At 48.4% G+C, this 57,671-nt stretch carries 53 protein-coding genes and 1 pseudogene (1 of these 54 cut by a window edge); 12 read left to right on the forward strand and 42 right to left on the reverse strand.

Translation table 11 applies throughout. From position 1 onward, the window contains the following. Window positions 1–99: 99 nt before the first annotated feature. Both ACI48J_RS16340 and ACI48J_RS16345 read left to right on the forward strand, forming a co-directional pair. On the forward strand, window positions 100–423 hold the full coding sequence (locus ACI48J_RS16340; protein WP_009674353.1) for an iron-sulfur cluster biosynthesis family protein: 324 nt from the start codon (window positions 100–102) through the stop codon (window positions 421–423). A gap of 67 nt (window positions 424–490) precedes the next feature. Next, window positions 491–1,093, forward strand: a complete 603-nt coding sequence (locus ACI48J_RS16345) for a carbonic anhydrase (RefSeq protein ID WP_326056536.1) — start codon at window positions 491–493, stop codon at window positions 1,091–1,093. A 139-nt stretch (window positions 1,094–1,232) separates the two neighbouring features. On the opposite strand, the gene ACI48J_RS16350 is transcribed toward ACI48J_RS16345, so the two are convergent. From ACI48J_RS16350 to ACI48J_RS16390, 9 genes are all read right to left on the reverse strand, one after another. Further along, window positions 1,233–2,429: an MFS transporter gene (locus ACI48J_RS16350; protein ID WP_405079279.1), complete on the reverse strand. Its 1,197-nt coding sequence runs from the start codon at window positions 2,427–2,429 to the stop codon at window positions 1,233–1,235. Between the two features lie 258 nt (window positions 2,430–2,687). Further along, entirely contained in the window at window positions 2,688–4,967 is a 2,280-nt protein-coding gene (locus ACI48J_RS16355; protein WP_405079280.1) for a hypothetical protein, read from the reverse strand. 33 nt (window positions 4,968–5,000) lie between these two features. Beyond that, the gene (locus tag ACI48J_RS16360; protein WP_326055674.1) at window positions 5,001–6,179 is read right to left on the reverse strand and encodes an ABC transporter permease; all 1,179 of its coding nucleotides are present in this window, start codon (window positions 6,177–6,179) and stop codon (window positions 5,001–5,003) included. Then, window positions 6,176–6,886, reverse strand: a complete 711-nt coding sequence (locus ACI48J_RS16365) for an ABC transporter ATP-binding protein (protein WP_405079282.1) — start codon at window positions 6,884–6,886, stop codon at window positions 6,176–6,178. The genes ACI48J_RS16360 and ACI48J_RS16365 overlap by 4 nt, the downstream gene beginning before the upstream one ends. Window positions 6,887–6,913: 27 nt before the next feature. Then, window positions 6,914–8,608: an HlyD family efflux transporter periplasmic adaptor subunit gene (locus tag ACI48J_RS16370; protein WP_405079284.1), complete on the reverse strand. Its 1,695-nt coding sequence runs from the start codon at window positions 8,606–8,608 to the stop codon at window positions 6,914–6,916. A 3-nt stretch (window positions 8,609–8,611) separates the two neighbouring features. Next, window positions 8,612–9,298 carry a hypothetical protein gene (locus ACI48J_RS16375; RefSeq protein ID WP_405079285.1) on the reverse strand — a complete coding sequence of 229 codons (687 nt, stop codon included), beginning with the start codon at window positions 9,296–9,298 and terminating at the stop codon, window positions 8,612–8,614. Window positions 9,299–9,462: 164 nt separating this feature from the next. Next, on the reverse strand, window positions 9,463–10,992 hold the full coding sequence (locus ACI48J_RS16380; protein ID WP_405079286.1) for a sensor histidine kinase: 1,530 nt from the start codon (window positions 10,990–10,992) through the stop codon (window positions 9,463–9,465). Further along, window positions 10,979–11,707: a response regulator transcription factor gene (locus ACI48J_RS16385; RefSeq protein ID WP_405079287.1), complete on the reverse strand. Its 729-nt coding sequence runs from the start codon at window positions 11,705–11,707 to the stop codon at window positions 10,979–10,981. Before ACI48J_RS16385 ends, ACI48J_RS16380 begins: the two co-directional genes overlap by 14 nt. Further along, window positions 11,704–12,246, reverse strand: a complete 543-nt coding sequence (locus tag ACI48J_RS16390; protein ID WP_405079288.1) for a DUF309 domain-containing protein — start codon at window positions 12,244–12,246, stop codon at window positions 11,704–11,706. Before ACI48J_RS16390 ends, ACI48J_RS16385 begins: the two co-directional genes overlap by 4 nt. Before the next feature lie 233 nt (window positions 12,247–12,479). On the opposite strand from ACI48J_RS16390, the gene ACI48J_RS16395 reads away from it, so the two are divergent. The 5 genes from ACI48J_RS16395 to ACI48J_RS16415 all read left to right on the forward strand — a co-directional run bounded on the left by ACI48J_RS16395 (window position 12,480) and on the right by ACI48J_RS16415 (window position 17,364). Next, window positions 12,480–12,641 (forward strand): DUF1540 domain-containing protein, encoded by a 162-nt coding sequence (locus ACI48J_RS16395; RefSeq protein ID WP_405079290.1) that lies wholly within the window; start codon window positions 12,480–12,482, stop codon window positions 12,639–12,641. A gap of 213 nt (window positions 12,642–12,854) precedes the next feature. Further along, window positions 12,855–13,286, forward strand: a complete 432-nt coding sequence (locus ACI48J_RS16400; RefSeq protein ID WP_326055684.1) for a hypothetical protein — start codon at window positions 12,855–12,857, stop codon at window positions 13,284–13,286. Beyond that, window positions 13,283–13,558 carry a DUF2653 family protein gene (locus ACI48J_RS16405; RefSeq protein ID WP_009674362.1) on the forward strand — a complete coding sequence of 92 codons (276 nt, stop codon included), beginning with the start codon at window positions 13,283–13,285 and terminating at the stop codon, window positions 13,556–13,558. Before ACI48J_RS16400 ends, ACI48J_RS16405 begins: the two co-directional genes overlap by 4 nt. Window positions 13,559–13,690: 132 nt before the next feature. Continuing rightward, window positions 13,691–15,592 (forward strand): glycosyl hydrolase family 18 protein, encoded by a 1,902-nt coding sequence (locus tag ACI48J_RS16410; RefSeq protein WP_405079292.1) that lies wholly within the window; start codon window positions 13,691–13,693, stop codon window positions 15,590–15,592. 545 nt (window positions 15,593–16,137) lie between these two features. Continuing rightward, window positions 16,138–17,364 carry a hypothetical protein gene (locus ACI48J_RS16415; protein WP_405079294.1) on the forward strand — a complete coding sequence of 409 codons (1,227 nt, stop codon included), beginning with the start codon at window positions 16,138–16,140 and terminating at the stop codon, window positions 17,362–17,364. Between the two features lie 305 nt (window positions 17,365–17,669). Here the strand turns inward: ACI48J_RS16415 and ACI48J_RS16420 are convergent, their stop codons facing one another. The 12 genes and pseudogenes from ACI48J_RS16420 to ACI48J_RS16475 all read right to left on the reverse strand — a co-directional run bounded on the left by ACI48J_RS16420 (window position 17,670) and on the right by ACI48J_RS16475 (window position 34,164). After that, on the reverse strand, window positions 17,670–19,925 hold the full coding sequence (locus ACI48J_RS16420; RefSeq protein WP_405083244.1) for a nuclease-related domain-containing protein: 2,256 nt from the start codon (window positions 19,923–19,925) through the stop codon (window positions 17,670–17,672). Between the two features lie 247 nt (window positions 19,926–20,172). Beyond that, window positions 20,173–21,426, reverse strand: a complete 1,254-nt coding sequence (locus ACI48J_RS16425; protein WP_405079296.1) for a Wadjet anti-phage system protein JetD domain-containing protein — start codon at window positions 21,424–21,426, stop codon at window positions 20,173–20,175. Further along, window positions 21,419–24,820 carry an ATP-binding protein gene (locus tag ACI48J_RS16430; RefSeq protein WP_405079298.1) on the reverse strand — a complete coding sequence of 1,134 codons (3,402 nt, stop codon included), beginning with the start codon at window positions 24,818–24,820 and terminating at the stop codon, window positions 21,419–21,421. Before ACI48J_RS16430 ends, ACI48J_RS16425 begins: the two co-directional genes overlap by 8 nt. A 2-nt stretch (window positions 24,821–24,822) precedes the next feature. Then, window positions 24,823–25,464, reverse strand: coding sequence for a DUF4194 domain-containing protein (locus ACI48J_RS16435; protein WP_405079300.1), 642 nt, complete (start codon window positions 25,462–25,464; stop codon window positions 24,823–24,825). Then, complete coding sequence (locus ACI48J_RS16440; protein WP_405079302.1) at window positions 25,454–26,860, reverse strand: Wadjet anti-phage system protein JetA family protein; 1,407 nt, start codon at window positions 26,858–26,860, stop codon at window positions 25,454–25,456. The genes ACI48J_RS16435 and ACI48J_RS16440 overlap by 11 nt, the downstream gene beginning before the upstream one ends. 575 nt (window positions 26,861–27,435) lie before the next feature. Next, window positions 27,436–29,034: a basic secretory protein-like protein gene (locus ACI48J_RS16445; RefSeq protein WP_405079303.1), complete on the reverse strand. Its 1,599-nt coding sequence runs from the start codon at window positions 29,032–29,034 to the stop codon at window positions 27,436–27,438. Between the two features lie 122 nt (window positions 29,035–29,156). Then, the gene (locus ACI48J_RS16450; protein ID WP_405079304.1) at window positions 29,157–29,516 is read right to left on the reverse strand and encodes a GIY-YIG nuclease family protein; all 360 of its coding nucleotides are present in this window, start codon (window positions 29,514–29,516) and stop codon (window positions 29,157–29,159) included. A gap of 39 nt (window positions 29,517–29,555) precedes the next feature. After that, a complete protein-coding gene (locus ACI48J_RS16455; protein WP_405079305.1) occupies window positions 29,556–30,575 on the reverse strand; it encodes a vWA domain-containing protein in 1,020 nt (339 codons plus the stop codon). 944 nt (window positions 30,576–31,519) lie between these two features. Continuing rightward, window positions 31,520–31,765: pseudogene (locus ACI48J_RS16460) on the reverse strand (ATPase); the annotation flags it as partial. Between the two features lie 24 nt (window positions 31,766–31,789). Next, the gene (locus tag ACI48J_RS16465; protein ID WP_405079306.1) at window positions 31,790–32,269 is read right to left on the reverse strand and encodes a DUF6530 family protein; all 480 of its coding nucleotides are present in this window, start codon (window positions 32,267–32,269) and stop codon (window positions 31,790–31,792) included. A 616-nt stretch (window positions 32,270–32,885) separates the two neighbouring features. After that, window positions 32,886–33,680 (reverse strand): hypothetical protein, encoded by a 795-nt coding sequence (locus ACI48J_RS16470; RefSeq protein WP_405079307.1) that lies wholly within the window; start codon window positions 33,678–33,680, stop codon window positions 32,886–32,888. A gap of 52 nt (window positions 33,681–33,732) precedes the next feature. After that, window positions 33,733–34,164 carry a GNAT family N-acetyltransferase gene (locus tag ACI48J_RS16475; RefSeq protein ID WP_405079308.1) on the reverse strand — a complete coding sequence of 144 codons (432 nt, stop codon included), beginning with the start codon at window positions 34,162–34,164 and terminating at the stop codon, window positions 33,733–33,735. Window positions 34,165–34,245: 81 nt separating this feature from the next. On the opposite strand from ACI48J_RS16475, the gene ACI48J_RS16480 reads away from it, so the two are divergent. Beyond that, window positions 34,246–34,698 (forward strand): SMI1/KNR4 family protein, encoded by a 453-nt coding sequence (locus ACI48J_RS16480; RefSeq protein ID WP_326055703.1) that lies wholly within the window; start codon window positions 34,246–34,248, stop codon window positions 34,696–34,698. A gap of 337 nt (window positions 34,699–35,035) precedes the next feature. Here ACI48J_RS16480 and ACI48J_RS16485 read toward each other — a convergent pair whose 3' ends face one another. Continuing rightward, window positions 35,036–35,662, reverse strand: a complete 627-nt coding sequence (locus ACI48J_RS16485; RefSeq protein WP_405079310.1) for a fibronectin type III domain-containing protein — start codon at window positions 35,660–35,662, stop codon at window positions 35,036–35,038. Between the two features lie 497 nt (window positions 35,663–36,159). Here ACI48J_RS16485 and ACI48J_RS16490 point away from each other — a divergent pair, with 497 nt between their 5' ends. Next, the gene (locus ACI48J_RS16490; protein WP_405079311.1) at window positions 36,160–37,035 is read left to right on the forward strand and encodes a deoxyribonuclease IV; all 876 of its coding nucleotides are present in this window, start codon (window positions 36,160–36,162) and stop codon (window positions 37,033–37,035) included. Between the two features lie 217 nt (window positions 37,036–37,252). On the opposite strand, the gene ACI48J_RS16495 is transcribed toward ACI48J_RS16490, so the two are convergent. The 19 genes from ACI48J_RS16495 to ACI48J_RS16585 all read right to left on the reverse strand — a co-directional run bounded on the left by ACI48J_RS16495 (window position 37,253) and on the right by ACI48J_RS16585 (window position 54,199). Continuing rightward, a complete protein-coding gene (locus ACI48J_RS16495) occupies window positions 37,253–37,666 on the reverse strand; it encodes a hypothetical protein (protein WP_405079312.1) in 414 nt (137 codons plus the stop codon). Then, window positions 37,641–38,174: a MauE/DoxX family redox-associated membrane protein gene (locus ACI48J_RS16500; protein WP_405079313.1), complete on the reverse strand. Its 534-nt coding sequence runs from the start codon at window positions 38,172–38,174 to the stop codon at window positions 37,641–37,643. Before ACI48J_RS16500 ends, ACI48J_RS16495 begins: the two co-directional genes overlap by 26 nt. 46 nt (window positions 38,175–38,220) lie before the next feature. Beyond that, the gene (locus ACI48J_RS16505; RefSeq protein WP_405079314.1) at window positions 38,221–38,616 is read right to left on the reverse strand and encodes a hypothetical protein; all 396 of its coding nucleotides are present in this window, start codon (window positions 38,614–38,616) and stop codon (window positions 38,221–38,223) included. A gap of 298 nt (window positions 38,617–38,914) precedes the next feature. Continuing rightward, complete coding sequence (locus ACI48J_RS16510) at window positions 38,915–39,370, reverse strand: TlpA family protein disulfide reductase (RefSeq protein WP_405079316.1); 456 nt, start codon at window positions 39,368–39,370, stop codon at window positions 38,915–38,917. A gap of 25 nt (window positions 39,371–39,395) precedes the next feature. Next, window positions 39,396–41,114, reverse strand: coding sequence for an ATP-binding cassette domain-containing protein (locus ACI48J_RS16515; RefSeq protein WP_405079318.1), 1,719 nt, complete (start codon window positions 41,112–41,114; stop codon window positions 39,396–39,398). Window positions 41,115–41,161: 47 nt separating this feature from the next. Further along, on the reverse strand, window positions 41,162–41,656 hold the full coding sequence (locus ACI48J_RS16520) for a hypothetical protein (RefSeq protein ID WP_326055715.1): 495 nt from the start codon (window positions 41,654–41,656) through the stop codon (window positions 41,162–41,164). Window positions 41,657–41,898: 242 nt separating this feature from the next. Then, the gene (locus ACI48J_RS16525; RefSeq protein WP_405079320.1) at window positions 41,899–42,099 is read right to left on the reverse strand and encodes a hypothetical protein; all 201 of its coding nucleotides are present in this window, start codon (window positions 42,097–42,099) and stop codon (window positions 41,899–41,901) included. A 220-nt stretch (window positions 42,100–42,319) separates the two neighbouring features. Further along, window positions 42,320–43,318 (reverse strand): hypothetical protein, encoded by a 999-nt coding sequence (locus ACI48J_RS16530; protein WP_405079321.1) that lies wholly within the window; start codon window positions 43,316–43,318, stop codon window positions 42,320–42,322. A 5-nt stretch (window positions 43,319–43,323) separates the two neighbouring features. After that, entirely contained in the window at window positions 43,324–44,628 is a 1,305-nt protein-coding gene (locus ACI48J_RS16535) for a DNA sulfur modification protein DndB (RefSeq protein ID WP_405079322.1), read from the reverse strand. A gap of 251 nt (window positions 44,629–44,879) precedes the next feature. Next, window positions 44,880–45,464 (reverse strand): hypothetical protein, encoded by a 585-nt coding sequence (locus tag ACI48J_RS16540; RefSeq protein WP_405079323.1) that lies wholly within the window; start codon window positions 45,462–45,464, stop codon window positions 44,880–44,882. 353 nt (window positions 45,465–45,817) lie between these two features. Continuing rightward, on the reverse strand, window positions 45,818–46,786 hold the full coding sequence (locus ACI48J_RS16545; protein WP_405079324.1) for a GNAT family N-acetyltransferase: 969 nt from the start codon (window positions 46,784–46,786) through the stop codon (window positions 45,818–45,820). 285 nt (window positions 46,787–47,071) lie between these two features. Next, complete coding sequence (locus tag ACI48J_RS16550) at window positions 47,072–47,932, reverse strand: carbohydrate ABC transporter permease (protein WP_405079325.1); 861 nt, start codon at window positions 47,930–47,932, stop codon at window positions 47,072–47,074. An 18-nt stretch (window positions 47,933–47,950) separates the two neighbouring features. Further along, window positions 47,951–48,853, reverse strand: a complete 903-nt coding sequence (locus ACI48J_RS16555) for a carbohydrate ABC transporter permease (protein WP_016424014.1) — start codon at window positions 48,851–48,853, stop codon at window positions 47,951–47,953. 86 nt (window positions 48,854–48,939) lie between these two features. After that, complete coding sequence (locus tag ACI48J_RS16560) at window positions 48,940–50,361, reverse strand: ABC transporter substrate-binding protein (RefSeq protein ID WP_405079326.1); 1,422 nt, start codon at window positions 50,359–50,361, stop codon at window positions 48,940–48,942. 32 nt (window positions 50,362–50,393) lie between these two features. Then, entirely contained in the window at window positions 50,394–51,308 is a 915-nt protein-coding gene (murQ, locus tag ACI48J_RS16565; RefSeq protein WP_326055721.1) for an N-acetylmuramic acid 6-phosphate etherase, read from the reverse strand. Between the two features lie 256 nt (window positions 51,309–51,564). Beyond that, window positions 51,565–51,861 carry a hypothetical protein gene (locus ACI48J_RS16570; RefSeq protein ID WP_405079327.1) on the reverse strand — a complete coding sequence of 99 codons (297 nt, stop codon included), beginning with the start codon at window positions 51,859–51,861 and terminating at the stop codon, window positions 51,565–51,567. A gap of 24 nt (window positions 51,862–51,885) precedes the next feature. Then, window positions 51,886–52,749 carry a MurR/RpiR family transcriptional regulator gene (locus ACI48J_RS16575; RefSeq protein WP_326055723.1) on the reverse strand — a complete coding sequence of 288 codons (864 nt, stop codon included), beginning with the start codon at window positions 52,747–52,749 and terminating at the stop codon, window positions 51,886–51,888. A 434-nt stretch (window positions 52,750–53,183) separates the two neighbouring features. Next, on the reverse strand, window positions 53,184–53,690 hold the full coding sequence (gene coaD / locus ACI48J_RS16580) for a pantetheine-phosphate adenylyltransferase (protein WP_405079329.1): 507 nt from the start codon (window positions 53,688–53,690) through the stop codon (window positions 53,184–53,186). Then, the gene (locus ACI48J_RS16585) at window positions 53,687–54,199 is read right to left on the reverse strand and encodes a phosphoesterase (protein WP_405079330.1); all 513 of its coding nucleotides are present in this window, start codon (window positions 54,197–54,199) and stop codon (window positions 53,687–53,689) included. Before ACI48J_RS16585 ends, coaD begins: the two co-directional genes overlap by 4 nt. Before the next feature lie 464 nt (window positions 54,200–54,663). On the opposite strand from ACI48J_RS16585, the gene ACI48J_RS16590 reads away from it, so the two are divergent. The 3 genes from ACI48J_RS16590 to ACI48J_RS16600 are packed head-to-tail and all read left to right on the forward strand — an operon-like array spanning window position 54,664 to window position 57,030. After that, window positions 54,664–54,918 carry a ferrous iron transport protein A gene (locus ACI48J_RS16590; protein WP_405079331.1) on the forward strand — a complete coding sequence of 85 codons (255 nt, stop codon included), beginning with the start codon at window positions 54,664–54,666 and terminating at the stop codon, window positions 54,916–54,918. Beyond that, complete coding sequence (locus ACI48J_RS16595) at window positions 54,915–55,646, forward strand: FeoB small GTPase domain-containing protein (protein WP_405079332.1); 732 nt, start codon at window positions 54,915–54,917, stop codon at window positions 55,644–55,646. The genes ACI48J_RS16590 and ACI48J_RS16595 overlap by 4 nt, the downstream gene beginning before the upstream one ends. Continuing rightward, window positions 55,624–57,030, forward strand: a complete 1,407-nt coding sequence (locus ACI48J_RS16600) for a nucleoside recognition domain-containing protein (RefSeq protein ID WP_405079334.1) — start codon at window positions 55,624–55,626, stop codon at window positions 57,028–57,030. The genes ACI48J_RS16595 and ACI48J_RS16600 overlap by 23 nt, the downstream gene beginning before the upstream one ends. A gap of 320 nt (window positions 57,031–57,350) precedes the next feature. On the opposite strand, the gene ACI48J_RS16605 is transcribed toward ACI48J_RS16600, so the two are convergent. After that, on the reverse strand, window positions 57,351–57,671 hold the 3' portion of the coding sequence (locus ACI48J_RS16605) for a DUF4179 domain-containing protein (RefSeq protein ID WP_405079335.1). Its footprint extends 948 nt past the window's final position; the window shows 321 of its 1,269 coding nt (coding positions 949–1,269); its start codon lies beyond the right edge, outside the window — the gene reads right to left on this strand; its stop codon occupies window positions 57,351–57,353.

Here is a 57,671-nt window from a genome sequence, read left to right on the forward strand (position 1 = left end):
CTTTCACTAAACAGGTATACTGTCATCATACTTTCTATGCGGGATATAATCAAATTCTTCCGTTTGTGATACAATTGATAAAAAGGAGGGAGCTTACGCATGTATATTCACTTTAGCGAAGCGGCCGTCGAAGCCCTTACCAACCGTCTCCCGCAGGATGCGATCCTCAGGCTGTTCTACGATACGGAAGGCTGCGGATGCGCCCTGGCCGGGGTAGCCGCTCTTCAAATCCAGGCCGCCCATACCGAAGGCGACGTAGATGCGCGGAGCAATGCGTTCACCGTGCAGTACGATCCCCGCAAAGAAGTTTTCTTCGAGGAGAATCTGTCGGTCGACTACATGCCCCAGCGGGGAACCTATGTCCTGAAGAGCAGCCAGCAGACCTACAATCCGGCCATGAGACTGGTCAACTGCGTGAACTAGCACAAGGCGGCCCACAGGCTGTCTTTGCCATAAAAAGAAACCATACAAAAGAAGCGGAGGACAAAGTATGAGCTTGATATCCGAAATTCTCAATTACAATGAATCGTTCGTGGAATCCAAAGAGTACGAACAGTATCTGACAACCAAGTTTCCCGATAAACGGATGGTTATCCTGACCTGTATGGACACCCGTCTGGTGGAACTGCTTCCCAAGGCGATGAACCTGCGCAACGGCGATTCCAAGATTATTAAAAACGCCGGCGCTCTCGTCTCCCACCCTTTCGGAAGTATTATGCGGAGCATTATCGTGGCCGTATACGAGCTGGACGCCGATGAAGTACTCGTAATCGGACACCGCGACTGCGGCATGACCGGCTTGAACTCCGAGAAGGTCCTGAGCAAGGCGCGGGAGCGCGGCGTGCAGGAAGAAGTGCTGGACACCCTGCATAACTCCGGCATCAACCTCGACAAGTGGCTCACGGGTTTTGAGCATATCGACGAAGCGGTCGTCGGAAGCGTGAACATTATCCGCAATCACCCGCTTCTGCCGAAAAACCTTCCGGTACACGGCCTGGTCATGAACCCGCAGACGGGTAAACTCGACCTGCTTACGGAAGGATACGACGCCACCCCCGTAAAAACGAATCCGGAAGAGTTTCCGTTCATTTAATTGCCCGGAACTACATTCGTCCACCTGTCTACATACAAAAACCGCCTTTCGGCGGCAGGCGCTGCAAACGCATTGCGCCCGCCCGAAGGCGGTTTTTTTATTGAAAATACCCGCGTCGTCAGCGGCCGAACCCGCTGCTTTAGGAAGCTGGCGCGGAAGGGTCCGATCTCCGCGTTTTTTTGTAGACCGCCTCGATGACAGCAAGACCAAGCAGATAGAAAACGGCGAAGCCGACCGTCATCCAGAGCGCCCAGGAAGTGCCCGCCTGATCCATGACATATCCGATCAACGCCGGGAAAACGGCTCCCCCGAGACCCGCCAGTCCGGTAATCAGACTTGTCACAAGCCGGGCGAGACCCGGAAACGTATGATTGGCATACACCATCGTAATCGAATACACGCCGGACAGAAGCAATCCGAGCGCGATAATCAGGACATACCCCGTCCAGATGTTTTGCAGCACGATGAAGGCGGCCAGCACGATCAGGCTGCTTGCCATACTGATAAACAGAAACCGGCTGTAGGTCACCTTCCGGATAATCCAGCCCGTGGCAAGACGTCCCAGTACCATCGCGCCCCAGAACAGACCGACGCTGAGCGCCGCAAGGAAAGGTGCCGCATCCAGATAGGAGATAAAGATGGAAGACAGAAAATTGTTCATGCTTCCTTCGATGCCGCAGTACATAAAAATCATAAACCCGAAGAAAACGAGCAGCAGCCATTTCAGACGGGCCGAAATGTTTTCGGGCGGCGCCATGTTGCTCGCATCCTTCGCGGCGTTGTCGTCGAGATCCGTTTTGGAGTAGGTAATAAAGACCCACACCCCCATCATCGCAAGGGCCATGACTCCCGTAACCACGAACGAGTATCTCCACAAATCCACCGAGATCAGCAGGCTCGAAATGACGGGCATCAACAGAGCCCCCAGGCCGAACGAGACTTCAAGATAGCTCATCACAACCGCCCGGCGTCCCACAAAAACCTCCATCATGAGCGTCGCCACAATCGTTTCGACGGCAGCCGTTCCGAGACAATTCATGAAATTGATAACCAGCATGGCCGAAAACGGCGGCAGAGACCACATCATAAACTGGGAACCGGCAATAATCAGACACGCCAGCGCCAAAATCTGCTTTTCGCTAAAACGGTTTAACAAAAGAGTCGCCACCGGCACTCCGACCAGGAATCCGATGGAGCCCCAGAAAACAAGCTGGCCTCCCATTGTGTAAGTAACTTCGTAATGCCGTAAAATTTGCGGCAGCACGGAACCGATCGTGGTGATAACCAATCCCGCCAGAAAATACATGACATAGGATGCCTGCGCAAAACGTTTCAACTCCGACTCACTCCTCTGTCGACAGGGCAGTTCTATCCCAAAAGCGCCCGATCGTATTCTGTATAACCGCCCTCATCCCTACTTTCCGGATTAACGCGTCCTCTCTATGCTAGTAAAGGAAGCAGAATTTTACAACGAAATATTTTTCCCAAAATTATACAATAGGATAAAATATTTATTATATCGCTCTGTGAAGTTTTTTTCCTTGAAAAAACGCCGCTTGTCGGCGGCGTTTTATCGTGATTTCGTTTGTAACGGTCAGCCCTGAATCGTTTTGATCAGGCGTCTAACGGGACCGTTCGGAGTTTCAATCACTTCGTAAATATTAAAATGAGCGCCGGAGCTGAACTGCTCCGATTTAACATCATTGAAGAAAAACGTCTGCTTGCCGGATACGAGGCGGCCGGTGCCCAGGAACGGAACCGTCTGGCTGGCCAGAGAGCGGTTGTCGGGATCAAGCAGTTCGATCTCCATTTTGGAGAAATTCGAATCTACGATCACCTGCTCTTTGCGCGTAATCGTCATGTCCAGAGATAGCTTATACGTATACTGGGCATCGGTCTTCGTGCTGTAAGTCCAGCCGACCGTGGAACCGTTAAACGCAACCTCGAACGGATAGAACGACACCGGCCCGCTCTCCGTCTCCGTCTGGAAGGCGACCTTGTAGGAACCGAGCGACATTTTGTTGGCGTCCGTGATCGTCATGGCAAGCGTTTCCGTCTTGTCCGACGGCGGGATCATGTAGGAGTAGCTCACCACCGCGGCGGTACCCGGAAGAATGCTTGCGGCTGCCGTCGACTGGCGTGTGCCCGCATAGACGAGCCCGTCCGGCGTGGTCAGTTCCATGCCGAGCTGCGGCAGATCCAGCGTCCTGCCGGACGTGTTGGTGAACTTGTATTTGGCGACGGCCGTCTGATAGCCGAGCTCTTCGTTCTCGTGCTTGTGGAATTCCACAAGCGAAACGCCGAGCCCCGCTTCCAATGCTCCGTTCGGAAGCGGCAGCTTCTCGCCAAGGGTATACGGCTGGGCGGCCGCATAATCGCCGCCTTTGCCGGAATCCGCCTTGGCGAGGGACAGCGCGGCCGCCGGCACGTAGCCGGTCGAGCCGGCGGCCGCGGTCTTGCCGGAGCCGGACGACGCTGCGGCTGCGGAGGAAGAGCCCGCCGAGGCGGTCGCTTTGGCCGCGGAAGAGGCCCCGCCGCCTGCGGCCGTCCCGACGGACGAAGCGGACGCCTTCGCGCCCGAGGCGGACACGCCGGAGGTGCCGGACGCATCGGCCGATCCGGTTGATCCGCCGCCGCTCTCGGCCGCAGTCTCCGCCGCCGGCTCCTTCGCGAGCAGCAGAAGCTCGATCGCGTCTTTGGAGACGCCCGCCGGCAGAGACGCGGTGTAGCGGTATGACGCGGATTCGCCCGGGGCGAGAAAAGCCGAGGACGGCTTCGCGTCGATCACGCCGTCGACGGTTGCGCGGCTGCCGAACTGGTACACCGCGGACAAATCCGGCAGCCGGACGTGTTCCTTGGCCGTATTGCGGAATTCGACCACGGTCTGCACGGTCGTCCCGTCAGTTTTGGCGTTGACCACCGCGCTGCGGTACGTCAGTTCAAGCCCGTCCCCGTAAACGTACGGGATGGCGTCCCCCACGCCCACGGCAGTCGTTACATCGGGAACCGGCACCGTCCCGATCGTGAAGGTGCCTCCGCTGTTTTTCGCGCCGAGTACAAGCTTTAAGGCCGCTGCGGGCGATGCGCTGCCCGCCGCGGATGTTTTCACCGTCAGGACGGCCGGCTCCTGCGGTTCCAGAAGGGTGTCCGCTCCGCTTACGACCTCAGCCGCGTAGGTGCGGCCTTTGGCGTCCTGCACGGACAGCAGGACGTTGTCGTTCCACTTGAGGGCTGTCGATCCCTGATTGACAACCGTCAAGTGGGTGTACAGCTCCTGGCCGCTGTCACGGTTCCAGCGGATGGAGTCCCGCGCCCGGATCGTCAGCGCGGCGTCCTCGGGCAGCGACGCATCCGCTTCATTGAGCTGGACCCGGACCGGCTTATCCGGAGCGGGAGCCGCGTCGGCCGCAAGCGGCAGGCTGCCGATGCCCGCTCCCTTCGAGATTCCGTCCGAAGCCCAGCGGTTCAGCGAAAGCTTCAAGGTATCGAGCGAAGCCTGCGAGGAAACCTCGGCCGTGTATATGTAGCGTCCCGTCGAATCCGGCCAAACCCGGGCGGAGGAAGTTCCGCTGAGCTTAGGGGTGTATCTGCTTCCGTCCGGCGCGTTCACGCTGACCGCAAACGCGTTCAGATCGACGGTTCCGCTTCCTTCATTGTGAAGCAGCAGCGTGAAGTGCAGAGAGCTTTTGCCTGTCCCTTTGGCCAAAGATACGTCTTCCACGGTAAAGTAAACTTTCGGCGATACGAAAATCCCTGCCGCTCCGGCGGAAGCCTTGCCTATGAAAGGGCCGGACCAGCCGGCGGAAGAGATGGCGACAGCGGCTGTGAGTGTGACGAGCAGTTTAGGGAGCTTGTTGCGTTTGTCTTTTTCCAACTTCGTTACCTCCTGAGATGAATTCGGGCGGGTTTAATCGGAACGCAGCGCGTCGATCGGATGCAGCTTGGACGCTTTGTTCGCCGGATAAAGACCGAATACGACGCCGACCAGCACCGAGAACGCGAACGCGTATACACAAACGTCCAGCGACAGACGCAAGGTCTGCTCTTTGGAAAAAAGCGGCCAGCCGTATACGATGCCGATGCCAAGCAGCAGTCCGAACAGGCCGCCCAGCCCGCTGATGACGGTTGCCTCCACGAGAAACTGCAGCAGTATGCTCCGGCGCTTGGCTCCGATCGATTTGCGGATTCCGATTTCGCGGGTCCTTTCGCTTACGGTGACCAGCATGATGTTCATAATGCCGATGCCCCCTACAAGCAGAGAAATCGCGGCCACGCTGACAAGCTGTTTCGTAAGCGTATCGGTCGCTTTCGTGCTCGCGGCCAGCAGCTCATCCTGATTGATCAGGGTAAATCCCGTATCGGATTTAAATTTGTAAGTGAGATACGACTTCATCGTGTTTTGCGCTTTGTAAATATCTTCACGCGTCGGGGCTTCGATATAGGTCGTCCGGATCGTTCCGAGCTGGAACTGCCGGCGCGCTGTCTCCAGCGGCACGAGAATGGAGCTGTCCACGGAGGTGCCGCCGATATTCGAGCCTTTTTCTTTCAGTTGCCCGATGACCGTAAAAGGAATGCCTTCAATGCGGATCGTCTCTCCTACCGGATCGAGCGTCCCGAAATACGTTTTGGCAACCTCGCTCCCGATGACCGCCACTTTGCTCCGGAACTCAAGATCCGACGGGCTTAAGAACCGGCCCGAAGCCACATCGGCTTTGACGATGCTCTGATAACGGTCGTTCGTCCCGATCACATTGGACGTATCCTGCGTGCGGTCCGCTTTGATATGAGCCCCGTTCTTGGTCATCGTGGGCGCGATGGCGCTAATTTCGGGGAAGCCCTCGAATTGCATCAACTCGTTGTAATCCAGCTGAGTGGCGCGGCCCATGCCGTTTACGTTCACGACAAGCAGATTCGTGCCCAGATTTTCGTACTGGGCTTTGATCTTGTCGGTCGTTCCGTTGCCCAGCGCCACGAGCGCGATGACGGAACAGACGCCGATGATCACGCCCAGCATCGTAAGAAACGTACGGAGCGGGCTGCCGGTCACCGTCTTCATCGCCATCCGGATCAGCTCGGTGAATTTCATGAGGGCACCCCCTGTGCCGCCCGCGGCAGGCTGAGCCGGTCTCCCACGATTTCCCCGTCCCGGATCGACACGATACGTTTCGCGCAGTCCGCGATATGCAGATCATGCGTGATCAGCGCGATGGTATGCCCCTGCCCGTTCAGCTCCAGAATAAGCTCCAGCACTTCCTGCCCGGTCCGCGTGTCCAGTGCGCCCGTCGGTTCGTCGGCCAGCAGCAGGGGCGGCGACAAGGTAAGCGAGCGGGCAATGGCCACACGCTGCTGCTGGCCTCCCGACAGCTCGCTGGGCTTGTGGTGCTCCCGCCCTTTCATGCCCAGCTTCTCCAGCACGGCTCTCGCTTTCTCCGCCCGCTGCTTGGCGGGAATGCCCGCATAAATCATCGGCAGCTCCACATTCTCGAAAGCCGACAAACGGGGAAGCAGGTTAAACTGCTGAAAAATAAACCCGATCTTGCGATTGCGCAGTTCCGACAACTGATTGTCCGATAAGCGCTCGGTCTGGACACCGTCGAGAAAGTAGCTGCCGGTCGTCGGAACGTCCAGGAGACCCAGCGTATTCATCAGCGTGGATTTTCCGGAACCGCTCGGACCTACGATGGCCACAAATTCTCCGGCGGCGACCGATAAATCCAGCTTCTTCAGAATCGTCAGCTCCTGGGCGCCTTGGCGGTACACTTTCGTAATGCCCTGAAGTTCAATCATATTCATGCCAATCACCTCCTTGACCGACCTGCCTTATCTCGTCTGGTTCGCACGCTGGCCTCCGCCGCTTTGACCGTTCTGGCCTCCGCCCGAAAATCCGCCTTGGAAACCTCCTCCGCCCTGACCGCCTTGGCCGCCTTGATACTGCTGCCTCAGCCGGTCGATCTCCTGCTGGGTCATTTTCGTCTGCTGGGTTTTCTGAGGCACCACGACCTTGTCGCCTTCTTTCAGCCCTTCGGTGATTTCCACCTGGGTCGTACTGCGGATGCCGATCTTCACCTCGTGCTGCGCCTCCGTCGTACCGTCCGCTTTCTTGAGGGTGACGTACCGCTTGCCCTGGCGTGACTGAAGGGCTTCCGGAGACAGGTACAGCACACCCGTTTTGTTTTCGATCAGAATATTCGCGGTCGCCGTCATGCCGTATTTCAGCTCGTTTGTATTTTTGACGGCCAAAATCACATCGTAGAACGTCACTCCGTTGGTCGTCGTGCCCATGCTGGAGATTTGCGTCACTTCGCCTTCGAACTTTTTCCCCTGCAAGGAGTCGACGGAAACTTCGGCTTTCATTCCGGTTTTGATCGCATTCAGGTCGAGCTCATCCACCTGGATCGGCAGCTGCATCAGATCCATATTCGCCACGGCGCCGAATTCGAACGCGTTTTTGACTTTGGCTCCGGGCGTCAGGCTCGCCAAAATGTTTTCTTTCGTATTCACGAAATCAGTCGAGAACACGCCGTCAAAAGGAGCCTTTACAACCAGATCGGCTACTTTGTCCCGGGCCTCCTGCACGGCCAGCTTTTGCTGCTCCAGCGCCGCTTCCTTGTCGGAAATGTCGCTCTGAATCGTATCGTTCTCCAGCACCGCCACGCTGTCCCCCGCCTTGACTGGAGTTCCCGACTTGTTCGGAAGTGAAGAAACGGTGCCCTGCACCCCTGCTACGACCGGCGCCGATTTGGCGTATTCCAGCGAGCTTTCGGCCACCGCATCTACAGAAACGTTCCCGATCCTTGCGGATGCCTTCACTTTCAGTCCGGCATCGAGCGTGCCGTCGTTTTGGATACGAATCTGCACTTCAAGCGCTTTTCCGCCTTTTCCGTCGGACTTGGCTGTCTTGTTCACAGCCTCCACCCTGCCTGTTTTGGTTAGCGAAAATCCGTCGACGTCCAGGTCGATTTCTTCTCCGCTGCGAAGCTGCAAAGCTTCCTCGTACGGGAAAAGCACCGAAGCCAGCAGATTGGCCGTATCGTTGACCGTCGCGATTTTTGTATTTTTATTAACATTCGAGCCGACTTCAATATTGGGAGCGAGCACAAGCTGGCCGCCGATTGGAGCGGAAGTTCCCATATTGGCCTGCTGCCGCCGCAGCTCGGCAATCTGCTTCTCGATGTCCGCCTGGGTCATCAGCGCTTTTTGTAAATTATTTTCCAGTGTCGGACTGCTCAGCTCTACAAGCACATCCCCCGCTTTAACGGGCATATTCCGCGTAAGATGCATCACTTTAATCGTGGCGTCCGCAGGAGAGACGATCGTCTGTTTTTCTTTCGGCTCGAATTGGGCCGTTCCCGAAACCGTGGAGCGGATATCCCCTTTCTTGACGGCAACCACGGCCTCTTGAGCGGCGGCGCCCACCATCGGTTTTTTAACGGCCCCGAAAGCAAAATAGCCTCCGGCTCCGACCAGCAAAACGCCGGCCAAGCTCATTCCGATTACTTTACCTGACCATTTCATCGTCTATTTGTTCCTCCCTGTGATAGCCGCTGATTTTTGGCGGTTCAACATATGCAGTGTCTGCTGCTCCAGATTTAGTTCCGGCTCGTCCTTAAGCGGCCCGCATTCCGCAGGCCGGAAAGCCGAAGATTCCTCGGCCGGATCTCTTCCTCCGTCAGGAACGCTGCCGTAAAAATAGGGCGCGGTATCGCCGCAGTGCTCCCGGCTTCCTCCGGTTTCGAGGGCCCGCCCCTGCAAGCTCCGTTTGGCGTCGTCCGCAAAAACCTTCTCAAACATATCCCTCTGCTTACCCGTAAGCAGGTGTTTGGCTTCCTCACTCTCCTCCTGCGTCATTTCACCGCGGCCGACGCTGCGCTGAAGGATCCCGGCAAGCTGTTCCGCCTGCGCGGGGGTAAGTGAAAAGCCCGCTTCTTTCCCGACCTCGAGCAGCGTTGCGCAAAACAAGACCAGAAGGCGTTCCCTGCTCGTCTGTATGGCGGGTTCCGTATTCTCCGGGCGGTTCCCGCTTTGAAAGGCGGCAGCCCCGCTTGCTTCATAAGCGGGCCGTGAAGCGGATAGTGCTGCCGCCGGTTCGAACGTGTCCGTGCGAGGAGACCGGCTGCCCCCAAACGCCAACGCGAACGTAAACGCAAGAGGCAGCAGGCAGGCCGCCCCTATCCAGCGCGAATGAAGCTTCCGGCGAAACATCATGGCCCCCTCCCCCAACGCAAAAAATCCTGCCCCGAAGGACAGGATTGGTTTTGACAACGTTCCGGCGCTTGCTTTGCCTTGCCGCCATCTCAACCTGTCCCTATGAACAGGATAAGAAACGGCTTTGATGAAAGGATGCTCGATTTGTAAAAGAAATGTGAAAATCATCCAGCGGAGGAATCCGAATCGCCCGGTTTTTCGCCCGTATACCCGCCGCTTCCGCTTATACACGCAAACTCCACATAAAAAGACGTGCCTTCACCGGGCCGGCTCTGTACGGTAATCCGGCCGTTCATGGCCTCGACCAAATGCTTCACAATCGTCAGGCCGAGTCCGACGCCTTCCGTCGTACCCCCGCGGGTGCGGTCGACTTTGTGGAACTTCTCCCAGATCCGCTGGGTTTCCTCCGCCGTCATCCCGATCCCCGTATCGCTCACGGTGAGAACCGCTTTGTCCGCTTTCCGCTCCAGCCGGACCTTAACCGCCCCGCCTTCGGGCGTGAATTGAACCGCATTGTACAGCAAATTGTGCACAATTTGCGCATAGCGGTCGGCGTCGAGGCTGGCGAACAGTCCTTCCCCCGCGGGCACGTCGACCCGCTCGGCCAGCTCCAGCCGCTTGCGGGCGAAAATCTCCCGCATCACGTCCAAAACTTCCCCGGTCTGGGCCACCATGTCCACCGGCTTCAGCTCGCGCAGTCCGGCTCCGTTCTGGATGCGGGCCAGATCGAGCAGTTCCTGGACGAGCCGCTCCAGACGGCGGACCTCCGACTCGCAGATCCGGAAGTAGTGGCCGTACTTGTCCGGCTCGATAATCCCGTCCCGCATGGCGGAGATCAGCCCTCTGAGCGAGGTCAGCGGGGAGCGCAGCTCGTGGGAGACCTGGGCCAGGAACTCCTGGCGCGTGCCTTCCCACTCCTGGAGCCGGTCGACCACGCGGTTGAAGCTCTCCGCCAGCTCGCCTACCTCGTCCTTCGAGGTGACAGGCACACGCAGGGACAAGTCTCCCTGCTCGATGGCCGAGGCAAGCTCGTTCATCTGCTTCAGCGGGGCGGTCATCCGGCGCGAAATGAAATAAAGCAGCAGTCCGACGGCCAGCAGCGAGAACAGGAGCGGCAGCAGGATGATCAGCCGGATGACCGAGATCGTCTGCCGTATTTCCGCCACCGGCACCTGCAGGAAGACGACGATCGTTTCGCCGCCGATCTGGGCCGGAGCATAGTACGTCAGCAGCGTGTCCATCGGGCGCTTGTCGCCCGGCCGTCTCTCGCTCGGCGGCTCGTCGAAGAGGAAACCCGACTTGCCTTCCAGGCCGCTGCCCAGCGATTTTTCCAGGGTCGGAGGCAGCTTGAACGTCTCGTATTCGGTGGACCCGTTCAGAATAACTCCTTTGCCGTCGACGAGAAAAATACGCCCGTTCACTCCACGCGCGACAATGCGTGTCGCCATCCGCAGCTCCCGGGTGGACAGGGTTCCTTCCTGGAATGGAGCCAGCAGCTTGGTTACCTCCACGTAGCCCTTCTTCAGAAATTCCTGCTTGTCTTTGTAAAAGAAATTTTGGAAATACATGTTCCAGAACAAGGCCAGTCCCACGAAAAACAGCACGCACACGGCAAGGAACAAAAGAAAGACCCGCAGGTACAAACTGCCGAACCGCCCCCGCCAAAACTCCAGAAGGCGCTCAGCCCTTCTCATGCGCCGTCACCTCGAACGAATAGCCGATCCCCCAAAGCGTTTCGATCCGCCATTCGGGTTGGCTGCCCAGCTTCTTGCGCAAATTTTTGACGTGGGCATCCACCGTTCTCGTGCCGCCCGGAAAATCGAACGCCCAGACGCCGGCGAGCAGATCGTCCCGTGAAAACACCCTCCCCGCCCTGCTGGCGAGGAAATAAAGAAGCTCCGTCTCCTTCGGCGTCAAATCGATCCGGCTCCCCTCCAGCTCGACCCGGTATCGGGCGAAGTCGATGGTCAGAGTGCCGATGCGGATCGGCTGGGGCAGCGACGGATCGGCGGGCGCGGCGGCCGTTTCTTCCGGTTTGCTGCGCCGGAGAACCGCTTTGACCCGCGCGATCAGCTCGCTGGGATCGAAGGGCTTCACGAGATAGTCGTCCGCTCCGACATTGAAGCCCTCCAGCTTGTCGAACGCCTCGGCGCGCGCGGTCAGCATAATGACCGGCACGTCGCAGAGCGGCTTGCTCATGGAGCGGATCGAGCGGCACACGTCGAAGCCGGACCCGTCCGGCAGCATCACGTCGAGGATCACGAGCGACGGATTGTGCTCGCGCAGCAGAGGGAGCACCTCCGACGCGTGATCCACGATCAGCGGCTGATACCCGGCGTGCTCCAGATAGAGGCGGGCCACTTCGGCAATGTACGGCTCGTCGTCGACGACCGCGATTTTGTCCCTCATCGGTCCCCGCCTCCCTTCCGGCGCAGCTTCCTGGCTTCCAGCTGACGCGCTCTTTCCTCCACGACATCGCTGCGGTCCCGCAGCTTGTGGCGGTCGATCAGCATGAGATTGCCTGCGTCGCTCGCCGCTCCCCAGCCGAACCCGCGCACGGCGCACTCACGCTTGCACGCTTCCAGCAAGGAAGGATCTTCTACGGGAAGATCCAGATCCGCGTACGGCATCTCATCAAGCTCCACTTCCCGCACTCTTTGCCGCACCCGGGCAATCAACTCTTCCCCCGCCAAGCCGAGACCTTTCAAATCTTCCTCTTTCAGATAAAAAAGAGAACTGCCCAGCATTTTAACGGCCCCCGCCTTGTTCCCTCTCCGTTGATGATAGAGGCCGACGGCCACCTGGATCAAACCGACCAAAGTTTCCGCATACGGATGGCCCGGATTTCCCTTCCAGTATTCTTCCAAAATCTCATGGCATTCAAAAAAATCACGGTCCCCGTGAAAATGAACCAAATAATCCAGTACCTCTTTCGGATAACGCTCCATAGTCCGTTTCCCCTCATCCCAAGTAATCGCCGACATCATGCCTTCAATTCCATGTTAACCAAAATACGCGGCATCGTCCAACGTCGCTTTAGACGGATATCCTCAGAGACCGGAACATTGCTAAAAAAACTTGCCGGATGCCCGCAGCATTTAAAATTTTATGGACCGGGCACGTATAAAACCATGCCGAATACGCCCACCCTAATAAAGCTGAAAAAGGGAGGTGAATCCGCATGGCTAAAGATGTTCTGTGTGAAGTAAATTCCTGCAAATACTGGTCCAACGGAAACAAATGCGCGGCCGAATCGATTTATGTCGTGAGCCACCACGGCGGCAATCAGGCCCGTCATTCCGAAGAAACCGACTGCAAAACTTTCGAAACGAAATTGTCCTGATGCTTTCCGGAAAAGAGAGGCCTTTCACGGGCCTCTTTTTTGTTTTCCTAAAGCCATTGTAACCAATAATGATAATTATTATCAGTGATTGTCGAAATTTTGCACCTTCCTATAAAATTTTTATAAAAAAGTGAAACCGCCGCCCGCCTCCGCACGTATAGCATGTTTGCAGACGAACATCGTTCGCATAATTATTTAAGGGGGACATTTATTTTGAAGAAATGGTTGCTTTTAGTTATGGCCTGTATGCTTACGTTTTCGGTGACTATGCCCGGAACCGTCGAGGCCAAGAAGTCTTACAGCTCCACCAAAAAATCGTATACACCTTCCACAACCAATAAATCCAACGATACAAGCGTGAACAAATCGACACCAAGCAATTCGTCCAAAACGACGTCTACCGCTCCCACTCAAAAACGCGGATTTTTCAGCGGCGGTCTGATGAAAGGCCTTCTGATCGGCGGTCTGGCCGGCATGCTCTTCGGAGGATTGTTCGGCGGCATGGGAATGCTCGGCAACGTACTCGGCTTCATGGTCAACATGCTTGCCATCCTGCTCATCGTAATGGTGATCCGCCGCATTGTCGTCTACTTCATGGATAAGCGCAAAGCCGATAAGCTGAAGGAGAAGCACAACCTGACATGAAACTGACCGAACAGGAAATCACGAACGCGTTATGCGTCAACATGGCGCAGCGCAAACAGCTCCACCCTTCCCAAGTCGAGGTTGTCCTTATGTGGGACGAGGATCTCGGATTCTCGGCGGAAGTATTTGCGGAAGGCCGCAATCAGATTCTGATCGAGGCTAACATTTATGAGGCCATCATGCAGTATCTGAGCCAGCAGCAAATCCGCGTTTTCCGCGATCAGATCCAGCTCGATCTCGAAGACGAAATCGTCGCTTATATTCACGAGTAGACGAAGAGATTGGAAAAAGCCTTTTCCGGCAGAAGCCGGGGAGGCTTTTTCTTTTTTTATGCCGAAAAACGCAACTAAACGGCCCGGCCGAACGTCAAATAGTAGGAAGATTGATAGAAAGAGGCGTGATAAATGAAAGCAATGCGTTGGATACTAACAGGAGCCGTCGTCGTCAGTCTTTGCTCCCCCCTGCAGGCTCAGGCGGCGGACAAAACCACGAAATACCGGGTTTACCAGAACAACAAAATCGTAACGGAGCTCTCCGACTACAGTCAGGCCGAGGCCTACGCCAAGCAGTTCAAAAATTCCCACGTCGAAGAAATCTCCACACGCAAGTGGCTTTGGAACAACTTTCCCCGTTATCAGGTGTTTCAATATGATTTTACACAGCCTCAGTGGACGTTTCCTACATTGGACGCGGCCGTTGCCGAAGCTAAGCGCTGGGGACATGCGAGCGTAAGAGATTTGCAGAGCGGCGGCTGGGTTTGGAACAACTATCCCAGATACCGTGTTTATCAAGGGGACAGCACGCAGACATCGTGGGAATTCATGACACTGGCCGATGCGACGGCGGAAGCCCGTAAATGGAGGCACGCCCATATCATCGACCTGAGCTCGAACAAGTGGGTCTGGGACAACATCAGTGCCGCCGACAAAAGCTCGCTCCGTTCCGGAACGCCTGCCTACCGGGTCTATCAGGATACATATTCGGCGCCCGCCTGGAGCTTCGCTTATCTCGAAGACGCGGTCAACGAATCTCTCAAATGGGGAGGTTCCAAAGTCGTCAGAACGACCGACAATGCCGTTGTCCATACGAACGAGGCTTCCTACAAAGTGTATCAGAACGACAATTTCCTGAGTGAATTCCAGTCGCTGGACGCGGCTGCAGCGTACGCTTCCCGCTGGGCCCACAGCGAAATCTCTTATAACGGCAAAATTATATGGAGCAATTATCCGTATTATCAGGTTTTGCAGAACAATACGCTGATCGGAGATTTTAACACCATTCCCCAGGCGCTGGAGTACGCATCCAAATATTCGAACAGCACGATCCGCACCCTGGACCGCAACGTCATCTGGGATAATCTCCGCAAAATGCAGTACTGGGGCTGGACGGGCTCTTCCGCGGCCTCGACCATCCAATCGCAAGCATCCGGTACCGTCGGCCTTGATGTGGTATCGCCTACCTACTTCCAGCTCGCGGACGCGAGCGGCAAAGTCGACGACAAATCCGAAGCGGCTACGGTCGACTGGCTCAAAAAACAGGGATTTACCGTGTATCCCCTGATCAACAATCAGTTTAATGCGGAAATGACCTCGGCTTTCCTGGCGAATCCCGCTGCGCAGACCGCCTTCATCCGCCAGATCGTCGACAAAGCCGCCGCTTTGAAAGTGGACGGGCTCAATCTCGACTTTGAGAGCCTGAACGCCAAAGACCGGGCGAGCTACACCGCCTTTGTGAAGCAGTTCGCGGATGCCGCCCACGCGAAAAAACTGAGCGTTTCGGTCGATCTGCCTCGCGGAAGCATCAAATGGAACGACAAAACCGCGTATGACCATGAGAAGCTCGCTTCGTACGTGGATTACATTGCCATCATGGCCTATGACCAATACTGGAAAGGCAGCACGGAGCCGGGCTCCGTATCCGGTCTTCCCTGGGCCGAGCAGGGCGTGATCGAATTCCTGAGCTACGGGATTCCGCGCGACAAGCTGATCATGGGCATCCCCTACTATGTCCGTGACTGGACCTTGGATGCCGCAGGCAAGCCTGTAGAGAACAAGGCGATCCTGCTCAAGGACATCCCCGCGCTCATAACGGCCAAGAAAGCCGTTAAAACGTGGGACAACGAGTTTAAGCAGTACCGAGTGGACTACACGGAAGACGGCAAAAAGCATGTGTTCTGGCTGGAAGACAACGACACGGTCAAACAGCGCCTCGCTATCGCGCGCAAGTACGACCTAGCCGGCGTCGCCGCCTGGCGTCTCGGCTACGACACCCCGCAGCTGTGGGAAATGATGCTGCAGGAGAAATAGAAAAAAGCTGGCACCGATTGGTGTCAGCTTTTTTTGCTTGAAATCTAAGTAGAATATCATCCATCATTCAGTTAGTTACATAATTTAATTGGTTACATAATTCAACATCAATAACACTCTAGAGCTTATTTTACTAACAATCTCATCAATGACAGATGTGTGTGAGTCAGTAAGTAGCTGCACCCAATTGAAAGAAATATGGATTTGTTGTCGCGCTTTGCGATTTTAATAGCATTAACCGACTAAGAAACTATCTTCCCAGATTATGTGCGTGTCCGAGCAAATACGGTGACTTTTCTTTGGCTAATCTATTGGGTACTTTTTTAGTTGCCATGGGGCGTCACCTCATTTCGATTGAATTTAGAAAAAGTATTGCTTAGGTTTAGTTTACCCAAACTGGTGTGGAAGCGCAGGGAAGTATTCGTCACCACGAAGTACGAGTTTACTTTTAAGCAAGTCACTCAGTATAAAAATATGCTAATATATACATATAAAGTATGCTAATAAAGGTATTAATAAGGTATTAATGAAAAAGGAGATGCTAAATGATCCCTCCTAATTTTGATCATGAAAAATATTTTGAACTAGGAAATCAGTTACGGGATAGAGCCAGATCAAACAGTAATGAATCGTCATTATATAAAGAGGCTGCTAAAAAATTTTCAGAATTAGCGAATATAGATAATGAATTGGCTAATTTAATGACTACATCCCAGATAAATCGTACTATTTACGCTGCTAATAGAGAACATGTTCTTTACGAGAGAGACCTTTGCTTGTTTCTATATCATTTTTCATTAAAGGAACTCGAGATAGCAGAACCTTTTATTAATAGTATGACTACACATATAAACAATGCTATAAAATTAATAAAATGTCTTAGAAATATGCCAAATGTTCATCCATTAATTATTAAAAATTCTGAAATTGATGAGAAAAGATGGATTTACAACTGTTTACTTATTTCTACGTATAAACATATGTTTAAATGGAAAAAGGCAACTCTTTTAAATAATCACGAGCAAGCACTTGATGAATTGCGGGAATGTCAAAATGAACTTGAAAGCCTTATATCTAACTATCCTGAATATGCAACTGTTATTGAACTTGAATACAAAAGAATCATGCCTGGTAATCAGGAAGCATTTTTATCGAATGAAAAAATGCAATCATTTTTTTCATTGAACAACAATCATGAAAACAGCGAAGTTAATGATGCTACACTTATACATATGATTCACTTACTTTTAGAAGCATATGAACATTCTTGCAAAGCTATAAGAATAAACCCTTTTGCTAAAGATTACAGTGTGGTCATGAATAATCAACGTGAGATATTGATTGAACTTCTTATTAAAGAAAAAAAAAGATGGGCTCTCATATATATCGAATTTGAGCACCACAAGGAGCTGTTACAACTGATGAAACGAGCAGATTCAAAAAAGTTCAAAAAAACACAGAAAGAACTTATGTTTAACGATAATTCTATGGCACGTCTTTGGTCCTTTGGAAGTTTGCTTTTGACTTTATTTCTTTTTGTGATTATTTCCTTGACCATTGTTTCAAAAACCAGCAATGGCTTGTGGACTATACCGATCTTTCTCGCAACTGAAGCAATTGTTCTAATCTTAGTAGGTGTACTACTCGTATTTAACGGAAATATTACCCAGTCTAGCTTACTTGAAATTATAAAACAGGCTTTTAGATTTCAGTTTCTTGTTTTCCGGTTGAAGACAAGCCAAGATAAACCGAATAATCAAGACATAAAATAGCCCATATAAATTATATTATACCTTATATTTGTAAAAAAAATAAAAAAAGGAATTTATTTGCCGAATTATGTGCATGTTGCAGCAGACATGGCGACTCTTATTTTAGCTATTCGATAATGTACTTTTTGAGTTGTCATGTGGCAACACCTCTTTTTGATGGGGGATTGGGCAAAGTAGTGCTTAGGGTATTTTACCCAAATTGGTGGGAGAGTCGCAGGTGAAGGCAAAAAGGTTACTCAATACTATAGAGAGCCTCGAAATGAGGCTCTTATCATCATAAGTTATATTGAATGAAGTAATATTCCCTAGTGCTTCCTCCTGCCTGCTAACCTTTTGTGCTCTTCATAGGCAGAATAAATTCGTTCCCGAACAGTATCATTTCTATTCTGGATGGGAAAAAACTCATCATATTGCTCCATTGCTTTAACAGAGTTAAAAGCATATGTTTCAAAACAAACTTTTTTTCCCTTAATAAACATATACTGTTCTACCTTCTCCATTGAATTGAAATTAGCAACTATTAGGGGGTGGTCAGGAAAGAAAAAAGAAATAAGATCTTCATGTCTAAATTTTTCATATTTCCAGATGCGCCACGTCCCTGCTGCGGAATATATATTCCCATCATTTAATATCATATCAAGTTCTCTCACATATCGCACAGGATGCTCGTTAATAGTATAGCCATTAAAAAGCCTATTTCCAAAAACTATACATGTATGTATATTGCGAGGCTCATCTGATATTCTCAGGTTTTTCAAAAACTTCTTTCTAAAGGCTTTGTCCATAAATGCAGCTTTGCAATGATCAAGTTGTCTTGCAGCCTTATTGATGTGATCAACACTTGCTCTCATTTCAAAATTGTTTGTAGGATTTAAAGGAGCCTTACATTCAATAATAATAATATCTTGTTCAGAAATTACTAAAACATCGACTTCTCCGTTCTGGCCACAGTATGAAAAGTTTTTGTTAGAAAACACACGATATTCTGGGTGTTTTTCAGAAAAAATACGTACACACTCCTGAACTAATGTCTCACGATTATCTTGATTAACAAGTTGATTTTTCGACAAGTAAGAATACGCTATACAATTTCTTTGTAAATTTGATTTCGAAACAAGAGAATTTGAAAAAATAATTCCGCCTGAAACTTTTAAAAAGGGAGTGTACTGCAAATCTATTTTTATATCTTTTTTATAGGTGAAAAGTTGAAGCAATTCCTCCGCTTTGACTCGTTCTCCCATAAAAACTGTAAGATGATTAATGAGAGTCTCATATTGAAAATGTGGTATCAACGATCTGACTACTTTTTGCTTATCTTTTTGGTTAAAAAGGATTTGACTAGCAATAAGGTTCATAAGAGAAAAAAATCTTTGAAACAGGACTACATCCTCTAAAGTACAGTGAGTTGTAATTTTCTTTTTAGAAGCATCCTCATTATTCATTATCAGCTCTCTAGCATTGTGAGCGATAGATAACTCTTCTTCTTCAAAAAATTTACCTTGAAACATCTTGGGATCCTGGAAAGGAGCAAAGAGAGGTTCAGGGAATTCGAAACGATACCTTGATAACGCCCCCGTTCCTACTTCTTTTATCAACTGTTCTCCAAAATTGTCTTTTATATAATCGCTAACTTCAGCTAATGACAAGATTTTACCTTTTAAACGTTTTGTGTTTTCTAGATAAAAGACCCCCTCCTGCATACTTCGCCTAACAAAACCTAATCTAATACTCTTTTCAAACATTAGTGTATCGTCAAAAATTAGACATTTTTTTTCAATTGTCTTTACGTTGTAACTAAAATAATCAATTGAAATTTCCCATTCCTGCAGCTGATTAACTTTACAAGCCTTCAAAATTATTTTTTCAATTTCATCAGATAAAACATATTTCGCTGAAATAGTATAACTGCAATTACTTTTAATTCCAATAGTTGCGTCGTATAAATAGATTATATATGAAATACTATCGCAAATTTCTTCATGGCTATACCCTTCTATTTTATGTTTATTAATATACTCATGAGAACGACTATTTAAGTAAAAAATTGTATCAGCATATGCCAGAAGTTCTTTAAACAATGCTTCTTCAACGAATGCAGCACCGAAACGAGTTACTCTTCGATTACGATGGTGCTCTTTTATATAGTTTACCAATTCCTCTTCAGTTTTTTGATAAAAATCAAACATCCATGATAAGCTTAACTTTCTATCTATAAATTGTTTGGTATTGTCAGAATACGGTATTAATATATAGGATTTTCGAATTTGCTGTAAAAGTAATGCAGCACAGTTAGTATTAAACCCCCATGCTTTATATCTAAAGACACCTTTTTTCCTTGCTTCTACAATTGCTTCATCGGGACACCAAATTGAATACGCTAAGATGACACAGAATATGTATTGAACATCAAAATTGCGAAACTCACTTAATTTTTTTTGAAGAAAACGCTTATCATTCTTAGAAAAATCCTGTTTTTTATGTTTTATTTCTTTAATAGTTTGGTCATTAAGTAATTGCTCGAAGGGTATATCTTTCATATACGTTAGTATTTCTTTTATCATCAATTAATTCACTGCACCTTTTCTTTAATTATATAAAAGAGTAAAATTATATATGGAAACTATAATTCTACATTCCATCCCTCATCTAACAATTGCTTAAAGAATGATAGAAAATAAGACAACCTCCCACTCTTCAAGAAAACAGACTTATCTAAATTTTGTTTGATTATGTCTAGATATGCATGATCGCTCGCTTTTGTGATATCCTATTTATTGTTATTTGATTACCATTTGTTAAGTTTGATTATTAAATGAGATCGGTCATCATAGCTTCCTGTTCCAGTTTGACACGATTGTCTATCATATAGTCAATGCAGGGCAAACAATCGGCAAGCTCACTATGCCGCTTCAAGCTACATAGCTTTTCAATATATTTTGGCTGTACTGATGCCGTTAAAGAAGAATATCTTATCAATTCCGATTTATCCATGCGGTATGGAAAAACATCATGCTTAATTTCCCGTCTTAGTCTTGCCAGCATAGAAAATCCACCAAAGTCGATATCTCCCCAATGATACCAATGGCTAGACGTGGATATGGACGCAGCAACAGCCATTAAAAAATCCCGCTTAGCTGGACTGAATTGTCCTCCATGGAACACAACTAGTTCATGGTCATTTTTTTGCTTATAAATATACTCTATGTAGTTTGCCCGATTTTCTATGGAGATCACACGTTTTATTGTTGGAGATACTCTTAATTGACCTCGTTGGAAATCTTTCGAGTTCACAACGCCCCCAAAAATCAAATGTGAAAAGTCAACGGTTCCGCTATCAAAAGACATGGTTACTTGCCCGCAAAACTCCAATTGTTCTGGATACTTCGTAATCCCTACTTGTCTAAGAAGCTCCTCATCGTTATTATCATCCTCATGATCTAGATATTTAGACAATATACCAAGCAACCGTACTCTTATTACCTTTTCAAATCTCTTTGAATCGCCGAAACATTGAAGAGAAAATACACGCTCAAGCGTGTCTAATTCACCCATTTGATCAATAAAACATATTGCACGAAGGAGATCACTACGCTCGTTTCTATCGACTGGCAATCTGTTTCCAATAGAGCGTTTTCTAGCAATGATATCATACGTATCACTCAAAAACTGTTTTGCCCATCCGCTACGAGCTTTATCTATAGAATTCAACAGCTCTAAACAAACTTCATCCACCACATCACCCTTTGGTTGCCGCCCAATCAGGGAGTATGCAGAGGAGATATTTTCAAAATTCAGCCATACTTCTGCTATGATGTGATTTTCTTCACCCTTCATCCACCGATATGATACGAACTGCGCCTCACACAATGCCTGTACTGCAAAATTTATCATAATGCGCTTTTCAGATTGCTCTATATCATACTGGGGGAACTCTGTTTGCCCTCCATCATATAATTTCAGCATAATTCGACGAGTCGGACGTTTATCCTCATAAAAAAAGCTGCTACGCTCATATTTATCAAGTAAAGCTGAAACTAATTGGCGCTTATATCCATCACTCATAATCAAGCTCCTCCAACTTCCTAGGGTCAAAGCTACGCACGCATGCCTGCTTGCCTACACGTAACACGCATAGATTCCTATCAACAAGAGTGGCAATATCCCCAATTTTATCGGGTGGCGCTGAAAGTACCACTTGAAAGTTAAACTCACGTAACAGTTCAACACTACGTACAATACGCTCTCCGTCCATCTTGGAAAATGCTTCATCAAACAGAATGATACGAGATGTATTAGCTGTCTTGTCCCGGCCAATGCGATACAATTGTGCAAACGATGCTAATACTGCAATATAAAATGGCGTCTGGGTTTCGCCACCAGATTTTTTTCCAAGTGTTTTAGAGAGTCTTTGTGATTCTCCCTCGCGGTTAATGACCTCTAAATCGAAGGACAGGTAAGTGCGATAATCCGTAAAAGCTTGTACTCGTTTTTCATAATCATCGCGTTCCTGTGCTTTCGATCCGGTTCCTTCATTCGTTATAATTGCAAACAGTTCTGCAATCTCATCCTTGTATTTTGCATTAAACTGATCAGACAGAAGATTATACCCGCCTTCCAGCAGCATTGGATCAACGATCATATCATAATATCGTTTATATTCCTGTTTTGGAATAATCAGAAATCGATATGTATCCTCGCCAAAGGAACTACCGCTTAATGCACTGTTTAGTCCATCAATCTGCCGTCTTGCATCCTTTATGTTATATTGTAGACGGCTTAAAAAATCCTCCTGAAACTGCTCAAAAGCTTTACTTCGAGCATCTGCGATACGAGTCAAATATTCCGGAAGTTTAATATCGCTAAGCTCAATCCACGCATTATCGTAAGCGTCATTACTCACGGCGTCAATATCATATCCCATGATATACTTATCATTATATTGGCGGCGCAAAGTCCGCAACTCGTCCCACAAAGCGTTTTTAGCGTTTACGGAGCGGCTAAGTTCTCTCGGAAATGCCCGTTCAATATCAATGGCATTGCCTCTACTTAAGAGCTCACGTTGATATCTTGTATTTCCTGTGTTCTGGAGCCATTCAGCTTCGTATTTTCTAGAAAGCTCTAATTCCATGGTTTCCAGTTCTTTAGAAAGTCTTGGAATTGTTTCCTCTAGGCATACTCGCAAGCGTTCTTTGATGGTGCTGAATTCGTGTTTATGTACGTCAATCTGCTTATAAAGAGCCCTTAGTTGTTGATCTAATGACTCGATGCGCTCTTCCATTGTTTCAACAGCACTTTGATCAATAGACTCTATATTTTTATTAAGCAGAATGACCTCTTGTTCTATCGCTGGAATCTGTCCAACGTTTACCGTTGCCGTAAGAGTCTGTTTGGCGTCCGATTCACTTAGTATCATTAGAGCATTTCCCGATTGGAAGGCAGTTTTTATAGATGCACAAACAGCTATTTTTTCGGTTAACTCTTTAATCTCTCTTTTTACATCTTCCAAGCGTTGCCGTATCGCACCCTGGCCAATAGCCGGCTTAGCCCATCTATCTGGATTCATCGCTCTTACAACAAAATTCTGGTATAACATTCCATCGTCTGTAATCGCTGTTCGATGCCGGCGCAAATCACTGACGCGGTCACATTTCTTCACACGACCAAGTGTAAAATCTAAAAATAATCGCACATTCGGATCATCTGTTTCAAGTTCTTCAGCAAGGCTTCCGGGTTCTGCTATGGGATTTATTCTCTGAAGCTTTTCAATATCCACAATACCAGTGTTATAGATGTTTCGTTGTCTCTTGATATCATCATAAACACGAAGAGCAGTGTCAAAGTGCTCAGGGGGAACAATCAGATAGAATTTTTGTGTATTAAGATATCCTTCAATCACATTACGCCAGCGTTTGTCCCTGAGTTCCGCTGCTTCCGCCACTACTACTACCTTAACCGATGAATCAGTTCTGGCATGCAAACGACCCATAACAGCTTCCTTGAGATCAAGTACATCCTGTGGAAAGCGGTAGACACCACTTTCAAGGGACTCCTGCTCCGTCAGTAATCCTTTACGATTATCGGCAACCTTCTGCTGCTCTTCAGAGAACCTTGAAACGAGGCCGCTGCACTTCATTCGTATAGCATCCGCGCTGGCTGCATAGTGAATGAGCCCTTTCTCCCCCACTGCTAAAATGGCTGCTGCATCGCTATTTCCGAGTGTTTCAAGCTTGGCATAAAACTGTTGTCCGTCAGCAACCAAGTCATAAACACGAGTCGTTAATATCGGATCGAGAGAGCTGGTATCTGTCCCTTGAATTTTCTGAATAAATCCATTAATGTTTACCCTCCATGAAGCAATGCTTCTTGAAAGTAATAAAGAAGTCCTATCGAAATCCCCTCGAAGCGTAGATATTAGTTGCTCTTTCTCTGAGATTTGCGACTGAAGATGCTTTAAAATTTGCGCTTCCTTGTTACTGAGTAGGTTCGCTTGCATGATATTACGCTCACCCTGCAGTTTGCTCTGCTGCTCAGTTTCCTTTGCTAAGGTATCGTTCAATACAGTTAGCTGGGCGGAATAATCGGTTACTTTATCTTTCTCGCCTGCATTAGTAGTCAATTTGATATCTACTTGCGCGCGGTCAACCAAATAGGAGTATAGAATTTCATTTTGCCTGTGGGTTTCAAAGGTTTGATGATCCGTAACAATGCGTTCAAGCAATGTGATTCGATCCTTAAGAACATCGGCCTCTTGCTCCAGGCTTTTATAGCTTCTAATATTTTCCTGCATACGGCTGACATCAACTGTTTGTTGTGTATCACAGACGAATTCCGAGATAAATTTTTGTATGTCAACATCGGGATTAAATGAAACAGCTTTCCTCAATAACTGACCGAAGCGATCACGCAAGCCCCCAAGTTTTCCATATAAATCTTGCCTAAAATCCCGGTTTACATCGGTAGTATAACTACGTCCTATAGAATAGTGTTCCTTGATATATACCCTCAGAGTTGTAATATCCATCGGCTTCCTATTAATAACGAACTCATTTGATGGCATGGCTCCGTCAAATCGGAAAAATAATTTTTGCATATCGTTTTCCGAATAAATATCAAAGCAACACCCTGCGGTAAAATACTTTTCCTTCTCCTCATCAAAGAACTCTAAAGCGATATAGCTTGTAAAACGTCCATTGCGCAGATATTTAAAGCCTGAATCCTCATCGTCACCTAATTCACCGCGTAAATATCCATTTAAGGTTCGATTACCACGTCCACTAGCAGCCTTGTTGAAGAAGCTACCGCTAGTATCGGCAAGCAGTAACAACTGCAGAGCATCCATAACCGTCGACTTCCCTGAGGCATTTTTTCCGGTTAGAAAATTCACTTTATTTAACTCAATAACTTCATGAACAAAGTAGTGCCAATGAATCAGTAAGAGTTTCGTCATCCGTTTCATTTCTAATCCTCCTGTTCTCCAACTGTGCTAATGTCGTCATCTACTCGAAACTCATCTAATTCTGTTATCATATCGTTGATCCCTTGATTAGAAATAATAGATAAGATGGATGGGAGAATGAGAATTTGATTACCCTCATTGTTCCATGCAGAGGATTCCATTTTTTGAATTATATTATGATGTGCAAGCGTTCTTTGGGCCTCAATACGTTCTTTTTGTGTTGTTTTTCCCTTATCAAGAAGTCCAAGCATTCGCATTTTTTCAACAACTGCTTGGGTATCTGTTTTAACCGTATGGAAGCTATTTACTTGTTCACGCTCTTCTTCGTATATGAGACGGCATGTATATAAAAACAATGTAGTGAATCGATCGATTCTCAAGCGATTATGGTCAAATATATTTATTAAGGACATAATTCCGTAATTATCATCTTTTTCAAGACGCCAGCCAGTGATCGCAAAATAATCATGTAAAATGCCAAATAGACGTGAAGCTATCTGATAGTCGTAATTTGGCAAGGTCATTTGCTGTGATGACTGATACTCATATCGCACCATATATGTATGAGATAATAGGTAATTCGCCAAACGTTTGAACTCGCCTTTCTCATAAGTAGTAAGTCCTATGTACTGTTCATTCCACATGGGGCCCCACCTCTCTTTTACTGATCGTCATATTAGGAATTATGTAACCATTTCTATCAAGTCGACCATTGTTTATCTGCACCTTGTAATCCATGCCTCGTTCATTAGCGCGAACCATAGCCAGTATCAGTAGTATAAAGTCCTCATCGTTATTAATCGATATTGTCTCGCTTCTAATAGAGGATTCATTTTCTTTAAAAAGACTGTTCACATATGTTCGAATTCTTGCCACGGGGTATCCATTTTTAATTTGTTGTAGCATTCCGGTCATAGCCGCATTAGAAAACGTATTATCATCTGTGATTTCCAGCGGTTCAGAATTGACACGCCTACTGCGTACATTCTTGTGATAGAGAGATTTTCCATCAATAAATTCTTGTCGATTGACTCGAATATTCTGTTCAAACATTTCAACGATTACAGTGCGCTTGGTATCTGAGGAATTTGAGTATGCTTTCAACAGCTCAACCAGTTTTCCCTTGATACTTTGGTCTGCAGTCATCAGGTATTGGATTTTTTCAATAGAGCTTTTTGTGTATGTGCTGTGTTTTCTATCAATTTCATTCACAATTCCTCCAATTGACTGGTATACATCCAAAACATAATCGATTGAAGATATGATCTCCTGTCCCGCCTCATCGTCATTCTCATATTTTCGGATCGTCATTGCTCTTGAACGCATGCCATCCATGAGCTCTTCATCCGCAAGAATATCTGAAAGTATCTCTTGAATGGGTGCCATATAGCGATGAATAGAATCCATTGTTTTGATCGGATGATAAATACTGTCGGACATCCTTTTGTATTCTTCAAAATGATTTTTTAGTAGCACATTCACTTCGCTCTGCTCCTGTATTCGCCGCAAATAACTGCGAATTCCATGATAAAGCCTTTTTAGCTCGTAAGTTAGTTGCTCCGTGTTTGTCTTTGCCGACAAAACTGCCTCATACATTTGCCCTTGATGTTCATTTTTAGCTTGCTTGAGACCAGAATAAGTCGCGAATACGAGGGAGTTATACTCGTGCAGTGTTTGATCACTTAGTTCACTCAAGAGCTTCATTACTTTAATGGCATAATCACGTGGAGTAATAATTTCAATAAATGAGCCATCCAAATACTCCTTATCTACCCATCCCGTTTTAACCAGGCGGTTCAATATCAAACGCGCCTTAACATTAGGTATTAAGCTGACTTCGGTTACTTCGTCATCTTCTTCGAGGATAAAGGACTTATCCTCAATTTGGGATATCAAGGACGAGATATAATCGTCTACCTGTATATTAAGTTGATACTTGAACATCTGATGCAACAGCATGAGCGCATCAACATATATTTCTTTGTTTCCCGAAGCCAGTACAGAGAAAAATTTTTCGGGAATTGTGTCAAAAATGCTCACGTATCCACCCGCCAATCCATTTGGTATTATAATTCGTTTGGTTGCAATAGGTCTTTTAATATAGTCACATTATACTATGAATTGGAAGATTATGACGAAAGTTGTTCTTCACTTCAAACAAAAACTCACGCTTAATCCAATCACAGAAGTTCCTAAAATAATTGATTCACGCGAACATCCCATCAATGACAGGTACGTGTGGGTCAATAAATAGTAATTACCCAATAGATTAAGAAGAAAAGTTAGTTGTCGCGTTTGGCGACCTTAACCAATTCACCGCATTATGCGCGTGTTGCAGCAAATACGATGATTTTTCCTTTGCAAATCTATCGGATACTTTTTGAGTTATCATGGGATATCACCTCTTTTCGGTTGAATGCGGAAAGTCGAGAAAGATTTACTCCCCAAAGTGCATGTCCTATCACGCTCTGGCTTGCGTAATCGTTATATCTTTCTTTTTACGAACTAAACGAACCTCTAACCTTCTTTTCATCAAAAACATAAAGAACGCAAACCTCGGAAATACATCCGAAAATTTACGTTCTCACAAACTATATTTACATCTCAGTTCACCGCTAATTAGTCAACGTCTCCTGATACTGACTCCAAAGCGTGTTCACGTCTGTTCCGGTAATCACTTTAAATTGGCGTTCTTTCCACAACTGAATTTCATTGGCATTCCCGATGATGTTGTAAGGGATTGGAGCCGCGTTCAGTTCACGGATGAAGCCGCGTTTCTTCGTGTCTTCAATCCAGCGAAGGAAGTTTGCCGTGCCTTTCGTCTGCCAGGTTCCACCCTTGGTGGCGCTATACCGGTCATGGTAGCCTGCTTCAAAACGCAGGCTGTCGGCTATCGCTTCCACATCGAAGTTGCTGTACTGATAAACATGACCTATCTCATGATAAAGAATGCCGATGATTTCTTCGCGCAGCGATTTCGAAGGGCTAGCTACGAATTTTTTCAGATACTGGGAACTGAAACCAACCGTTTTCTGCGTAGCGTCTCCCGATGTCCAAGCCACTCCGGGAACATCTTCAATCGTGACCAGGATTTTTTTGACGTCAACAGGGGCATCTGCGGGATTACTGTATAACAATTCGTGTACTTTACGTGCGACCGCTAATATTTCTTTCTTGGCATTGGGAAGGGCTTTGGTGAATAAGCTGCCGTTGCCCGATGAATCCAGGTTCTTTACTTCGATGACCGGGCTGACGGCATGCCCGATATCATTGGTGCGCGAAAACTCAACTTCACCTAATTGTATGGAGTTTCCGCTGTGATTTTTTATATTGTTGAGCCGATAATATTGATAGGCCTTGGTATTGTTCGTTAGAAGGTAATGCTTGCGCTGATGCCGGACGTTGAAGTTCTCGTCGCTTTTCGTGTCTATACTGGTCCAGGTCTTGTCATCGTTCGACCCTTGAAGAACCCAGCTCTTGGGATCGCGTTCGGGTCTGTCATTAGCTGCGGTAAGCGCGTAGCCATCGAGCGTCACCTGTTGGCCGAAATCGAACTTAAGCCATGCGGTATCGTCTTTAATCAACCACTTGGTCACGCTTGTTCCATCCACCAGGTTCTCTTTGATGTTGGTAGGCGTATGTTCTCCGCTGGCCGTAACGGTGGGTTTGGTCGTACTCCATGTCTTTGCGCTGCCGTCGAACAATTTGATTTCAGACAGCTGCAGAATACCGCTTCCGTTCTGATTGTTAAAGTCATCGAATTTCACGAATTTATAAGCTGTCTGATTGGTAAATGAATAAGTTTTCGTTTGATGCCGGGAAGTAAAGCTTTGATTCTGCCGTATGTCCAGCTGAGTCCAGTTAGATCCGTCATTAGAGCCTTTTAATACCCAGCTTTTCGGGTCTCTGTAAGGTTCGTCCTCCGCGGAAGTGATGGTGTATGAGGTGACGACTTTTGCAGCTGGAAATTCATATTGAAGCCAGGCCGGACTGCTGAATGTCAACCATTTTGAAAAAACATCCTGGTCGAACGCTTTATCCTTCCCTTGGTGCGGCGCGTACTCTCCGCTTGCCGTTACCTTGCCGCCTAAAGCCAAATTGGTCGGAATAGCGATCGAAGTCGGTTGTGCTGCTGACGCAGATGGCAGGTGTAAGCCGCTGCTGAAGCCTATACCTACGGCGGCCGCTAAAATAAGAACTCCAATTTTCCTCACGTTTCGCCCTCTCCTCTATCCTTTTATTCGGTATTTACTAGTAAAATATACCATATTAGGATTAGGCTCTCAATTGACGAGAATTACGGAAAATTTTAAGAGGTTATAAAAAAATCATTCTATCACTCTACAGGCGGCTTATTATATCCCCTGTCCCCGTAAGGCTGCAGCTTCTCCAGCCACCGCTTTTTCAACTGCTTCCGCTCCCAGCGCATGTCTGTAATTTCCGAAGCCTCTTTCTGCTCCAGCACCTCGAAGGCGAAGTTTTCCGCCCCCAGTTCCTTCCAGTCCTTCTGAAGCTGCAAATTGGCAAACCTGCCCATGTCCAGCTGGGCCTGCAGGGTGATCCATTTGTTTTTCAGGTTGGGGTAGGTATCCACGTATAGTTTACCGTTAGTCTTGTTGAGAATTTGAATGGCACCCATGTAGGTCTTCACCTGCTTATACTCTTCCAAAAGCTCCTTGCGCTTCGTTTTATCCATATTTTTCTCTCCTTTCGCATCTATCTAATCCATATACTTTTACAAATACCGGGCGATAATCCGGACTAGCTTAGCCGGCAAATCCGGCAGACTCGTGATGTCCAAAAATCTCTCGCTTCCATAGATCTGATGAATGACATCCTTATCCTGGCCAATCGCGGCTGCTAGGAAGGTGATTCCTTTGCGTTCATATTCGGCCATGGTCTGCTGCATATCCCGGACGGCGTAGGTTCCGGTATAATCGTCCATCGCTTTGGGCTGCCCGTCGCTTATGCTGATGAGCAATTTGGTCTGCTGCGGGGAGCCGGCTAACCGGTCTGCGATTATACGAAGAGCCATTCCGTCGCGATTGTTGCTTCTGGCGCGAATGCCCGTCAGTCTGTACCGGTCGTTGGGATCGGTTTTGTCCAAATCGGTATAGGCGTAAATCGACATTTGTTCCAGCCTGGAAGCATCCGCCGTATCTCCGTAGATCAAGACGGGTATCCGGCAGATTTGGCAGAACTCGTAGACGGCTATCACCGCACGCTTTGCGGCTTCCAGCCTGCCGAAAGCGGACATGGATGCCGATTCGTCCACCCTTAGACCGACCACAAGAGAGGGAGAATCGGTCGGAGGAAGTTTCTTGGCGAACGTCCTGAAATCCCGGTACGCGATGCTGTCCGCCTGAAATTTGCTGCCATAAAATTGCCGCCTCGCAAATTCCGAAGAAGTCTCGTGTTCCAGCAGCGGAAGTGTTTTTCTGGCAATCTCCCGGACGACAGGCATAAGTTCCTCGCTTAGACGGGCATATTCCCGCTCGGAATCGTTATCATAATTTGGACGGTGAACAATTAGCTTCACCTTGTTATGAATGGAACCGGACACGACCTCGCGGGCGTCGCGATTCAGCTTTTTGCGGTAATCCCGCTCCTTTTGCCTGGCTTCGTCGGACTTCGTTTCAAGATTGGCCTGATGATACTTCGGAGCCCCGTCCTCTTCCCTATCTGAAAATTCCGTAGTGGTCGAGTCATCCGAAACCTCGGACGTATTTTCGTCACTATCGGCGGATTTTTTCAAAACAATCCCTTGTTCTTCAAGCTCATCACCGTGTTCAAAATCCGTGCTGCCGATCGTTCCCTCTGTTTTGAGTTCCGCTTCGTCCGTTATTCTTTTTTTTTTGCTTCGGCATCGACTTGGTCAAGAACGTCCAGCAATCCTCGGTTTTTTAACGCTTCTTCCAGTAGGCGGATCTCTTCGGAATCGGTTGTTATTTTGTAGATGACTTTGTGGTACAGAGATTCATTTGCTGGAGCGCCGCCGGCCACCGCATCCGCCCAGTAAAAGTAGGAACGCATGCCCGCCACGCCTTTAATCCCATGGGCCCGGGCGGTTTTATCCAAAACCACAATGACATCCGCTAAAGTATCCAGTACCTTCTCATTCTTGTAACCGGTCTTAGACATGGCCCGCTCTACCATGATTTCTTTGGTCGGCAGGTCCATCTTTTCCGAATGCTGAACTCTGTCGCGCAGGGCTTCGTTTAACGGTCTTGTTCCCGCATAACTGCGGTTGGTTGTGATGACCGCGACGAAATCGGGGTGTCTGCGTACGATTTCCGTGGGAAGGTTGATGCTGCCATCCGGCTCCAAGGCGGAGTTGAGCGCCATAAGCACCGCAGCGTCCCGGATAACGGTCGGTTCCTGAATTTCGAGAAGATAGCCGTTTCGATAGGCTCTGACGATTTCGGAAGGATAAAACCGGTACTCCACCACATCGTCACCGGAGTTTTGCTCTATCTTGTTCAGCAGCTGCTTCATCGTTAAGGCAGCCTGTTCCCGGGTAACTCCCAGCACGTTCATCACGAGTTCAGCCGCGCTTTGAAAACCGTCGCTGTCATATAAGGCCCTCAAAACGGTTTGCTCCGCCGGCTCCATGTTCTCAACTCGGTCCGGTGAAATAACCGGCAATATGGCCCCGATAATATCGGATTTATCCATATCGGCAAAACAGGTCACTTTCGTATAAGGCAGACCCAAATCAGCCGACAAGGCTTTGGCAAGCTGGGTTTTACCGGAGCCGGCGTCCCCTTCGAGCAAAATAGTGGCGATTTTCATTTCTCCGCGGTTCCAATTGCGCTTGATTTCCTGGCAAATACGTATTTCCTCTTCGCTGACCATATGGGAGAGCGGCTTTTTCCAAACCAGCGCTTGTTCCGCATCTGTCAGCTGCCTGTCAGGAGATACGTAGTATTCCTGGTTGACGTTCATCGCTTTTCACCTCTTTAAAGGGGGTCAGTACCCCATTTCCTCCAGCAGCCGGGATAACACGCGAAGCCGTTCCCCGATCATTTCGCCATCCTCGTTAAGAGCTTGGGCAAACAGCTTAATGTCTTGATCCAGCATGGGATTGTCTTCGCAAACGGACACACTCATCGCGTCCCCCTGCAGCCCGATACGGTCAATCATAGGATTCTCTGGATCGTATAATTTCGGAAACCGGTAAGCATCCTGAAAATATAAGCTGCTTCTGCAAATCAGAATAGCGAGGTCAAGAACACGGTGCATAGGCAGTTCCTCGGACTGTCTGGACCATTTTTCCCCTGTGTGCCTCCATACTTTGGCCGAAATATCGACCTTTCCCCGGTCATTCCACTGGGCCAGCCCCAAAGACAATCCTTTGGCGTCCGTGTTGCGGGCGAGGCGACCGTCGACCTGTTCGTAATTTTCCGATACGATGACCGGCTTATGTTTTAACGTTGTCGGGATTTTCATAATTAACACGCTCCAATTCATTTTACTAAAATTTTCGATTCACTAATTTACTGATTTACTAATTTACTAAATCTAAAGTCATCATACTCCTCATTCCAAGGTCTGTCAATCGGGGCAAGTTGCTCAAAAAAAGGGACCGTTAAACCAGTCGGTTCAGCGGCCCTGTAGGATTTAGATTAGAGTGAAGGTGAGGATTTAGTGTTACTCCGAAATATTAGCTTTGTAAACAGCAGCGCAAAATAAAAAATCATTGAAGCAACTAATCCCAGCTTCAGGACAAATTCCTCCAGGAATCCCAAGTAAATGTTATACACCAACGAAATCACCGTACCTGTAATTAAAAACATAATAAGCAAAGCTAGCTTCCTCTTATATTCTTTCAGAAAAAAACGTCGGCTAATTTTATCCAATACAAAAGAAACAGGGGTGCCGATCAACAAAATTATAGGAGTGCCATAAAAACCGAATAAGGTTAGTAGAGTTGGAAAATCAACTAACACCTTGTTCATAAAGTATGCACTCATGGAAAAAGTAAAAAGGACAGATGTTATTAATGCAGCCGTAAGATATTTGATTATTATTCCCCCTTTCAACTTTCTAACTTAATACTCTTTCCTTACAAATACGTCCCGAAATAAAACTCCATCGCTTCCCGCGAATAGCGGTCATCCCCCTGCCAAACCGCCACGGAATTGAAATCATGATCTCCGCCGCGACGCTTGCGAGGTGTGTCCCCCGGCACCAGCAATCCGGCATATCCCCATATTTCCATGACCACATCCCGTTCATTCTTGCTCGACGGGAGTATATCCTTCCAGCGCTTTTCCAGCTTCCGGGCGCTATCATGATCCTCACATTCCTGAATCGCTTCGGTCATATTGCGAAGGATGGCCCTATCCTCGGCGGTAACCTCAAAGGCTTCTTCTTTGCTGAACAATTCGAGATCCAGCCAGCAGTAAAGAAGCTGGTTCAAACGGATTCCTCCCCATTTGACCCGCTCGAAATTCAGCACGTTCAGATCCGCATTCACATATTCGCGGTCCGACAGCATCCCCCGGTAATTGCAGTCCCCGCAGCTGCTGTAATTGGGCCGCACTGCGCTCCGTTCGCCATATGTATGAAGGGGAATCTCCGCAGTCAAAGCCCAGCTTGAAAGGGCGCTTCGCAAATGGACCTTTTTGGTAGAAAGACTATGCAGAAACGCGGCGGCTACCTGCTCTTTGGTGAGGGTCTGATGGAGGTCGCGAAGCCGTTTGACCAGTTCGTCATGCCCAGTGGTAAGGGGATCGAACATGAGTCCTTTGCTTTTGGCATACTCGAAATCCTCACCGGCATAAACGTCCGGTCTGTTTTTCCAGCCCGCGGCAGACCAAAAAGTGGTTGCCAATATTTTTTTCGCTTTTTTATCCACTCGATTCACGTCCTTGTCCTTTGCACCATTACCCGAACCATTACTTTCCATCCTACTTAGAAGATGATAGGGTTGGTAACAATCTCTTTGTCATGATGATTTCCAGGGGTTCGTTTTCAAGCAGCAAACATCCCGCATCCCGGTACCCCAACTTTCTGTAAAAATGCTGCGCTTCTTCATTGGCCAAGGTAGATGTCATAACCAGCTTGAACCCGCGTTGTGTCATTTCTTTTTCCCAGAAAAGGACAACTTTTTTTCCGAAACCTCCGCCCCGATACGGTTCGTCGATCCAGAGCATGTTCATAAACGGAGTGTTATCCCAAAAGTATCCGTATCTCATCCAACCGATGGTCGCGTTCTCTTCATTCCGCAGCATATAAATTTCTTTGTGTCTAATTTTGGGCAGAATCAGATTTTCTTCAATATGAGGGTCGCGATCACGCAGGTAATCAAAATCCGCATCGGCTGCCGAAACAATTTGCATGGTATTTCTCCTTTATTTTTAATGAGTTATACTTTATCTATCATAAACGATCCGAACGTGAAAGAAAGAGGGACGCAGCCTATGAAAAACCATGCATTGAAAAAAATCGAGCAATACTATGGAATCGTTTTCCCATCCGATTATTTGAGCTTTCTGCAAAACGCGGAGCAGCAGGGATATAACTTCGTTGAAAACGGAGACGTTACCGATTGGGAAGTCCGATTTTCCGAGCTGGATGAACGCTTTATTGAAACAAACCGGAGTCTTGTGGATGAGGTGAACCCCGATCCCAAACGGCTCATTCCTTTTGCGTGGAGCGTAAGCAGCGGCAACAATTACTTGTTCGATTACCGCACGAACCCTTCCTGCCCTGCCGTTGTTCTCATGGATCACGAGGAAGCGATGGTGCGGGAGGACGCGGAAAGCGAGTCTGAATCGCTCGAAGAGGCACAGGAGCTGATGGAGCAGAACGTCAGGGAGATAGCCGGCAATTTTGCCGAATTTGCCGCCCGCCTGCAAGTATTCCATTCGTGAGATAAAGTTTAAATCAAACAACCGCTTCCAAGTGGATACCGGAAACGGTTGCGGCTTAAACTATTAAATAAAAGTTCTTTGTCGGCAAAGCCAAATCAATACTCATCGACATTAAAGGTCAATATTTTATCGAAAATAATGTACTCCGTCCTATTTTTAAAAGGTCCTTTATTCCATGTTTTGACGAATTTATATTTAGCTGGGCCATCTCCCAAATCCTTTGCATCGTACCAGCTTATAAATGAGTTGACTTCCGTCATGGATAAGTCATATTCTTTCTCTGTTCCGTTGGTAAGGTATCTCGTCAGTATTGCTCTTTCGACTGATGGGTTTGGATTCAGTTCCTTATCGGCTTGGGCGTAGCGGAAGCTTCATTCGAAAAACCGGATTCAACACCATTTACTGTGGCTGTTACTACAAAGTAATATGTAGTTCCATTTACTAAATTCGGGATAGCATAATGCCCATAAACATCTTTAGTCGCGATAACAGTTTGTGTATAATTACCAGAATTAGTTCCATATCGTATCGTATATGAATCTGAGTTTTTAACGGCATTCCAACTTAATGTTACCTGACTGTCTCCACCTGTCGCATTTAAATGTAAGGGGGCATTAATATCAACTAACTTGCCGCTGCCATACAAATCAATAGCATCAACTTCCAGTTCTTTTCCTGCGTCATTGTTAATGATTTCGATGTCGTGTTTTCCATCTTCTAAAGCAGATTCGTAAACGATAGCTTGATGGATTAATTGCGTCGCAGAATAAGTAGAATATTTGTCAACTACTACGCCGTCAACTTTTACAGTAATGTCAGACGACTGTAATTTATATATGGGGGCAATAAGCCGAAACTTAGTGCCGGTAAATGAAAATGAAATTTTGGCACCTTTGTCTTTACTATAATAATACCCCCCCCCTGATAAGTTTGCGTTGGTTCCATCGACGGGACAAATCCCCACGTGCCATTGCTTCTTTTTACTAATGGATCTTTATCATCGAACCTAATCCAGCCTGTTTCAGACGCAATCAACTTATCACCCACAGCAGCTGCATAGACACTACTTTGAAAACTGAAAAATAACATGACCACGCTGATTAAGAAAAACCACTTGCAAATCAAAATATACCCTCTCATTGTTATACTCACTCCTTGAAATTGATTCTTTGATTATAATTGTTAAATTTTAGAATTGGCAGTTTTATTATTTATATTTTTCTGTACTATTCTTAAAGATTAAGGAGAAATATATTAACAAAATATGTATTTTATTTAACTAATTGGTTTTCGCCAAACAAATAGGCCACGGGAAACCTCGGTCTTTTTTCTTTCCCTGCATCTCCCTCTCAACACAAGAGGCAGCAACTGTTAAACTAGAAATAAATCCAAACATAAAGGACACCTTCCCCGACGTTCTTCCATCACTAAGACATCCTACAATTGACAGGGGGCGAGAACATGTCGCTGCTTATCGGTTCGCATGTCTCCATGAGCGGAAAAACGATGCTGCTGCGGGCAAGCGAAGAAGCGGCATCCTATGGCGCAACGACTTTTCTGATTTACACGGGCGCTCCGCAAAATACACGGCGCAAACCTATTGAAGCGTTCAACCTTGAAGCGGGGAAAGCGCATATGAAAGCCCATGGCATTTCGAATATCGTGGTTCACGCCCCTTTTCTCATTAATTTGGGGAATACCGTGAATACGCGGACTTTCGAGCACAGCATCGAGTTTCTGCGTTCTGAGATTCAGCGGACGGAAGCGTTGGGATCGAATCAAATCGTCCTTCACCCCGGCGCACATATGGGAGCAGGTGCTCAAGCCGGGATTCGGAGAATTATCGAGGGATTGAACGAGGTTCTGACGGAAAAAAGGGATGTCCAAGTTTCACTCGAAGCGATGGCGGGCAAAGGAACGGAATGCGGCCGAACGTTCGAAGAGCTTGCTGAGATCATCGACGGAGTGACCCATAATGAACGGCTATCCGTCTGCCTCGATACGTGTCATATCCACGATGCCGGATACAATATCGCCGAGGATTTCGACGGAGTTCTGCATGAATTCGATCAAATCGTCGGGCTGGACCGCATTCAGGTCATTCATGTCAATGATTCCAAAAATGAACGAGGCTCCCGCAAAGACCGGCATGAAAACATCGGACACGGTTTTATCGGGCTTAAAGCCCTTGATTATATCGTCCATCACCCCCAGTTCGATCGAGTGCCTAAACTGTTGGAGACTCCCTCCATCGGTCCCGTTAAATATAAAAACGCTCCGTACAAACATGAAATCGCTCTGCTGCGCAGAGAGGTTACGGAGCCGATCATCAAGTAATCAAGACAGACGGAAAAGGCGGTACTCCACTGTAAAGAAAGGAGACCTCCTTTTCTGTTTTTCATGCTTCCCGAATTAGTCCCCCGAAAAGCGATCTGTCGGACAAATACTAAAGCACACTCATTCCTTTACAGGAATTTGCGTGCTTTTTTGTTTGCTCGTCAAGAAGGCAGCTATTACCACCGCGAATGAGATTATTTTATTTACCTTTTTTTGCTTACGATGACGTGTACGCCAGATATGCAGCCGCTTCGTCGTAAACGGCGTACTTTCCGCCGCGAGTCACAATAACCCCGCTTTTGCTAGTGGAAGCTAACATTCTGGCATCTATCGCCTCGTGTCTCGCCCACTTCTTTTCCCTGGCCGCAATCAGCCAAGCCGGAGCATCGATCACCACGATATATTCGGGACCGTCGGCACTCGTCGAGAGCAGAGAGTCGATCTTTTGGAATGCAGGGTCCTTGTGATCCGCGAATAAAATCCTCGTCACGCTTCCCTGCCTGCTCGAAAGTCGTTTGATTTCTCCGATCAATGCGGTTACTTCGTCACGCTCTTTTCGCTTATGAATGAACAAGAGCAGCACACAAGCAAGGAACCATACCAGATTACATAGGAACAGCAGATTGCTCACTGCGCTTCCTCCTCTTCTTATTGTTCCACGCGGATTGAATCAGCCCGATTGAAATCGACAGAGCCATTACAAAAAGAAGCGAATTGATCCTGGCGTATCCATCCTGTTCGGGAGCATGCAGCAGCAAACACGCCACCAGCAATCCGATTAGAATGGCATTGCGGTAAACCGGGGATCGATTCAGAAATGCGATCTCTCCGTAACAGGCACAAGTATCGACTCCCGTAAGTTTTGTTTTCCGCCATGAAAAGAAGGCAAACGCGGCCAGCAAAACGATTGCGGCAAGCTCCCTCCACCCTCCGAACAGTCCTGTGGCAAACAAAAGAAACAGGACGAACTCCACGGACAATACAAACAAAGCCGCTATCGAAACGAGAGAACGGGGCAGTATGCCGTAAGAGTACAACTCGATGCGGAAATTGCGGAATCGGCTGGCTTTTATGTAAAACGGCATGAAAAACAGAACCGACATAGTCATATCCAGAACGTAGCCTAACCACTGGATCAAAGTATAATCACCCATTTCTGTATAGAGGGGCAACGGTAACCAGCATTCAAGAAACTTTTTGTTCTTGCAGACGAATCGTTAACGGGTACCAGGCCGCTTCTTCTCCGTTTATGATACACCGGATGTAAATAATCCCCGGTTCCGTTACGATCAAGTGGAGGGATACATCCTGATCGACTCCGGGAACCTGATCTTCCCCTCTGTAATTACGCAGAACGGTAGCCGGAGTACGATCAATAATTTCTCCCGACGAGTTTGTAATGATTAAAGCGGTATCGACAAATTCATCACGCGGCAAATCAAACAGTTTTATCAAGACATGCATTTCGATCACATAGGGCAGCGCCGGAATAGACACTTGATTCAATACAGTGCCTAAAGCATGGCCACCCAGTGTGGTATTGTTCGTAATCTGATCGCAGACAAGCAATTGAGCGTTCAATACACGCAGCCCCTTTGAAATGGAATAAAAGAGAAGGGACAGGCCCTTCTCCTTTGTAGTGCTTAGTAGCAGCAGCCAGCATTATAATTGCAAACTACTGTTCTACCATCTCTGCAGCCGACACTTTTAGTGGAAGTCAAAATTTTGGGGTATTGAGTTCCGTTAGCCGTGCAGTAGCCAGTCAGGCAAGCTCTGGACTCACTCAAAACAGCTCCATCTGGACATTCACAAGCCATCTTATTCACCTCCTTTCATTAAAGAGTTGTATCGTCAGGCGCAAGCACCGTGATACCGGGTTTTAGGAAGATGAGATCCGGTTAATTTGTACGATCTGTTCAAAGTCATCGACGTTATAAATAACACCTTTCGCCGCGACAGAATCCGACTCGTCCACAAGCATCATAAAGGGCAGAGCGGTAACCTGGAAATAAGCTTCCATATCGCTTTGATCCATCGTGCTCACAGGGAAATCCCAGCCGAAATACTCCTTCATGCTGCGATGGTCCTCTTCGTCTCCGGTAGTGAACAGACGGATGGAAAAAGACGGGTGTTTTTCTGCGATCATCTGAAGATGAGGCAGCAGATCTATGCAATGCGTGCAATAAACGGAGGCGAACAGCAGGACTCGAATAGTGCCCGATTGATTCCAGGCGGCTCCCATGCCTTCCTTCAAGTAATCCGGAAGTTCAGGCAGCGAGGCGCCTAAAGGCAGACCGGTATCCGACAAGCGGGACGGTTTGGCAGATGACGTCATGGATATTTCCCTCCTTGTAAGTTCGTTACACATACCACTGTTTCTGCTGATTCCATATCTCGCTGTAGAGACCTTGACGTTCCAGCAGTTCCTCGTGATTGCCGGTCTCGGCAATTCGTCCGCGTTCCATGACGATAATGCGGTCCGCATTACGCGCGACTCCGACCCGATGGGAAATGAGGAGAACGGTTTTGCCTTTGAAATGGCTCAAAAGTTCGTTCATCAAACGGACTTCGCTAAGCGGGTCCAAAGCGGCGGTCGGTTCATCGAACACGACAAGGTCATCGTCTTCCCGTACGAAAGTACGGGTTAAGGCGAGTCTCTGCCATTGTCCTCCCGACAGATTGACGGCACCGTCGTCCAGAAATCCCAACCGGCTATTCAGGCCGTGTTCGAAAGCATCGGCCAGACCGACTCTGGCAAGCATCCGCTCGAGTTTCTCCGAGTCTTCGATTTCAGCTATATTGCCGGCAGCCACATTTTCTCTTACATCCGTCATGTACCGGATAAAGTCCTGGAATACGGCACTGCTTTTCTGCCACATATGGAGGCGGTCCATGTTCTTCAAACTGACACCGTCATAAAAGATTGAGTCTTCTTCCGTCTGATACAGCCCGAGAAGCAGCTTAATGAGTGTCGATTTGCCGGAGCCGTTCTCACCCAGAATGGCGACAACTTCTCCTTTCTTGATCTCAGCGCTGATCCCGTTTAGAGCGAGCTTATACTGATTCGGATACTGGAAAGATAAGTCTTGAATCCGGATTTCCTTTTCGAAAACAAACGGTTTGCTCCGGGCGTTTTTCTCGACACTGACGGCTACCTCGTTTTTCTCTTCAATCACCTTCAACTTCTCGATATGCGTGCAGTATTCTTTTAATCTCGAATAAGAAGTGAACATAGAGTTGATGTTGCTTTCTGTCATGCTGAGCGCCATCGTTATCGCTACGTAATCGCCGATACTTAGGGTTCCTGCATAAATCAGGTAGGCTGTTATGCCGGTGACTAATCCGGTGTTCAAGATGGAGACAAGCTCTCCGCGGAAGGTTCGTTGATGGTTAATTTTATCGAGTTTGATTTCCAGCTCAGCGGACTCCGCTTTCTTGTCCAGCCAACGCTTTCTAAAGTAAGGGAACAGCCGGAACAGCATCATTTCTTTCTGGTTCTCCGAATTAGTGAGCAAGTCGTAATAATAATGGTAGCTTCTTGTGTTCCTCATCAAGCGCTCATTGATTTCAACCCGCCGGCGTACGGCCAGCAGATCGTAAACACCTCTCCACGTACCGACCAGTAGAGCCAGAATTCCCGTAAGCCAATAGGAGTGAAGAAGAAAGAACAAGCTCAATGATGCGAGTATGATTTGTTTGATCAGGCCGATAGCGATTAAGTATGTATCGTAGTATTTATTGTTGCTGTAAGACCAGTAAGAAAAATCGCCTTTGAAACGCGGATGTTCTTTCTCGATCAAGTCCGTCCTCTCTACAAGATCGATGAGCTTGCCCTCGCACTGGATGGCAAACATCAGGCTCATTTTACGGCTCTTCAGCTGAGCGTACGCATCCAAAGCCGCCCGCAGCAGTTGAAAAAAGATTAAAAGCACAATACCGCCCATCAGCAGATAGAAGTTTTTGATCGTCAGCTGATCTACTACAAATTTGCTGAGATAAACGCTTACATTCGATTGAACAGCCGCAAAAATGTAAGCGAACAAGGAGAAGAGGACGATGATTTTGTTAAACGCATACACCTTGGAAAAAGCGCTCCATGTCGTCCGAATTGTAAATGTGAGCGATTTCACTTGTCCGGATTCAGATTGTTATAGACCCGGATCAAGGGGGCAGCCGCGCGGTTTAATCTTTCCATCTTGTCAAAAATATCCGCCCCGACAGCCTGTCCGACTCTGTTGAGCACAATCGCATAAGGGACCGCATTTACCTTGAGTTGGGTTTGCAGTTTAACCGTTTCGCACCGGTGAATCACCACCTCCGGATCGAGCTCCTTGCGCAGGTCCTCCACCGACTCCTGGCTTCCTTCGAAAAGGATGCAGTAGTTAAATCCGGGGTGACTGCTCATAAAGGAAATCACGAAATCCATGTTGCAGGCGGAGCAGCTGGCGCTCATCAGGAAAACGATCGTTCCGTGTTCGGTATGCCTTATCCATTCAAAAGAAACGGAATCGGATTTGGCAAGAAGAATCAGCTCTTCGGGAAAATATTTTCCTAGTTTGTAATGCTCGATCGTTTGTTTTAAGAATCTTCTATGATCTTTTTCCTCTTGTACCGAATGCACTTTCTTCCCTCCCGGTAGAATGGAATGTGGATTTAATCTTTAAAAGCGTTTCCTTTATTTTCTTTCCTTGTTTAAATCTTACCTTTTATCCATTTTGACTGTAAGTAGGTTTTGATTACTTTTTATGGTAATATCATTACTTTTTAGGATCATCTAACTTATTTTTATATAAAAATATATATTATCCTTTTCAACTGATTCCATAACAAATGATATTTCCGTTCTTAAACAATCTTAGGAGTTTACAGAGCATAAAATTTGGCTTGTGGTTTCTCTTTTTTATAATAATCCAGCTGCCGATTCATTGATCCTTCGGTCTTATACAGTTTTCCGTATGGCCTGTCCTCCGCAACCATCAGCTTGCCCACCACTCTCTCTTTGGGGCCGTAATAAATATCGCAAGTACGATCCGAGTAAATAAGTCCGATGGCGTATGTAAACATGGTATGCTCCCCTTTGAGTCAGCCAATTGTAGTCGGTTAAAACAATAAATGATCTCTATTGTATTTATTTCTTTTCATTGAGATTGTTCCTCAACTAAAAATACGAACACAAGTTCCTATATAACGTCATTATAACACGAACGGATGTTCTTAAAAAGTGATATTTCCAATATCCTGCAATTAAAAAACCCGCTTCAGCGGGTTTTGAAAAATGAATTTTTTATTCGCTATATATTCGTTCTATCGTTTCCGGGTTCAAGAAGTCTTCTTTGAGCCGGTGATAGTTATAAACTTCGTAACCGTTGTTCATTACTTTGGAGATGCCGAACTGTTCGCATATTTCTTCATAATGCTGTTTGTTTAACTCTTTATTCCGGTCAAAAAGCGTTTTGGCCATGTACAGCATACCCGAATTTCTTATAATATAGGGCGTTAGAACTTTAACCCAGTCTTCATGATAGCTTTTCACGGCTGCAATTCTTCTCTGAATCAGAAAACGGTCTGCTTTACCGTCCGTCTGACTCCTCGTAATCACGTTCCTCAGCACATAATCGCTCTGTTCGAGGTCCGCGGAAACCGGCGATTTCATGGTAACTTTAGCCGCGCCGTTTTTCTTTACGTACGTTTTCTCTTCCAGCGCTTTTTTGATAATGTCTATGCACCTGTCCGATACCCGGATTATTCTTGCTGTTCCGTGATTATAAAGTTCAAGCATGTTATTAGGGAGCAGATGCTCTCTTTTCAAGTTAAGAAGCTCGTCATAGCCTGTCCCATACAGCCCTTCAAATAAACCCACGACAGGAAAAGCATCCTGCGCATTTAAGCAACAGTCTACCATTTTATCGATTTCATCTTTCGTGTACAGCATCTTTTTGGAAGCGTCTATAAATTTTTTGTAAAATGTATTTTCAGCCAATACGTCCAACGGATTCAGATTTGTTTCCCGGAAACCCTGTGCGATCCCCCATCGGATATAGTTTTGAATCAAATAAAAATTAGCCCGGCTGGAATTGAGTGTAGAGGGGTTTAAGTAATACAAGAGGCTTTCGATCTGGTCCAGGTTAAAGTTCGCTAAATCCGTCTGATATTTTTCCTCCAGCGCTTTCGCCCTGGAGAGTACCCGCTCGGCTTGTTTGGCTGAAGTTTCGGGTAAAGACGCAAGATATCTGTTTTTTTGGACTTCGTTGTAATATCCGCCTTCATATATCTTATTGGACATGTGGTTTACCCCTCTGAATTGGAATACAATTCGTGTGCTAATTTTTCGGCATGATCTTTAATGAGCAGGTTTACGGATGATGAGTTAGTTCGGCCGGAAGCAAGGAATCTTCTCCATTCCGCTTCTCTGTTTTTAATATCGTCTATCGCCGACGTCAGTTCGAATAACGGGACTTGCTTCTGCTCTAATTGCCGTGCCAGCGCCACATAACCGACAAACATTCCGGGATGACGCAGAATGCTGTCTTTCTTATGAAAATCCTCCCGGTAAATATCGATTAGGCAGTTAAAAAAGTCAGTCAAAAAGGTGCCGATTTTTTGGGCTTCATATAAACTTTTCGGAGCAAATGTCAGATCAATTGCCTTGGCTAGGATATTTGTAGTCGTAAAATGTCCGGCCAATTCGCTTATTTTGGATCCCGAAGAAATTTTTCCATTGAGGCCGGAACTTACTTGAAGCTGTTTGACGATAACATAAGCAGCATTCTCCTGCTTCAATTCCTCCAGCCGCTCTTTTCTGACGGGATTGATCGTATTAATATGCCCGAAATATTTCCTGGCGGTCTCCGCATTAAAGACCCGGATGCTTAAAATAATATCCTGCTGGAGTTCGGGATTAACCGCCAAAGCTCTGGCCGCTCCCTGCAGACGGTGGAACCCGTCCAAAACGGAAACATCCGCTCCTTCCGTAATCGTCAAAATTCTGGTCTTCGGATCGAAAACCACCGGGGCATCCGCTTCCGAATATACGTTAAGCGTAATCATATCAGGGATATACGTCCCTTCCAGCATATGCTTGGCAATATCTTTCACACTCTTGAGATTGATATCGGGAATGACGATTACATCCTCTTTCTTTTTTTTATACTTGGCGCTTCTCTGCGTTTCAAAATGATAAGTAATGATTCTGTGGTGGTACCATTCCACAATCTTTACGATTTGAATTGCCGCAACAAAATTTTCATGATCGATCTGAATTACATTCGTTAATTCAACCGGAAGCTGAACTGAACTTTCTTCCGTTTTATTATATTTTTTTGTTTCTTTAATCTCTTGCGGAGTGAAATAACGCTCTACATTCAGGTTTGCTGTTCCTTCCAATTGATAAAGAGCCATCGTAAGGAGACACAGCAGAAGGGGGCTTAATTGGGTCAGCAGTAATGGATTAGCGGCTATTTTATTAAAAAAACCGGTTTCAACATTGTGTTCTGATAATTTTTTATTTATTATTTCAACGTTTTTTCTTTTGTATTTTATTTTCTCGATAGATTGTTCCAAAATTTGTTCGAGCTCTTGCCGTTCTTTGATCACCCAATCACTCCCTACCCTGAAAACAAGTTTGTTTGTAGTGATTATAACATATCGAAAGCTGCAAAGATAAGCATGGAGCTGGGATTTATCAGATATATGTATAACTTTTACTATTTATTTATCGCATTATTAAAGCCCGAGATGCCAGGCTAAAACAGATCCCTTATTCGTGTTTCTTCAAGAAGAGAGCAAATACAAAAAAACACCCGTATGAATCCGGTGTCCTTCTGCTGCCGTCCCCACTGCTCCGCTTAGTTCACACCCGCGTTATATATCCCCTGCCCCGCAGGAATCTCCTTACCTTCCAGCATCCGCGGATTGAAGTATTCCAGCAGATGCAAACCCGGCGTGTTGAATTCTTCAAAGGTGATTGTGTATTGTTTATACGGAACGGCGAGGTTGTCCGCAAAAGTAACGGAATAAGGTTTTCCGTGCAGATCGGTCGTATGCTCCGGCTTTCTCCATCCGAAGTCCAGAATGGTCCGGGTGTTGCGGATGTTTAAATCCCGCATGATTTTGCCGATGCCTTCCTTTTTTTGCGCAAGCTTTAAATGGATCGGCAGCGGGATAAAATCGGGATACATCACCGCGATATTCTGGGAAACGACAAGGCCGCTTTTTTCCGTACGAAGAAGCGATTCTCTAAGTACCGCGTCCCGCGGCTCTTCTTTCACCGCCAATAACGGTGCCTGAACGGCCGCTGCCTGCTTCAGAACCGAAGGAATCATGGTCTCTCCCGTAATCAGTTCGAGAAAATCCGTCGTCCGGTTCTCCGTCGTTAATAAGAGTTGAAAAACGAGCCGTTTCAACCGTTCCAGTTCCGCTTCCATTCCCATCGTTCCTTCCCTCGCGTTTATTTGTACAAGGAGCCGGTCCGAGGAATTTCAAAGGAAGTGCGTCCCGACCGGTTCGGTTAACTGTTCTAATCGCAGCGTTTGCGGCTCCTCATAACCAAAAGCCTGCTATCGTCATTATAAGAAGGAATTCATGATTATTAAAGGGATTTAATTAAATTATTAGATTGTTTTTATAATTTTACCTTTTTTAAGTTACTACTTGTCGTCGTGTTATGAAATAGAAAAAGACACCCTCCCAAGAGGATGCCTTTTACGTAGGGTTAAAACGATCTGTCCCTTACAGCCGCGTCGGCTGAGGACCTGACCAAAGCTGCACGGAGCGGAAAACCGGCCTACAACCCCTTTCGCATGACAGCGAATTGTTTCACGGTCTTGAAGCCCGCCTTCTCGTAAATCCGGATGGCTGGGTTGGCGCTGCCCGTATACAGGGACATGTAGTCCGTGCCTATGCCCTTAAAGGCTTCGCACAGCCTGAAAAATAGCAGGCTGCCCAGCCCGTGCCCTTCATGATCGGGATGAACGCCGATGCCGGCAAAATAGCCGCGGCCGCTTTCCTGCCGGATAACGGGGCCGGCGAAGCCGACCGCTTGTCCCCGATGGGCCGCGATAACGACGGGCACGCCGCTTGCCGTGCCGGCGGCAATTTCTTTCTGCCACAGCGGGTTGTCGAAGCCCTGCAGCATGGCCTTTATGCCCTCATGCCGGGCGGGATCGAAAAGTCCGACCGTATATCCGTCGACGGCGGTCCGCTCTTCCTTGGCCCGGATTTCGTCCGGAATGGAAAATGCCGACAGATTCAGGTACATGGCGCATTCCCTGGCGCGTTCGATATACCCTTCGCCGAGCAGGAATCCGTACAAACGGCTGTCTGCCGGAACGCCCGGAGCATTGTTGTGTTCGTGCCCCGGCGTATCCGGGATGTACCACGGCAGCATCATCGGATTGAAGAAAAGCACGTCGGCCTGCTTTTTGCCGAGCTGCCGGAAACGCCCTTCAAGCGCTTCCAGCAGCAAGCGGTAATTCGCATCTGTCTGATAGTCCTCAGAGAGCACGATGCAGGTGATGTAGCCGGCGGCGGCGCCCAAAGGCAGGTCGTCGCCCGTACAGCCGCAAGCGAAACCCGTGACGGTTCCGTCCTCTTCCCGCATAACGAACGTATTGTCTTTGTCAAAGTATGGGCTGGACAGGAAAATCTCGTTAAAGCTCCGGCCGGTCAATTCTTTGTAGCCGTCCTTAACGGCTTCCGTGTTCCACAGCCGGATCACCGCGTCCGAATAAGATGGATTCCATGATTCGATCATGCTGATACTCCCTCCTCATACCTCATTTACTTGTCATGTCCTCCCCTGTAAGCCCATCCGGCCTGAAAATACCGCAGGTCCCGATCTCAGCCTATAAAAAACGGGCCCCTGTACTCCGCCGAGATTCTCGGACAAAGCACCCGCACCGGCATCGAAGGAAAGTTCGGATGCCTCGTGCGGGCCGCTTTTCGGAACAAAAGCCCGTCTTGGTTTAATACGCTGTGATCCCGCCAGCCCGCTATTTCCCTTACGATTAACGGAGATAGCGGAATCGGCGCGCTCGTGTTATCCCTTCACCGCACCGACAGTGACACCTTCCAGGAAGTATCTCTGCAGGCTGAAGAAGAGAACGAACATCGGCAGGGCGGAGATGGCGGCGCCCGCCATCATCGGAGCAAAATAAGTCGTGTTCGCAAACCGGAAGTTTTTAAGTCCGACTTGAATGGTCTGCATATCCATCGTATTGGTTACGAGGAACGGCCAGAAGAACGTGTTCCAGCTGTCCATGAACGTCAGGATAGCCATGACAGCCAATACCGTTTTGGACAACGGAAGAATGACCCGGAAGTAAATCTGGAATTGATTGCAGCCTTCAATCTTGGCGCTTTCGATAATCTCGGTCGGAATGCTGCTCATGAACTGCTTGGCAAGGAAGATGTTATACACCGTCACCAGGCCCGGCAGAATGAGCGCGCTATACGTATTTTGAATATGAAAGATGTTTACGATCAGGATATAAAGCGGAACTTGTGTAACCTGATACGGAATCATCATCGCGATCAATAGGATGGTAAACAGCGTCGCTCTGCCTTTGAATTTGATTTTCGAGAAAGCATAACCGGCCATACTGGCGAAAATCACATTGGACACCATCACGGTCGTGGCCACGATCAGAGAGTTGAGCAGCCAGCGGATGGAATGCTCGCTATAATCGAAGAAAAACTTGTAGGAATCCAGTGTAAATTTGGATGGAAGCAGGGAATAGCTCACCGCGCCAGCCTCGATCGGATCTCCAAAGGAAGAAATAAGCATAAAGTAAATCGGGAAAATCGTAGCCAGCGCAAACAGGGTAAGGATTACGATAATGACTGTATTCCGGCTGTATCTGGCCGCACGATTTCCTGCGTGATTGTTATAGAGCGCCATATCTCGCCCCCCCTTTCCTCAATATTCCACTTCTTTGCCGAGGAATTTGAACTGAACCAGTGAGATCCCCGCGATAATAAAGGCCAAAATCAGGGACTGTGCGGCCGCTTTGCCGAAGTCGAAGTATTTGAACGCGTTGTTGAATACGAGCAGACCGACCATCGTCGTCGCATTGTCCGGACCGCCGCCCGTCATAAGATACGCGTTCTGGAAAACTTGGAACGAGCCGATAACGCCCGTTACGAGCAGGAACAAAGTAGTCGGTTTCAAACATGGAATAACGATATACCAGAGCTTTTTAATAAATGACGCTCCGTCAAGCTCGGCTGCCTCGTAATAGCTCTCATCAATACCCAGCAGCGCGGCCAAGTAAATAATAATGCTTGTGCCGTGACTGGAAAGCCAGGCCATGAGAACCAATGAGAACATTGCGGTAGCGCTTGATCCAAGCCAGTTCTGGTTGCTGATTCCGATGTAGCTGATCAGTTTGTTCAGAATACCCGACGGCATCGGGTCGAAAATCCACAGCCATACGACCGACAAGGCAACGCCGGAAGCTACGGCAGGCAAATAGTAAATCGCTTTGAATGTCGTCTGCAGCTTTTTCTTGAGCGGAAGAATCAGGATCGCAACCGCAAAAGAAAGGAACAAGGCGACAGGCACCGTCAAAACCGTATACACGATCGTATTTACGACGGATTTCCAGAACAGCGGGTCTTTAAAGGTCGCTGTGTAATTGTCGAACCCGATAAAGGTGGACCCCAGCGGTCTGTATTTCTGAAAACTAATGATAAAGGCACTAATAACCGGATAAGCCGTAAACAGCGCATAGACGAGAAGCGCAACCGCGATAAAGGCATAGCCCCAGGCGCCGTCTCCTCTGATTTTCCGTCTTTTAACCGGTTTAGCTGGTTGAGTCATCTCCCGCACCCCTCTCCATCCTCTAAGTCATTCTATATATCAGATAGCCGCATGTTGAGGCACACGGCTATCCGATTCAAGGCTCTCTATTCTTTTACGACACCGTCCGCGCCGAACGTTTGCACGGCTGCCGCTTTAACCGCTTCGTACATCGCTTCCGGAGTCATTTCTCCCGATATCAACGCCTGCAGCTTAGGAATGATTACTTCTTCTTCCAGCTTGATCGCTTTGGCGCCCAGGTCGGCCGGGATATCCGGACGGGCGGGAGCCGCATTCTTCAGCATCGTTTCAACCGCCGCTTTGTTATCGGCATCGCGGTTAACGGTCATGCTTTCGGCTTCTTTCTTGCCGCTCTTCGTAATGTGAGCGACAAACAGGTCGTTGTTCGTCGTTGCCGCTACTTTACCGCTTGCAAGGAAGTAGGCCGCTTTTACGACGTTGGCTTTATGCTCGGCCGTCGGTTCTTTTGAGCCGCGGAAAGTCACGTAACCGTCGACCGCTACGCTGGACTGCGCTTTCTGTCCGGCGAAGGTCGGAACGGGCAGGACCGTGTATTCAACCGGGACGCTTCCTTTTACGGCGCTGCCGTCATTGGCTTTCAGCTTCTCGTTGTTTTTCTTGGCGGAGTTCTCGAACGTCGCCAGGCCTTTGCCCGTAATCATGGTTTGACCGGTCAGGAACATGTTCCAGCGTTTACCGGCGTCGATGGAGCTGAGCTCTTTCGGCATGGAGCCGTCATCGATCATCGTGCGGATATCTTTCAGCACTTCGAGATAGTTTTTGCCGGTGTACGCGTATTTCAGATCTTTGGTGAACGGCGAAGGCATGCCCGCATTTTTGATCAGAATGTTGAGATAGTCTTTGGACGCTACGCCCGCAGTCGCAAACACGAAGCCGTAACGGGATGTTTTGCCGCCTTCGGAAACGACGCCTTTCTTGATCGCTTCGCGGAACTCGTCGAACGTCCATCCTTCTTTCTGGACTTTCTTCCAGTCGATGCCCACTTTCTCGAGGTATTCGCGGTTGCCGCCGATCGCGTGAACTTCCATATAGGCCGGGAAGCCGTAAAGGCCGTCGCCTTTCTTCATATACTCAAGCGGAGCCTGATCGAAATCTTCGACCATTTCTTTGGTCGCTACATCCTTGATGTCCATCATCATTTCCTGCTGCATATACTTGGAAATGCCGTCGGAACCCATGAACGCGATATCAGGAGGGCTGCCCGCATTCACCTGCGTATCCAGCTTCTGTGTAATGTCCTCCCAGCTTGCCGGTTCGATTTTCAGCGTCAGGTTCGGGTACAGTGCGTTGAAATCTTTCGCCATCTGGGCAAAATTGTTCTGGTAGGTCGCGGATACCGGCGGAAGCAAAGCCGTGATGGTGTCCTTGGCGTTCGGATCGCCCGCCGCGCCGCCTTCTTTTTTACTGGAATCTCCGCAAGCCGCCAGTGTGGACATTGCCATGGTTAACGCCAATACCGATGCTGCTGCACGCAATTTTCTTTTCATGAATAACAAGCCTCCCCCAAGGATATGAAAATTTACACCACGTTGGTCGTGGTTCGTATTGCTGCTTTTAAACTGCCCTCGCACTGATCCAGCACCCGCTGCGCCGAAGCCGCGTCCAAGCCGCTTTTGATCATCATGATCGCCAGCTTACAACTCATGGAAGCGCTTTCCAAAACCGCAGCAGCCGTCTTGTCATCCACGCCCGTGGCCGCTTTTATGATGCGTACGGAGCGGTCTTTCAGCTTGATGTTGCTGGCTTTCAGGTCCACCATCAGATTGTTGTAGGTTTTGCCGAGCTTCACCATCGTACAGGTCGTAAGCATATTCAGGACCAGCTTCTGTGCCGTACCCGCTTTCAACCGGGTCGATCCCATAATGACTTCCGGCCCGACAACCGGGGCAATGCACACGTCGCAGACGGATTCGAGTTTGGAATGCTTGTTGTTCACAAGACCGATGGTCGCCGCTCCGATTTCCCTTGCCTTGTTCAAACCGGCAATGACAAATTGCGCGCTTCCGCTGGCCGTGATTCCGATTACCGCGTCTTTGTCCGTTACGCCGCACCGTTCGATAAGGGCGATTCCCTCGTCTCTATTGTCCTCAAAACCTTCAACAGCTATTCTTAGTGCCCCATCTCCTCCGGCGATATGCCCCTGCACCCGCAGAGGATCGATACCGAAAGTTGGAGGACATTCAGATGCGTCGAGTACACCGAGCCTGCCCGAAGATCCCGCTCCGATATAGAACATTCTGCCGCCGCTTTTAAGCACTCCATGCAAAATATCAACCGCTTTCACAATTTGCGGTATTTCAGCCGCAACCGCAGCCGGAACCGTCGCATCCTGTTCGTTCATCAGACGCAGCATCTGTTCCGTCGTATATTCGTCTATCTTTTGTGTCTTCTCGTTGATCTCTTCGGTCGTTAGTCTCGCCAGATACTCATCCACAGCTTTCTCCCCCCCATCTGTTTAGTTCAACTTCTTGATTTCATCTTAACGAGAAATTTCAGTTTGGTCAACAGTTTTTGAAATAATATTTTATGATGAAACATTTTATTGTTGTTTTATTTTCTTTTTCTCCTTGCCGTGCGGCATTTCCCTCTTCTTTTCGCGCAAAATAAAAAGGACCTATTCGGTCCTTGATTTGACATATTCGAATCGCCGACGGTTTATGCGTGGGCGCTGCCCCAAATCAGGAAGAAGATTAGCGATCGCTTTCATCCGTCCATCCGAACTCGGTTTCCGAAGGCAGCTCCAGATCCTGCATATCGGCAAACATTTTCTCATGGAGACGCGGCGTGTGCTCTTTCGTTAGAAGCATTCCGCCCAGGACATCGTAAAGGATTTGCAGGTCCTTCGTCTCCCAATCGGAGATGCTCTCCGGGGCAAGACTCACCGGTTTACCGAATACTTCTTCCGCCACGGACGCAAACCTTGCTCTTTCATCAGCCGAAAACCGCGCCAGGCGGGCGGCCGTTTTCTCCGCTATTGAATCGGTCACGATGCGTTCCCTCCCCCGTTGAAATCAGCGCCGCTGCTTCCCCGCCACAATATTGTGCGTTTTGGTTAAATATTTCTTCACGTGTTTGTATTCCGCGCTTGCTACCCCCGCGAAAAGAATATCCACGACGGTCAGCATGGCTATCCGGGAACCCATCGCGCCACTGCGGATCGTAATTTCCGGCGTGGAAATGCTGAGCAGGATGCTCGCCTGATCGGCCAGCCGGCTTTTCGTATACTTCGTTACGGCGATCAGACAGGCCCCGTTTTTTTTGGCGATTTCCAGCGCGTCGAGAATCTCGACGGTTTCTCCCGAATTGGAGATGAAGATGGCCACATCGCCTTTCTCCAGAAGTGTTGCCGCCGTCAGCATACTGTGCCCGTCCGTGTAGGTATGGCACATCTTGTTGATCCGCGAAAATTTCTGCTCCGCATCGATTCCGACCAGACCGGAGGCTCCGATTCCGAAGAAGGCAATCCGCCTGCACGAGCGAAGCACATCTACGGCCCGTGCAATCTCGCTCTTGTTGATCACCTGCAAAGTATCTTCAATGGACTGGCTGTTGGTGCGGGAAATGTTCAGAATAATCGTGGACAGGTCGTCTCCCGGCTGAATATCCCGGTACGGATTCGTATCCTCTTCATGCATAGAGCCGAGGGAAGCCGAAATGCTGACGATAAAGCTGCGGTAGCCCGAATACCCTATCGTTTTGCAGAACCGCAGCACGGAGGCGTCGCTGGTCTTCGTCAGCCGGGCCAGATTTTTGATCGAGAGATGCGGGATTTCCTCCACGTTCTCCAGGATATACTCGCCTACGGCTTTCTCGACGGGAGTCAGGCTCGTTTTCATTTGGCGGATTTTAATTAAAACGTTATCATTTATGGCCATATTTTTCCCTACTCGCTATAAATTCTTGAAGCTGAACCGGTAAGAAAAGAAGTTGAAACGGTGTAAACATGGTTGACCTCTAAAACAATTTCATCATAAGCGCAATTATTATAAAATACAAGATTAATAGCTAAAAATGAAAAATAATAGAAATAGAGGGGAGGGGATAGCCTCTGCCGGAGAAATAAAATGCCAATGAACGGCAAAAAAAGCCCGCAGAATCCGTCCGGTTGGACTTGACTGCAGGTTTTCGGGGAATTCCCGGGCGGATACCGGCCATAGAGAAATAAACCGTTGACCTGGCCGGGATTTCGCCGGAAAAGCCATCATCGCGCCCGCACGATCCGTCCGGGCCCGTACCGCCCATCCGCCGCAGCGAAAGCAGGTATACCCTCTTGGAGAACGGAAAAGGAGCGGAAGGTCCGGGCCCGGTCTTACCCGTTTCCGCCGCTTCTTTGCTTGTTCTCGCTCTCATACATTTTCATCTGCTCGAAAGCGGCCTCGACCATAAAAGCGCTGGCCGGCTCGACTTTTCCGGTCGCAATAAACATCCGGACCAGAGAACTGCTCGTCTGCATGTTCGGCGTATACGGCGATAAATAGACGGTATCGGCTTTCGTCGTATTCCGGATGTACTGTTCCAGCTGCAGTTCGTACTCGAAATCCGTCGCGTTGCGGATGCCGCGGACAATCGCCTTGGCTCCCGTTTCATTGACATAGTCCGCTACGATGCCTTCGAAAGCGACGATTTTGATCCTTTTGCCCGGCGGAACGGAAAGCCTGACCAGCTCCGTCCTCTGCCCGATCGTAAAATAATGCTTCTTGGCGCGGTTGTTGGCAACCAGAATGTGAAGCTCGTCGAACAGATTGGTAGCTCTATCAATGACCGACGTATGCCCGAGGGTAATGGGATCGAAGCTTCCCGCGTATACGGCTATCATGCCTGCTCCTCGCTGACGACAACCGCATCCCGGATCTGTTCGAAGGTCAGCGGAGTATAGTCCCAGTGCTCCACGCACACGTTGAAATAGTTCTTGCCCTCATACTTCTGTCCATGGATATGACCGTGCACGTTGACGTACGGCATGTGTTTGTTCATATAAACCGGTTCGTGCGACAGCAGGAAAAAGTCTTTGTACAGAACCGGGTATTCGCTCACTTCGTCGAATCCGGCGTCCAGCCACCAGGACCGGGACCTGCCTCTGTCGTGGTTGCCCAGAACAAGAAATTTATAGCCGTTCAGCTTTCCGACGATTTCATGTGTCCTTTCCTGATTCAGAAACGAAAAATCCCCCAGATGAAATACCTTGTCTTCGCTTCCGACTACGGCATTCCATTTTTGAATCATGACGTCCGTCATTTCGTCCGCATCCGCAAAAGGCCGGGACTCGAAATCGATAATCAGTTTATGCCCGAAATGATGGTCCGAAATAAAGTAATCGTTAGGCATGTCTTACTCCTCCTTACATTAAATTCCGGAATGTTATTCCAATCGGCCGCTTCATACCTGTTAGTTTACCAACTTCGCCGCAAAAAGGCACTAACGTTCAGTTAGTATCCGAACGCCCCGCACGAAGCCATACCTCTCCAAGCTCCCTAGAAAACGGAACGGCCCCGCTCCGGCCCTTTGGTTTCATTCAAAATAAATTCAAGTTTTTCAGGGCGAACAAGGTTCCCTCTATTTGCTTTTACATAAAATGTGGCTAACTAATTAGGACATTCGTTTACGGGCGGCCATCCCCGCTTTATTCCTTTCTCTAAAAATTTTTCCCTCGAGAAACTTTTTGTTGACAGTCAAAAACTGTTTGCCTATACTAACATCATAAAGCAACGTTAACGGAAGGTGTATTTCCATAAATAAAATTTTGCACTCGGCAAACAGTTTGTCCAAAGGGAAAAAGGAAGGTGAGCCCTATGTCTTTATCGGAATTGTCATTGGATCAGGTCAAGGTGGGAGGCGTCGTCCGGTTAAGCCGGATCGAGGTGCAGGGAGGAATGCGAAGACGGCTGCTTGATCTCGGATTCGTCCCGGGTAACCGCGTGGAAGTGATCCAGCGAAGCCCGCTCGGCGATCCGACCGCTTTTCGTGTCAGCAATACAACCATCGCGCTCCGGAAAGAAGAAAGTTCGCTCATTTACGCGGAGCCGGAAGGAGGCGATATTCTGTGAGAACCTATACCGTAGCACTGGCCGGCAACCCGAACACCGGCAAAAGCACGCTGTTCAACCGGCTGACGGGACTCCGGCAGCATACGGGGAACTGGGCCGGTAAAACCGTCCTGACCGCGGAAGGCGAATTTGAGCGGAACGGAATTTTATACAAGCTCATTGATCTGCCCGGCACGTATTCCCTGTATTCGAATTCAGCGGATGAGGAAGCCGCCAGGGATTACATCATTTTCGAGCAGCCGGACGTCACGCTGGTTGTGCTCGACGCGACTTCGCTGGAGCGGAATTTGAATCTTGCTCTGCAGGTCTTAGAAATGACCAGCCGGGCCGTTGTCTGCATCAATCTGATGGACGAAGCCGAGAAGCTCGGCATCCAAATTGATCTGGATCAGATCCGCGAGAGGCTCGGCGTGCCCGTGGCCGCTATTTCCGCCCGCAACAACAAGGGCATCGGCCCCATGCTCGATCTCGTCGAAAAGGTCGCGAAAGGCGTCATTCAACCCGATCCCCCGCCCATCCCGTACAGCCAAGAAATCGAGCGCCAGGTCCGGGAACTGGAGCCTTTCGTCCGCGAGACGCTCGGCGTCCGTTATCCGGCCCGCTGGGTCGCGCTCCGTCTGCTCGACGGGGACGAGAACCTCATCGCCTCGCTGAAACAGAGGCTAAACGGCGCGGCGGCGGAACAAGGACAGGGGGTGCTGAGCTATGGCCACACCGCATGCAACTAACCGGCCCGATCCGATCGATTCGCTGCTATCCATGGCGCAAACGATTACGAGCGGCAGCTCCATCCGGGACGAAATTGTAAGCGACATCTATAAAACAAGCTGCGAGATCTGCAACGCGGCCGTCCGCTATGAGGACAGGAAGAAGCTTGCGAACACACACAAGCTAGACAAGATATTGACTTCCAAGCTGTGGGGCTATCCCATCATGTTTGCGGTGCTCGGTGCGATCTTCTGGATCACGATAGCCGGGGCCAACGTTCCGTCCGGCTGGATCGCCGATTTCTTCGGCGTCGTCGAAGGCTATCTGACGGCAGGTTTCCAAGCCGTCCATGCGCCCGCATGGCTTCACGGCATACTCGTTCTCGGCTTCTTCCGGGGTACCGCCTGGGTAATCTCGGTCATGCTTCCGCCCATGGCGATCTTCTTCCCGATTTTCGCGCTGCTTGAAAATTTCGGCTATCTCCCCCGGGTCGCGTTCAACATGGACCGCCTGTTCAAGAAGTCGGGCGGACACGGCAAACAAGCCCTGACGATGTCGATGGGCTTCGGCTGCAACGCGGCGGCCATCCTGTCCACGAGGATCATCGAATCCCCGCGCGAAAGAATGCTGGCCATCCTGACGAACAACTTCGTCCCGTGCAACGGCCGCTGGCCTACGCTGATCCTGTTGTCCTCTCTTTTCATGGCGGCCGGCGCCTCGGGGGGCTGGCAGACTTTGGGAACCGCCCTGTTCGTCATGGGGCTGGTGCTATTCGGCATCGTGATTACCTTGTCCGTGTCGTGGGCGCTGTCCAAAACGGCACTGCGCGGCGTGCCCACTCACTACACGCTGGAGCTTCCCCCGTACCGGAAACCCCAGATGTGGAAAACGATCCTGCTCGCCTCCCGCGACAAATCGTGGGCCGTGCTCAAACGCGCGGTAATCGTGGCGGCTCCCGCCGGAATCATCACCTGGATTCTGGGCAACATCATGATCAGCGGAACGAGCATCCTTGCCCATACGGCGGCCTTCTTTGATCCTTTCGCCCATCTGATCGGGCTGGACGGCTATATCGTCATGGCATTTATACTCGGCCTGCCGGCCAATGAAATCGTTCTGCCGATCCTGCTCATGGGCTACATGTCTTCCGGCGCCATGGTCGATGCGGACGGACTGGACAACATCAAAGATCTCTTCCTGCAGCATGGCTGGACCTGGCTGACGGCTCTTAATATGATGCTGTTTTCGCTGCTTCACTACCCGTGCGGCACGACCCTCTACAACATTTATAAAGAAACCAAAAGTACGAAATGGACGATCCTTTCCGCCCTTATCCCTCTGGCTATCGCCCTCCTGGTTACATTCGCCACCGCCCAAGCGGCCAGAGCGTTCGGATGGGTGTAAGCAATCTTATAAAAAGGACTGGACTATACCGGTACCCATACACTGGACACTTTGAAAAAAGGTGCACAGCGTGCGGGTACTTTTTTTACACTAGAGCCAGTGAAAGAGGCCAGAACATAAGCCAAAAAGATGTATTGAAGAAGAACGCTAAGGGTCATCCGAAAGCCTTCATGCCGTACGTGCGGGTGAAAATAGCCCTTGCAAACCCGCTTCCTATGAACATACAGCCGAGGATACACAAGAGCATCGGACCCTCCTCAATGAAACCGAAAAAAAGATGATCCCCGTCCAATTACAGGAATCATCTTAATAAAGGCAGCCTAAGGAATCGAAATTTTCTTATTATAGGTTTTAATATATTGTAATTCGTCCAGCAGCAGGAATTCCGGTATGTCCTTGGTGTTAAAAGAATACGTCTGCTCCCACAGAATGTTACCGTTTTTCTGATCCCAGGGGCGTGAGGAGGAAATCTCTGATACGGGAACGACGCTGCCGCCAGCTTGTATGGATATATTGTCCTTTTCCAAGAAAACAAATTGATTTCTGGCGATTACGATATCATAGCCTGTATCGGTTTTTGTCACGCTCCGAATCCATAACTTTTCATGACCTACGTTGATTAAACGTTCTGATGGCGAGGC

Source organism: Paenibacillus chitinolyticus (assembly GCF_045038035.1).
In the GTDB taxonomy this organism is placed as follows: domain Bacteria; phylum Bacillota; class Bacilli; order Paenibacillales; family NBRC-103111; genus Paenibacillus_F; species Paenibacillus_F chitinolyticus_A.

What these genes read in the sequence shown, in the direction of transcription:
- ACI48J_RS16340 (WP_009674353.1), top strand. Translation starts at nt 100, where the DNA reads ATGTATATTCACTTTAGCGAAGCGGCCGTCGAAGCCCTTACCAACCGT.
- ACI48J_RS16345 (WP_326056536.1), top strand. Translation starts at nt 491, where the DNA reads ATGAGCTTGATATCCGAAATTCTCAATTACAATGAATCGTTCGTGGAA.
- ACI48J_RS16360 (WP_326055674.1), bottom strand. Translation starts at nt 6,179, where the DNA reads ATGAAATTCACCGAGCTGATCCGGATGGCGATGAAGACGGTGACCGGC.
- ACI48J_RS16365 (WP_405079282.1), bottom strand. Translation starts at nt 6,886, where the DNA reads ATGAATATGATTGAACTTCAGGGCATTACGAAAGTGTACCGCCAAGGC.
- ACI48J_RS16370 (WP_405079284.1), bottom strand. Translation starts at nt 8,608, where the DNA reads ATGAAATGGTCAGGTAAAGTAATCGGAATGAGCTTGGCCGGCGTTTTG.
- ACI48J_RS16375 (WP_405079285.1), bottom strand. Translation starts at nt 9,298, where the DNA reads ATGATGTTTCGCCGGAAGCTTCATTCGCGCTGGATAGGGGCGGCCTGC.
- ACI48J_RS16380 (WP_405079286.1), bottom strand. Translation starts at nt 10,992, where the DNA reads ATGAGAAGGGCTGAGCGCCTTCTGGAGTTTTGGCGGGGGCGGTTCGGC.
- ACI48J_RS16385 (WP_405079287.1), bottom strand. Translation starts at nt 11,707, where the DNA reads ATGAGGGACAAAATCGCGGTCGTCGACGACGAGCCGTACATTGCCGAA.
- ACI48J_RS16390 (WP_405079288.1), bottom strand. Translation starts at nt 12,246, where the DNA reads ATGGAGCGTTATCCGAAAGAGGTACTGGATTATTTGGTTCATTTTCAC.
- ACI48J_RS16395 (WP_405079290.1), top strand. Translation starts at nt 12,480, where the DNA reads ATGGCTAAAGATGTTCTGTGTGAAGTAAATTCCTGCAAATACTGGTCC.
- ACI48J_RS16405 (WP_009674362.1), top strand. Translation starts at nt 13,283, where the DNA reads ATGAAACTGACCGAACAGGAAATCACGAACGCGTTATGCGTCAACATG.
- ACI48J_RS16410 (WP_405079292.1), top strand. Translation starts at nt 13,691, where the DNA reads ATGAAAGCAATGCGTTGGATACTAACAGGAGCCGTCGTCGTCAGTCTT.
- ACI48J_RS16415 (WP_405079294.1), top strand. Translation starts at nt 16,138, where the DNA reads ATGATCCCTCCTAATTTTGATCATGAAAAATATTTTGAACTAGGAAAT.
- ACI48J_RS16420 (WP_405083244.1), bottom strand. Translation starts at nt 19,925, where the DNA reads ATGATAAAAGAAATACTAACGTATATGAAAGATATACCCTTCGAGCAA.
- ACI48J_RS16425 (WP_405079296.1), bottom strand. Translation starts at nt 21,426, where the DNA reads ATGAGTGATGGATATAAGCGCCAATTAGTTTCAGCTTTACTTGATAAA.
- ACI48J_RS16430 (WP_405079298.1), bottom strand. Translation starts at nt 24,820, where the DNA reads ATGAAACGGATGACGAAACTCTTACTGATTCATTGGCACTACTTTGTT.
- ACI48J_RS16435 (WP_405079300.1), bottom strand. Translation starts at nt 25,464, where the DNA reads ATGTGGAATGAACAGTACATAGGACTTACTACTTATGAGAAAGGCGAG.
- ACI48J_RS16450 (WP_405079304.1), bottom strand. Translation starts at nt 29,516, where the DNA reads ATGGATAAAACGAAGCGCAAGGAGCTTTTGGAAGAGTATAAGCAGGTG.
- ACI48J_RS16465 (WP_405079306.1), bottom strand. Translation starts at nt 32,269, where the DNA reads ATGAAAATCCCGACAACGTTAAAACATAAGCCGGTCATCGTATCGGAA.
- ACI48J_RS16475 (WP_405079308.1), bottom strand. Translation starts at nt 34,164, where the DNA reads ATGCAAATTGTTTCGGCAGCCGATGCGGATTTTGATTACCTGCGTGAT.
- ACI48J_RS16480 (WP_326055703.1), top strand. Translation starts at nt 34,246, where the DNA reads ATGAAAAACCATGCATTGAAAAAAATCGAGCAATACTATGGAATCGTT.
- ACI48J_RS16490 (WP_405079311.1), top strand. Translation starts at nt 36,160, where the DNA reads ATGTCGCTGCTTATCGGTTCGCATGTCTCCATGAGCGGAAAAACGATG.
- ACI48J_RS16510 (WP_405079316.1), bottom strand. Translation starts at nt 39,370, where the DNA reads ATGACGTCATCTGCCAAACCGTCCCGCTTGTCGGATACCGGTCTGCCT.
- ACI48J_RS16525 (WP_405079320.1), bottom strand. Translation starts at nt 42,099, where the DNA reads ATGTTTACATACGCCATCGGACTTATTTACTCGGATCGTACTTGCGAT.
- ACI48J_RS16530 (WP_405079321.1), bottom strand. Translation starts at nt 43,318, where the DNA reads ATGTCCAATAAGATATATGAAGGCGGATATTACAACGAAGTCCAAAAA.
- ACI48J_RS16540 (WP_405079323.1), bottom strand. Translation starts at nt 45,464, where the DNA reads ATGGGAATGGAAGCGGAACTGGAACGGTTGAAACGGCTCGTTTTTCAA.
- ACI48J_RS16545 (WP_405079324.1), bottom strand. Translation starts at nt 46,786, where the DNA reads ATGATCGAATCATGGAATCCATCTTATTCGGACGCGGTGATCCGGCTG.
- ACI48J_RS16550 (WP_405079325.1), bottom strand. Translation starts at nt 47,932, where the DNA reads ATGGCGCTCTATAACAATCACGCAGGAAATCGTGCGGCCAGATACAGC.
- ACI48J_RS16555 (WP_016424014.1), bottom strand. Translation starts at nt 48,853, where the DNA reads ATGACTCAACCAGCTAAACCGGTTAAAAGACGGAAAATCAGAGGAGAC.
- ACI48J_RS16560 (WP_405079326.1), bottom strand. Translation starts at nt 50,361, where the DNA reads ATGAAAAGAAAATTGCGTGCAGCAGCATCGGTATTGGCGTTAACCATG.
- ACI48J_RS16575 (WP_326055723.1), bottom strand. Translation starts at nt 52,749, where the DNA reads ATGGCCATAAATGATAACGTTTTAATTAAAATCCGCCAAATGAAAACG.
- coaD (WP_405079329.1), bottom strand. Translation starts at nt 53,690, where the DNA reads ATGATAGCCGTATACGCGGGAAGCTTCGATCCCATTACCCTCGGGCAT.
- ACI48J_RS16585 (WP_405079330.1), bottom strand. Translation starts at nt 54,199, where the DNA reads ATGCCTAACGATTACTTTATTTCGGACCATCATTTCGGGCATAAACTG.
- ACI48J_RS16590 (WP_405079331.1), top strand. Translation starts at nt 54,664, where the DNA reads ATGTCTTTATCGGAATTGTCATTGGATCAGGTCAAGGTGGGAGGCGTC.
- ACI48J_RS16600 (WP_405079334.1), top strand. Translation starts at nt 55,624, where the DNA reads ATGGCCACACCGCATGCAACTAACCGGCCCGATCCGATCGATTCGCTG.